General features: G+C 36.0%; 47 protein-coding genes, 1 pseudogene and 1 riboswitch (1 of these 49 running past the window's edge). Of the genes and pseudogenes, 12 read left to right on the top strand and 36 right to left on the bottom strand.

Features of this window, described 5'->3' with window-relative positions:
* Positions 1-167: 167 nt before the first annotated feature.
* The 4 genes from BM012_RS15225 to BM012_RS15240 form a co-directional block, all read right to left on the bottom strand.
* On the bottom strand, positions 168-482 hold the full coding sequence (locus tag BM012_RS15225) for a DMT family transporter (RefSeq protein WP_061805705.1): 315 nt from the start codon (positions 480-482) through the stop codon (positions 168-170).
* Entirely contained in the window at positions 482-823 is a 342-nt protein-coding gene (locus BM012_RS15230) for a DMT family transporter (protein ID WP_061805704.1), read from the bottom strand. Before BM012_RS15230 ends, BM012_RS15225 begins: the two co-directional genes overlap by 1 nt.
* A 60-nt stretch (positions 824-883) precedes the next feature.
* Positions 884-985, bottom strand: a riboswitch (guanidine-I (ykkC/yxkD leader).
* A gap of 280 nt (positions 986-1,265) precedes the next feature.
* Entirely contained in the window at positions 1,266-2,264 is a 999-nt protein-coding gene (locus tag BM012_RS15235; RefSeq protein WP_061805703.1) for an HAAS signaling domain-containing protein, read from the bottom strand.
* On the bottom strand, positions 2,251-2,598 hold the full coding sequence (locus BM012_RS15240; protein ID WP_061805702.1) for a PadR family transcriptional regulator: 348 nt from the start codon (positions 2,596-2,598) through the stop codon (positions 2,251-2,253). Before BM012_RS15240 ends, BM012_RS15235 begins: the two co-directional genes overlap by 14 nt.
* A 228-nt stretch (positions 2,599-2,826) precedes the next feature.
* On the opposite strand from BM012_RS15240, the gene BM012_RS15245 reads away from it, so the two are divergent.
* Both BM012_RS15245 and BM012_RS15250 read left to right on the top strand, forming a co-directional pair.
* Positions 2,827-3,666 carry a CBF family alpha/beta fold macrolide esterase gene (locus BM012_RS15245; protein ID WP_061805701.1) on the top strand — a complete coding sequence of 280 codons (840 nt, stop codon included), beginning with the start codon at positions 2,827-2,829 and terminating at the stop codon, positions 3,664-3,666.
* A 182-nt stretch (positions 3,667-3,848) separates the two neighbouring features.
* Complete coding sequence (locus BM012_RS15250) at positions 3,849-4,244, top strand: DUF3224 domain-containing protein (protein WP_061805700.1); 396 nt, start codon at positions 3,849-3,851, stop codon at positions 4,242-4,244.
* Positions 4,245-4,889: 645 nt separating this feature from the next.
* On the opposite strand, the gene BM012_RS15255 is transcribed toward BM012_RS15250, so the two are convergent.
* From BM012_RS15255 to BM012_RS15270, 4 genes are all read right to left on the bottom strand, one after another.
* A complete protein-coding gene (locus BM012_RS15255) occupies positions 4,890-5,186 on the bottom strand; it encodes a hypothetical protein (protein WP_061805699.1) in 297 nt (98 codons plus the stop codon).
* 204 nt (positions 5,187-5,390) lie between these two features.
* Positions 5,391-5,624 (bottom strand): YesK family protein, encoded by a 234-nt coding sequence (locus BM012_RS26105; RefSeq protein ID WP_074842841.1) that lies wholly within the window; start codon positions 5,622-5,624, stop codon positions 5,391-5,393.
* A 686-nt stretch (positions 5,625-6,310) separates the two neighbouring features.
* A complete protein-coding gene (locus tag BM012_RS15265) occupies positions 6,311-6,724 on the bottom strand; it encodes an ArsI/CadI family heavy metal resistance metalloenzyme (protein ID WP_061805698.1) in 414 nt (137 codons plus the stop codon).
* Between the two features lie 50 nt (positions 6,725-6,774).
* Positions 6,775-7,104, bottom strand: a complete 330-nt coding sequence (locus BM012_RS15270; RefSeq protein ID WP_061805697.1) for an ArsR/SmtB family transcription factor — start codon at positions 7,102-7,104, stop codon at positions 6,775-6,777.
* Between the two features lie 473 nt (positions 7,105-7,577).
* Between BM012_RS15270 and BM012_RS15280 the strand changes: the two genes are divergently transcribed.
* From BM012_RS15280 to arsC, 3 genes are read left to right on the top strand one after another with little or no spacing between them, the layout of a single operon-like run.
* Positions 7,578-7,928 carry an ArsR/SmtB family transcription factor gene (locus tag BM012_RS15280; RefSeq protein WP_061805695.1) on the top strand — a complete coding sequence of 117 codons (351 nt, stop codon included), beginning with the start codon at positions 7,578-7,580 and terminating at the stop codon, positions 7,926-7,928.
* A gap of 12 nt (positions 7,929-7,940) precedes the next feature.
* Positions 7,941-9,239: an arsenic transporter gene (locus BM012_RS15285; RefSeq protein ID WP_061805694.1), complete on the top strand. Its 1,299-nt coding sequence runs from the start codon at positions 7,941-7,943 to the stop codon at positions 9,237-9,239.
* A gap of 23 nt (positions 9,240-9,262) precedes the next feature.
* Positions 9,263-9,685, top strand: coding sequence for an arsenate reductase (thioredoxin) (arsC, locus tag BM012_RS15290; protein WP_061805693.1), 423 nt, complete (start codon positions 9,263-9,265; stop codon positions 9,683-9,685).
* A 26-nt stretch (positions 9,686-9,711) separates the two neighbouring features.
* Here arsC and BM012_RS15295 read toward each other — a convergent pair whose 3' ends face one another.
* The 10 genes from BM012_RS15295 to BM012_RS15335 form a co-directional block, all read right to left on the bottom strand.
* The gene (locus BM012_RS15295; RefSeq protein ID WP_061805692.1) at positions 9,712-10,185 is read right to left on the bottom strand and encodes a hypothetical protein; all 474 of its coding nucleotides are present in this window, start codon (positions 10,183-10,185) and stop codon (positions 9,712-9,714) included.
* On the bottom strand, positions 10,157-11,725 hold the full coding sequence (locus BM012_RS15300) for a site-specific integrase (RefSeq protein WP_321170008.1): 1,569 nt from the start codon (positions 11,723-11,725) through the stop codon (positions 10,157-10,159). The genes BM012_RS15295 and BM012_RS15300 overlap by 29 nt, the downstream gene beginning before the upstream one ends.
* A 587-nt stretch (positions 11,726-12,312) precedes the next feature.
* The gene (locus tag BM012_RS15305) at positions 12,313-13,659 is read right to left on the bottom strand and encodes a tyrosine-type recombinase/integrase (RefSeq protein WP_061805690.1); all 1,347 of its coding nucleotides are present in this window, start codon (positions 13,657-13,659) and stop codon (positions 12,313-12,315) included.
* 22 nt (positions 13,660-13,681) lie between these two features.
* Positions 13,682-14,230, bottom strand: coding sequence for a helix-turn-helix domain-containing protein (locus BM012_RS15310; protein ID WP_061805689.1), 549 nt, complete (start codon positions 14,228-14,230; stop codon positions 13,682-13,684).
* 328 nt (positions 14,231-14,558) lie between these two features.
* Positions 14,559-14,717 (bottom strand): hypothetical protein, encoded by a 159-nt coding sequence (locus BM012_RS26460; protein ID WP_167360146.1) that lies wholly within the window; start codon positions 14,715-14,717, stop codon positions 14,559-14,561.
* 287 nt (positions 14,718-15,004) lie between these two features.
* Entirely contained in the window at positions 15,005-15,523 is a 519-nt protein-coding gene (speG, locus tag BM012_RS15315) for a spermidine N1-acetyltransferase (protein ID WP_061805688.1), read from the bottom strand.
* Between the two features lie 99 nt (positions 15,524-15,622).
* Entirely contained in the window at positions 15,623-15,937 is a 315-nt protein-coding gene (locus BM012_RS15320) for a DMT family transporter (RefSeq protein WP_061805687.1), read from the bottom strand.
* Positions 15,937-16,272 carry a DMT family transporter gene (locus tag BM012_RS15325; protein WP_061805686.1) on the bottom strand — a complete coding sequence of 112 codons (336 nt, stop codon included), beginning with the start codon at positions 16,270-16,272 and terminating at the stop codon, positions 15,937-15,939. Before BM012_RS15325 ends, BM012_RS15320 begins: the two co-directional genes overlap by 1 nt.
* 80 nt (positions 16,273-16,352) lie before the next feature.
* Complete coding sequence (locus tag BM012_RS15330) at positions 16,353-16,937, bottom strand: TetR/AcrR family transcriptional regulator (protein ID WP_061805685.1); 585 nt, start codon at positions 16,935-16,937, stop codon at positions 16,353-16,355.
* A 181-nt stretch (positions 16,938-17,118) separates the two neighbouring features.
* Positions 17,119-17,274, bottom strand: coding sequence for a DUF1540 domain-containing protein (locus tag BM012_RS15335; RefSeq protein ID WP_019391053.1), 156 nt, complete (start codon positions 17,272-17,274; stop codon positions 17,119-17,121).
* A gap of 302 nt (positions 17,275-17,576) precedes the next feature.
* Between BM012_RS15335 and BM012_RS15340 the strand changes: the two genes are divergently transcribed.
* Both BM012_RS15340 and BM012_RS15345 read left to right on the top strand, forming a co-directional pair.
* Positions 17,577-18,581 (top strand): DUF3231 family protein, encoded by a 1,005-nt coding sequence (locus tag BM012_RS15340; protein ID WP_061805684.1) that lies wholly within the window; start codon positions 17,577-17,579, stop codon positions 18,579-18,581.
* Between the two features lie 66 nt (positions 18,582-18,647).
* On the top strand, positions 18,648-19,115 hold the full coding sequence (locus tag BM012_RS15345) for a hypothetical protein (RefSeq protein WP_061805683.1): 468 nt from the start codon (positions 18,648-18,650) through the stop codon (positions 19,113-19,115).
* Between the two features lie 334 nt (positions 19,116-19,449).
* Here BM012_RS15345 and BM012_RS15350 read toward each other — a convergent pair whose 3' ends face one another.
* The 8 genes from BM012_RS15350 to BM012_RS15385 all read right to left on the bottom strand — a co-directional run bounded on the left by BM012_RS15350 (position 19,450) and on the right by BM012_RS15385 (position 30,367).
* On the bottom strand, positions 19,450-21,051 hold the full coding sequence (locus BM012_RS15350) for a subtype B tannase (RefSeq protein ID WP_061805682.1): 1,602 nt from the start codon (positions 21,049-21,051) through the stop codon (positions 19,450-19,452).
* A gap of 333 nt (positions 21,052-21,384) precedes the next feature.
* Entirely contained in the window at positions 21,385-22,041 is a 657-nt protein-coding gene (locus BM012_RS15355; protein WP_061805681.1) for a 2OG-Fe(II) oxygenase, read from the bottom strand.
* A 157-nt stretch (positions 22,042-22,198) separates the two neighbouring features.
* On the bottom strand, positions 22,199-23,071 hold the full coding sequence (locus BM012_RS15360; protein WP_235606194.1) for an alpha/beta fold hydrolase: 873 nt from the start codon (positions 23,069-23,071) through the stop codon (positions 22,199-22,201).
* Between the two features lie 448 nt (positions 23,072-23,519).
* Positions 23,520-24,098 (bottom strand): TetR/AcrR family transcriptional regulator, encoded by a 579-nt coding sequence (locus BM012_RS15365; protein WP_061805680.1) that lies wholly within the window; start codon positions 24,096-24,098, stop codon positions 23,520-23,522.
* A gap of 115 nt (positions 24,099-24,213) precedes the next feature.
* The gene (locus tag BM012_RS15370) at positions 24,214-25,860 is read right to left on the bottom strand and encodes an amidohydrolase (RefSeq protein ID WP_061805679.1); all 1,647 of its coding nucleotides are present in this window, start codon (positions 25,858-25,860) and stop codon (positions 24,214-24,216) included.
* 52 nt (positions 25,861-25,912) lie between these two features.
* Positions 25,913-27,268, bottom strand: coding sequence for an APC family permease (locus BM012_RS15375; RefSeq protein ID WP_061805678.1), 1,356 nt, complete (start codon positions 27,266-27,268; stop codon positions 25,913-25,915).
* A 478-nt stretch (positions 27,269-27,746) separates the two neighbouring features.
* On the bottom strand, positions 27,747-28,865 hold the full coding sequence (gene aguA / locus BM012_RS15380) for an agmatine deiminase (RefSeq protein ID WP_074842843.1): 1,119 nt from the start codon (positions 28,863-28,865) through the stop codon (positions 27,747-27,749).
* Positions 28,866-28,969: 104 nt separating this feature from the next.
* The gene (locus BM012_RS15385) at positions 28,970-30,367 is read right to left on the bottom strand and encodes a sigma-54 interaction domain-containing protein (protein ID WP_061805677.1); all 1,398 of its coding nucleotides are present in this window, start codon (positions 30,365-30,367) and stop codon (positions 28,970-28,972) included.
* A gap of 158 nt (positions 30,368-30,525) precedes the next feature.
* On the opposite strand from BM012_RS15385, the gene BM012_RS15390 reads away from it, so the two are divergent.
* From BM012_RS15390 to BM012_RS15405, 4 genes are read left to right on the top strand one after another with little or no spacing between them, the layout of a single operon-like run.
* Positions 30,526-31,773 carry a M20 family metallo-hydrolase gene (locus tag BM012_RS15390; protein ID WP_061805676.1) on the top strand — a complete coding sequence of 416 codons (1,248 nt, stop codon included), beginning with the start codon at positions 30,526-30,528 and terminating at the stop codon, positions 31,771-31,773.
* 18 nt (positions 31,774-31,791) lie between these two features.
* A complete protein-coding gene (locus tag BM012_RS15395; protein WP_061805675.1) occupies positions 31,792-33,162 on the top strand; it encodes an aminotransferase family protein in 1,371 nt (456 codons plus the stop codon).
* Between the two features lie 13 nt (positions 33,163-33,175).
* On the top strand, positions 33,176-34,645 hold the full coding sequence (locus tag BM012_RS15400) for an aldehyde dehydrogenase family protein (protein ID WP_321170007.1): 1,470 nt from the start codon (positions 33,176-33,178) through the stop codon (positions 34,643-34,645).
* Between the two features lie 15 nt (positions 34,646-34,660).
* Positions 34,661-36,001 (top strand): APC family permease, encoded by a 1,341-nt coding sequence (locus BM012_RS15405; RefSeq protein WP_061805673.1) that lies wholly within the window; start codon positions 34,661-34,663, stop codon positions 35,999-36,001.
* Between the two features lie 293 nt (positions 36,002-36,294).
* Here BM012_RS15405 and BM012_RS15410 read toward each other — a convergent pair whose 3' ends face one another.
* Complete coding sequence (locus BM012_RS15410) at positions 36,295-37,926, bottom strand: FAD-dependent oxidoreductase (protein ID WP_061805672.1); 1,632 nt, start codon at positions 37,924-37,926, stop codon at positions 36,295-36,297.
* Positions 37,927-38,357: 431 nt separating this feature from the next.
* On the opposite strand from BM012_RS15410, the gene BM012_RS15415 reads away from it, so the two are divergent.
* On the top strand, positions 38,358-39,353 hold the full coding sequence (locus BM012_RS15415) for a DUF3231 family protein (RefSeq protein WP_061805671.1): 996 nt from the start codon (positions 38,358-38,360) through the stop codon (positions 39,351-39,353).
* Between the two features lie 103 nt (positions 39,354-39,456).
* Here the strand turns inward: BM012_RS15415 and BM012_RS15420 are convergent, their stop codons facing one another.
* From BM012_RS15420 to BM012_RS15460, 9 genes and pseudogenes are all read right to left on the bottom strand, one after another.
* A complete protein-coding gene (locus tag BM012_RS15420) occupies positions 39,457-40,347 on the bottom strand; it encodes an AraC family transcriptional regulator (RefSeq protein WP_061805670.1) in 891 nt (296 codons plus the stop codon).
* 639 nt (positions 40,348-40,986) lie between these two features.
* Entirely contained in the window at positions 40,987-41,628 is a 642-nt protein-coding gene (locus BM012_RS15425; RefSeq protein ID WP_061805669.1) for a restriction endonuclease, read from the bottom strand.
* A 333-nt stretch (positions 41,629-41,961) separates the two neighbouring features.
* Positions 41,962-42,717 (bottom strand): type IV secretory system conjugative DNA transfer family protein, encoded by a 756-nt coding sequence (locus tag BM012_RS15430; RefSeq protein WP_061805668.1) that lies wholly within the window; start codon positions 42,715-42,717, stop codon positions 41,962-41,964.
* Between the two features lie 18 nt (positions 42,718-42,735).
* Positions 42,736-42,993, bottom strand: coding sequence for a helix-turn-helix domain-containing protein (locus tag BM012_RS15435; protein ID WP_074842845.1), 258 nt, complete (start codon positions 42,991-42,993; stop codon positions 42,736-42,738).
* A 332-nt stretch (positions 42,994-43,325) separates the two neighbouring features.
* Positions 43,326-43,952 carry a response regulator gene (locus tag BM012_RS15440; RefSeq protein WP_061805667.1) on the bottom strand — a complete coding sequence of 209 codons (627 nt, stop codon included), beginning with the start codon at positions 43,950-43,952 and terminating at the stop codon, positions 43,326-43,328.
* A gap of 5 nt (positions 43,953-43,957) precedes the next feature.
* Positions 43,958-45,322, bottom strand: coding sequence for a sensor histidine kinase (locus BM012_RS15445; protein ID WP_061805666.1), 1,365 nt, complete (start codon positions 45,320-45,322; stop codon positions 43,958-43,960).
* Positions 45,319-45,954, bottom strand: a complete 636-nt coding sequence (locus BM012_RS15450) for an HAD-IA family hydrolase (protein WP_061805665.1) — start codon at positions 45,952-45,954, stop codon at positions 45,319-45,321. Before BM012_RS15450 ends, BM012_RS15445 begins: the two co-directional genes overlap by 4 nt.
* A gap of 400 nt (positions 45,955-46,354) precedes the next feature.
* A pseudogene (locus BM012_RS15455) lies at positions 46,355-46,780 on the bottom strand (DDE-type integrase/transposase/recombinase); the annotation flags it as partial.
* Positions 46,781-47,265: 485 nt separating this feature from the next.
* On the bottom strand, positions 47,266-57,671 hold the 3' portion of the coding sequence (locus BM012_RS15460; RefSeq protein ID WP_074842846.1) for a non-ribosomal peptide synthetase. 4,480 nt of this gene lie beyond the right edge of the window; only the last 10,406 of its 14,886 coding nucleotides appear in the window; its start codon lies off the right edge, out of view; its stop codon occupies positions 47,266-47,268.

The following is a 57,671-nucleotide window of genomic DNA, read 5'->3' on the forward strand; positions in this document are numbered from 1 at the left end:
GAAACTAAACAACCAGTCACCGGTACAATACCGACAACTAGCTGTTTAAAAGGTGTTTTGATCCCTGTCTCGAAATCAGGGGTCAGTCCCGTCCCCCCCCCGAGATCAATAGCTTTTTCCTCTTTAAATTTATATACTCTATGAAAATCTATTAAAGTAATAACAATTTAAGAAATTAACTTTAACCCTACCGCTGCTCCCAAAATCATTGCAATAAAGAGAAGTCTTTTCCAATCTTTTGATTCTCCGTAAAAAATCATCGATAATAAAGCTCCTCCTGAAGCCCCAATACCGGTCCAAACTGCATAAGCAGTGCCCATAGGTAGTGTCTTCATTGCATAGGCAAGGAAGATGAAACTTGCACTAAATCCGATAATTAAAAGGACAAGTGCTTGCCATGTGCGTTCTTTATTGACTTTATTAATCATCATAACACCGAACATTTCACATATCCCCGCCAATACTAAGGAAATCCACGCCATTATGCCTTCCTCCCTTCTTTAGACTTATCTTTGGTGACGAGCTTTAATCCAACCACACCCACTAATAACAATAGAATTAATAAAATTTTAGATACTTTAAATGCTTCTCCGAAGAAGAAAATTTCAAATAACACAGTACCCGTTGTGCCTAGTCCTACAAAAACAGCATACACGGTCCCCACCGGAAGCTTTCGTCCTGCTGTGATCATCAAATAAAAACTGATGAAAATAGCGATTGCTGTTCCAGTCCATGTCCAAAAATCAAAAGCATGTTTTAGTCCAACAACCCACCCTACTTCAAATATCGCTGCTACAATGACTTTAATCCAATTTTTGTCCATATAAATAGACCTCCCTTTTTAATAAAATAAAAAAAGCCTGAGAGACAACTGATACACAGTTTCTCCCAGGCTTTTATCCTTCCGTGGCATAGTTTAATCAACTATGAGTTTTCTCTCGGACCAGGCTAACGTGTTCGTTACGGAACCCTAGAAAACATGTTTCTTATCTAATTATCTTATAGTATACACACATTTAAAAATTATTCAAGGATGTCGTATTTTTCTGGTTCATGCCCTACATAATTAATTGAAGTAATATGTATGTATAATATTTCTTATTAAGTATTGTTTTTATATTCAGCTAAGAAACAAAGAATATGAATCTATATAAAGTATAGAAAGGTAGTTAACATAACTCGGATTATTGGTACTGGAACTGGAAAAGGACCTTCAAATGAAGATCCTTTTATACTAGTTATTTAACTTAAGGATTCGTTACAAATTAACGAATCCGAGCCTTACGAAATCCATCAAATACACTAATTGCCGCTGAAATCATAAAAAAGAAAATTCCGCCACTAATTATCCATGTTTTAAATTCATTACCCGTAATAGTAAACAAATCCGTCATATAAGTAATAAAACCTTGGTTGAGTAAATTTGAATTTATTAATATGACAATAAACACAATGGTTCCAATTAGCTCAAGGATAGTATTGGAAATTGCTATTTTTTTCGTCCATTGTCCTTTTATTAATTTATAAAGGGATAATGCTATTTCGAACACAATCACAATAACGACGACTGGCCAATACCCCATTAATACTTCTTGATTTAAGGCTGAAGTTACAAATTCAAGTCCGTTTCCACTATCTCTATATATCCCTACAAGATGATTCGCATAAAAATAAAGGGTTGCCCAGATCGCAGTCCACATTAAACTTCCAAATACTTCACACCTCGAAATAGCCTTCTTCTTAGGGACATAAGGGATGTTTTTCAAATCATCAGGAGTCCATTTTTGTAGGCTTGCTGTTAATGGCTGCTCACCTTTTCCTTTATCCGTTCGTTCCAGAATGGCAAAAACGATGGTTAGCCAAAAGAACACTTGGATACCCACTTCAATTATTTTCCATATACCAAAACCAACGATATCTAAAATTACATTTATTACGGCTTCCTCTCCCCGATACCCTATAAAGTATTGGGCAATCGTTGAGATCAATGAAATGACAACAGCAATCGGTAAAATCATTTTTAGCAATGTGACATATACATCAAAATAGCGGGGACCAATTAAGTGCATTGGACGGTCTCCATAACCACTAGCTAATGTGGCTGGATTCCCTAATTTCTTAAGAACCACCTTTACATCTTTTTCACTGTAATCATCAGGTAACATATCCTCAATAGTCGACTGTAACTCAAGTGCAATATCCTCGCGATTTTTTTCAGGCAGCCTCCGAGTCACTTCATGGATATAAATTTCAATTAAATTCATCCTCTTCATCCCCTTTTAATAAGTCACAAAGCCCTTTAGAATGATTGATCCATTCCTTCTTCAAGTGTAAGAAAACCTCTAAGCCATATTCACTTAAAACATAATACTTACGGGGTCTACTTTCAGATTTATCCCAACTACTTGTCACCAATTCCTGTTTTTCTAAACGGCGAAGCAACGGATATAACGTACTTTGATCAATGATAATTCCTGATTTCTCGAGTAATTGAACAAGTGAATATCCATATTGAGGTGTTCGTAATTGACTTAAAACAGCTAAGGTCAATGTCCCTCTCCTAAGCTCTGTCATTAATGAATTTAATAAAGTGTTCATTTATCCACCTCATTTCCACTTATACTATATGTCATACAGTATATAATTTATACTATGTATCATACACTATAGTTGTTACAAAAATCATTAATTCAATTTTAGTTCGTATAAAATATCTTATAGAAAATAAGGTGAGAATTTTTAGAAAAGGAAATAGCCTCCTGTTAGAGAAAGGAATATAGGAGTAATTATCATTTCTCTAATATAAAAAAAGGTGGGAAATCCTCAATGAATGAACAAATACTAAAAATGAACAAAGTGGAGATTTGTACTGAAAGTTTTGGAAATCCTGAAAACCCTGCTGTACTTTTAATCATGGGAGCGATGTCCTCATTAGACTGGTGGGATGAAGACTTTTGTCTCCGCCTCGCTGAACATGGGAGGTTTGTAATTCGTTACGACCATCGTGATCTAGGTCGATCTACCACTTATACGCCTGGTACCTCAAACTATACAATAACGGACCTTGCTGATGATGCAATTGGAGTTCTGGATGCTTATTCTATAGAACAGGCCCACCTTGTGGGAATGTCTCTTGGAGGAATGATAGGCCAGATTCTCTCTCTCAGATATCCAGAACGCATATGCTCCCTTACTTTAATCGCATCAAGTGTATTTGGAACTGAGATGGAAAAGTTGCCTCCTATGGATCAGGGTATACTCGATTACCATTCAAAGAGTCCCTCCATAGACTGGTCCAATCGTGAGGAAGCAGTTCACTATCTTGCAGGTGGATGGAAAACTTTAAGTGGAGCAAAACCTTATGAGAAAGAAAGAGTATATAAACTAGCAGAAAGAGAAGCCGATCGTGCAAAACAGCTACCAAGTAGATTTAACCATGCTTTGCTTCAAGGTGGAGACCAATACTATGATAGATTGAGTGAAATTAGTATACCTGCGCTTATAATTCATGGAACAGAGGATCCAGCACTATCTTATGAACATGGGCTTGCTCTTGCAAAAGCCATTCCCCATGCTAAATTAATAACTCTTGATGGTACAGGACATGAAATTCATAGTGAAGATTGGGAACAAATTATCAAATCCATTGTAGAGCTTAGCTCGTAATAAAAATAACTAGTTCATGCTTTAGAATGCAAAAGACTTGAACACTTTATAAGAAGTACCTGTTTTCAGAAAGTAGGCTTAAACCTGCTTTTTCACCTTATAGAAAGGTATTATTATGATACTTTTTGAGCGTTATACTGAAGGTAGATTACTTATCTAATAATTAGGGGAGGTTTATGCAAATGGAGGTAACATTTACAGTAGGTAAATGGGATGAAAAGCCAATCGATAACACTAGACAAGAATTCCCTATTAATATTGCTCATGTTGAATATGATATTGATGGTGAATTAAAAGGAAAAGCTTTTGTTGAATATTTACTATATTATTTAGACTCAAATGTAGATGATGGTCACTTGGCTACGTCTAAAATCTCTGGCTTTTTGCATTTCGAGGGAACTTACAAGGGAAAACGAGGAACATTTACAGCTATGGAGCAAGGAATATTTGATAAAGGTAATTTAGATTCTCCAGCAACAATCATTAAAGCTACTGGTGACTTAGAAGGTCTAAAAGGGTCCTATAATTATAGGTTTGCAGGTCAAACTAGTAAAATGATTCTAGACTTTGAATTCTAGCAAAACACCATATAGTTTAGTAAAAGGAACCTTTCTTATAATATTAAGAATATCTTTTTCATCGAAAGAGCTCATTCGACTTTCCTATTATGTTAATTGCACACAATCGTAGATAATCAATGAACACTTTATATAAATCTAGTTACCGTAATATTGGTTTAAGCAAGAAATAAAAGAGCAAACCTGTTAAGTAACACCAAGTTTGCTCCCTTTCTTTTAGGTATACTTTTATAGAGAGGTGTCCAGTCTATGTTTCCGTAAAAACTTCTTAAAAAAGGGATTGAAAAGAACCCATGTTATGAAGGCTAAAAGTCCAACAGTCGTAATCACCATCATATGAATTGTCACCGCATGTATTGTTGTATGATAAAGACTAATTGTAAGACAAGGAATCCTAGTATTAATATGTTTCCCTTTATCTACATTGCAATGTCTCCTCTGCCTTTAGACAAGTGATCATATTCTTTAGACAGATGAAGAGTAAGAAATTGTCAGCTGCATTAGATTTTATTATGCTACCCCTATTTTAGTTGCGACTTCTTCCTGCTGATTGTATCATCAATTTTTGTTTCATTTAATATCATCAGGGATATGAAGGAATGCCATAGTAACCGTATCTTTAAATTTCTTACACCCAACTCATCCTTACTGTTCTTTTGAAAGATTATTATTTCTTTTTACTAAAAGAACAATGGCAATGACAAAAGCAATTACACTATATATCCAGGTGAACATAAAAGCTAATCCCAATCCGATATTAGCATCCATATAATGATTGTTCATATCATCTATGGCTAGATAGAGAAGTGGTGCGCCTCCAATAATAAGCAAGGGTATCAAGAGGATATTCTTTTTCGTCTTTCTCGTTGTTAGGAAAATGAGCAGAAAAGACGCCAAAAGAAAAAATTCTGAAGCTATTGTTAAAATTAACAGTTTGTTCATACTAAATTCTCTCCTTTTCAATAAACTTATTTATAAAAATATATGGAATGACCCAAACTTATATAAAAGACAGACAAATGAATGATCCCCTTGCCTTTACAATGGAAGAAGAAGCTTAATCATTTTATATTCTTGCTTCATTTAGGATACGCTTGTGGATGGGGTGTGATTTAGAATTTAGCTTTACTAATTAGACATTCTTATTTAATTTTTTCTTATCGTTTCTATGACTTTTATAAGTATTAAAGAAGCAATAAGAGCTGTTAAACTAATGATGCCTATCGCCATACCAGTCCACGCTTCTATAAATAAACTAACCACAATTCCAATGATACTAATCAGTCCTGACATTAAGGGTACAACAGATTTTAAAACTGGCTTTCTTCTACTTGTTAGATAGGATATTAAAATTAAAAGAATGAGGATAACTGTAAAGATTGCACATAGCTCTTATTCATCCCTCCCTCTTTTTCATAAATGCCATAATTCCTGACAAGTCTATTTAAGAAATAGGCATCTTATTTATAGGCATTAGACGATGAAACAATTAAATAGGTTTCTCTCTTTTTGAATATATTTTTCAAAAAGGAAAATGACATTGCAAAGTGAGCTAACATAAAACATGCTCTAGAAATTCAAAAATTAGTTTTTTTCCTTAACTTTAGTAAAATAGATTTTATGATTTAAATGTTCTATACAAAATTTTTTCACACAATCTACATTATGAGCAGAAAAAGACCTTGGATTCCCATTGTTTTATTAAAAGTCAATAATATTTTTGTGTTCCTTTACAAAACAGTGTTTTTATACAATGTCAGACATTTTATGTAACAAATAAAAGAGATGGAGATGAGCTAAATGATATTAGCTTTCTCTATCTTTTTTGTCCTACATATAATCATATTTACTACAACAACATTTCACTTTACTACAACACAACATTTTGTATCCAAGCCTTTACTCTCCAATATCTAATAATGTACCTTTGTTCGTCTATGTCTACCTACGGTAGACCAGGAATATTAATGATTTTAATTTCGAGAATGATTAGTGAAATAGAAGAGATATGGTAGATGATGAATTAGAAAAAGACTAGTGAGAAATCACCAGTCTCTTTGCATTATTTAACAACAGCTGTTACTAGGAGAGCTTTCTTTGTTTTTATAATTATCACTATCAGCCTTTGTGTAAAAGAACTCCCATTCGTTACCATCAGGATCTGTTACCCAGAATTTATCTTGTACAGCATAACAACACGTCGTATCCATTTCTTCTCTAGCGAAAAATCCTTCTTTCTCTAATCGTGCTTGATGAGCTGCGATTTCTTCACGGGTCTCAACTTGGAAACCAAAATGATTGACTTGATTTCCTTCTACTTTGTCACGTACATTTAAGGTAAAATTCAATCCTGGTTCATCCAATAAGAATTTAGCATAATCGCCTTTCACCTTCACAGGTTCTACACCAAAAACTTTTTGATAAAACTCGATGGACGGTTCTAAACTAGTAACGTTAATCCCTACATGAACATATTTCATTTTTTATTCCTCCTAATAAATCAACTTTTCTTGATATATTAATTAAAAAATTAAGAGCATGAACAACTCTGTTTGTTTTCCTTGCGGAATAGACAACAAAGCTCTTCAGAGAGAATATGATTAACCTCTTTATCGTTTAAATCATAATAGCTCCAGGTTCCTTTTGTTTCTTTTATAATGAGGTTGGCCTCTAATAAGATTTTTAAATGATAAGAAAGTTTAGACTGGGCCATCTCAAAATGTTCCGTTAAATCACATACACATGTCTGTCCTCTTTGACAAAGTTCATACATAATTTCTAGTCTCTTTTGGTCGGCAAGAGCTTTGAATTTCTTTTCATACGCTTCAAAGGTTTGCTTTATATCTTGCACTTTTTCCATGGTTCTTCTCCTTTATCAATTTTTTTTGATTTAAAGATTAAAACTTTGATAAGCTTTTTCAAAATTGTTGTAGGTAATAGGACCTCTACCCGTAGGGTCTTGATGAAAGAAACGTTGAAAAATGAAATGTCTAGCTTCTTCCTTTGCCATTTGTTTCGTGTTCATGACTAGTTGAAAATACTCTATAGATAAGTTTCCCGAGTTATTGACGATCATTCTTCTAGACCTCACTTCCTTTTAATCAAATTTTCTTGATGAATCTATAATATCTGAAAATTAAATGAAAAGCAAACCTTAAATCAAAAAAAATTGATAAAATAAAAATCTAAAGAAATATCCCCTCCTTTAGATTTTTCATGTAAAGAAGGGCTGTTTTGCCTTTCTTTATAGGATTGTTATTAGATAGGATTTTAGGTTGAATATATAAGCGAATAATTATATAATGATTTTGTTATAAGAAGGGAGGATATAGGATGAGCGTACAGACAACCATTGAGTTAGAAAAGGCAGCTCAGATTTTAAAGTTGTTATCGGATAACAACAGATTGTCCATGATGAAATTATTACAACATCATGAATGCTGTGTATGTGAATTAGTTGAAATTTACGAGATAAGTCAGCCGGCCATTAGTCAGCATTTACGAAAACTGAGAGATGCCAAACTCGTAAAAGAGAGAAGAAAAGGTCAATGGATTTTTTATTCTATTAATAGAGAAAGCGAACATTATGCCTTTCTTTCTGTAATCCTTGAGCAATTACCAAGACAGGATCAAAAGTTAACCGATTTAGAAAATCAAGGGTTACGCATTAATTGTTGTGAATAGGAGGTATAAACATTGGTATCGATTTTACTAGCATCTTTGATTTTCCTCATCACCTTAGTTTTCGTTATTTGGCAACCTAAAAATCTATCTATTGGTTGGTCAGCTTGTGGAGGCGCTGTTTTAGCTTTACTTGTAGGTGTTGTGGATTTTCACGATGTTGTAGATGTAACAGGAATTGTATGGAATGCTACTTTAACGTTTATTGCTGTTATTATTATTTCTTTAATTTTAGATGAGATTGGTTTCTTCGAATGGGCAGCTTTACATATGGCAAGGGCTGCTGGTGGAAACGGCGTCCGTATGTTTGTTTATGTTTCTCTTCTTGGATCAGTCGTTGCTGCATTATTTGCCAATGATGGAGCAGCCTTAATTCTAACACCAATTGTGTTAGCTATGGTACGAGCATTAAAATTTGAAGACCATATGGTCTTTCCGTTTATTATTGCAAGTGGTTTTATTGCCGATACCACGTCGTTACCTCTCGTTGTTAGTAACTTAGTAAATATTGTATCAGCTGACTTCTTTGGGATTAGTTTCTCTGAGTTTGCTTCACGCATGATTGTACCGGATTTATTTGCTCTTTTCGCTAGCATCATCGTGCTGTATATCTACTTCCGTAGAAATATACCAAAGACATACAACGTAGCAGATTTACAAAGACCACGTGATGCCATTAAAGATGAGAAGATGTTCCGATTATCTGGAATTGTGCTTGTAGTTTTAGTACTAGGCTACTTTATTGGAGAATTCTTTAGTATACCGGTTTCTATTATCGCTGGCATTATTGCCATCTTATTCTTACTAATGGCTAGAAAAAGCTCAGCTGTTCAAACGAAAAAGGTACTACAGGGTGCCCCATGGGCAATTGTTTTCTTCTCTATTGGGATGTATGTTGTCGTCTATGGATTACGAAATGTTGGTCTAACGGAAGTATTAGCTAATGTCATTCAAGCAACAGCTGACCATGGATTGTTTGCGGCTACGATGGGCATGGGCTTCATTGCAGCCATCCTTTCTTCTATTATGAATAACATGCCAACAGTCATGATTGATGCCTTAGCTATTGATGCTACTCATGCAACAGGTACCATTAAAGAAGCCTTAATTTATGCCAATGTAATTGGTTCTGATTTAGGACCGAAAATTACACCAATTGGTTCTCTTGCAACACTTTTATGGCTTCATGTTCTTTCCACCAAAGGAGTCAAGATTTCTTGGGGAACCTACTTTAAAACGGGAATCATCTTAACCATTCCAACACTGTTTATTACACTTGTTGGTTTATATATTTGGTTACTTATTATTTCATAACACATCAAAAGGAGATTTGACACATGTCTAAAAAAACACTTTATTTCTTATGTACAGGAAACTCTTGTCGTAGTCAAATGGCAGAAGGTTGGGCAAAAAAATATTTGGATTCTAATGAATGGAATGTATATAGCGCAGGTATTGAAGCCCATGGGCTTAACCCAAACGCAGTTAAAGCTATGAAAGAAGCTGATGTTGATATTTCAAATCAAACTTCTGATATCATTGATCCTGAAATTCTAAACAATGCAGACCTAGTTGTGACCCTATGCGGAGATGCAGCTGACAAATGTCCGGTGACACCACCTCATGTAAAACGTGAGCATTGGGGCTTTGATGATCCCGCAAAAGCTGAAGGAACAAATGAAGAGAAATGGGCTTTCTTCCAACGCGTACGTGATGAGATTGGGGAACGTATTCAACGTTTTGCAGAAACGGGTAAATAATAAAAGGATCCTTTTATATACATTCTCTATTGGAACTTTTCAAAATGCTGTGCAACCCATTTTTGATTATTTTCCGCAATATATTGTTCTGCTTGAAGTAAACGCTGCACAAGTTCTTTTTTACTCAACTTCATATATTTAGCCTGAACTTGATTGATATTTCTGTCTTTCGTTAAACGCCGATAATCAATTAATTCTTGACTTTTAGAAGGTGATTGCTGAATATTGAGTGCGCTCTTTTTCTGCTTATACGTTAGACTGTGTTCTTTGTATAATGCATATAATTCTTTATTTGTTCGTACTGTATTGGGATGAATGCCTGACCCTTTCGGGTCAAGTTTTTTGGTTGTATCCGCAATGCGCTGTAGCGTTACGACGAGTTGGTTTTTAAGTAAGTATTCAACGGCTTCTTTTCCTAGTTGAACGGAACGTTCCCGGGCATCTTGATGGTTCTGGGTTAGCCAAGGACGTTCACTTGTCAAATCGAACTTGCGGCTCATAGGTTTGCTCCTTTCGATAAATTTCAATTTGCTCAATTTCCTGCAATTCAGTTCTCGCATCCTTCCGCATCTTTCTGGCTTTTTTCACTTCTATTGGTAGTCCAAGGTCCTTATATCTTTTCTCCTCATACTTGGATAACTTAATGACTTCCTCTAGCTGATGCTTTTTCTCTGGTTGTGGTATTTTTGCTTGGCATCCTAAACAAGCCATTTTAATGGGACATATGCGGTCTGTCACACAAACTCCACCAAGAACATTATTAAAGACGCCCACTTTTTCTTTATGCTCTTTCAGAGTACTTTCTAGTTCTTCTGGGTGTCGTAAGACAGCTTCATCAATATCAATATAATCTAAAATGATATCGTGTAATTCGCCCACCTTTTCCCCGATAATACTAGATGTGGGTTCGGAGTAGTAAGCTGTAGTGGTTAAATTCCTATGATGCAGTATCTTAGCTACAATATCGAGGGACATATCCCCTCGTTGCACAGCTTCTGTTGCAAAAGCATGGCGCAATAAATGTGTTTTAATAATAATCGGTTTACCTTCTTGCGTTTCCATTCGTAATCCATGGAGTAAAAAACGTAGGGATGGGAAAATTGCAAGGTCTGTCAAAGCTTTTCCTTCGTACTGAAAGAAGTAGGGGCGTGGTTCTGGAAATACATGTTTCCTTCCCTCTCCTCTATACTTTACTTTTGGGATTTCGTTACTATTATAGTGTTCTTGAAGCATCTTATAAACGCGTGCCATAAGCTTAAAGGTTTGTTCCGTAGCATAATAAGCCTCAACTGCATCTCGTCCCTTAGGGACAACATAGAAAGAATAGTGGACTTTATTATCCTCCTTAACTATTTTAATACATTTATGGGTGCGACTTAACTGTAAGAGTTCATTTATTCGTGCTCCTGTTGTAGTGAAAATATCTAGTGCTAACAACCCAAAGGTTGCTGCCGCATAAAGAGGTTCAACATCTAATAAGGTTCCTTGAGCCTTATTTTGGTGAAGACTTACAAATGTACTGGATGATAATATACCTTTATGCTTTGAGTCAAAAGGAGTAGGATTCGTAGTTGAATTTTCCTCCCCATACCCCCATGATAAGAGCCACTCGCGCCTACGTTTTATTTCTTCTTCTGTAATATATCTATACCATCTCCCTACAATCCCTTTATCGAAAAGTTCCGTAAACCATAGACCCTCTGCCTCTTCTTCACCATTCATTGACTCAGCTTTAATAAACTCTATAAAGTACTGATTGTTATCAACAGAAAAAGTGCTGGAACGACGTTGAGCACTTTTTATAGTAGAATCACTAAAATGCTCTTGATGGTGTAGTACAAAAGAGGGTTTGTCCCACAATCGAAAATAAAAATGTTCTCCAACTCGTTCAGGTTCAGCATAGTTAAATTCCATTGGAAGTTCTACATTGGTTTTTTCGGCTTCTTCACAAGCTTTTAAGAACGAAGTTCTCAGTCGCTCAAGCTGGTTCCACCGAAAGTGTCCTTCAGCTCGAAGTGTTGGAAGGGAGCCTACTATCACATCTGTCTCACTCTTTCGAGTGTGATGTCTCTTCTCCCTAGCTAATTTGTGAAAGGAAAAATCTCCTGAAGTAAACGGGGGTTCTTTAAACAGAAAACGTTTGAAATAGGATTGTTGTTTAATAGAAAGGTTAGATGTTACCCATCTTTTACATGAATAGGCTAGAGACCTGTATGAGCTAAGACTTTGCATTCTTTTATTAGGAGAGTGTTCAGGGAAAACCTCTCCTTTTAAGTACTGATAGAAATGAATGTCTATGTTAAATTCATCCACATTTTTTAATTGAAAAGCGTCGAATAGCTCTCTTAATATTGTATTTACAGAACTTTGCCTATTCCTTATGGAAATTGTGCCTACTAGCTTATCTCTAGCAATTAATGCCCAAAGTAGGAAATGATTGTTCCATGGTTGTGTAAGGACGTTATTCAAAAAGTATTGGATAAGGGAATCGTCTACCTTATCTAAAAGAAATACATTTCTTTTATCTCGTAAATGAAGAACTTGATTATCTACTTTGCCTACTAATTGATGATAGAAAGGAGAAATAGGGGTTTCATTTGCTATGGTCAGTTTACTCATTCCAATCTTTAAAATTTTAATAATCCTTGTATATCTTCGTCTATTTCTACAGGGATATTTGTATGAACACGTGAAACCTGCGGTTTTTTTGTTTTTTTCTTCTTTTGTTGAAGATACTCTTTTTCTTTTTCTTTCATGTTATCGAGCATATTATCATGCGCTTCTCTGTGCTTTTCTTCATCAAAATGATGTTCGTAGGTTTTTATCGTATCTTCTTGCTTCCATTTCATATATTTAATGAGTTGTGTCCTTCGTTGGACTACTTCATTTTCAGTAGTAGAAACGTTATAAATCTCTCGAAGCCTTGTGGTCACAAACCAATGCCTTGCTTTATGGGGATTGATTTTAAGTCCACTGGCTTTCATGGCTTTACTCCAGTGATAATACCATGCATGGTACGTGAAAGACAGTCCAGCTTCTGTTAGAAAGAGAGGAGCCTCATCTGGTAAATTATTAAATGAGCAATGTAAGGTATCTAGCTTCTTACGTTCCGTGTTAATATACCGCATGAGCAGTTTCACTGTATCTTTACTAAATCTCAAGAATTTTACCCGCCGTCCATGACTCCCTTTCGTAAATGTCCTGAGTTCTTGAAACGACTTTCGACTCCTGTAATCTCCAATGGTCACTTCGATGACTTCTGAGGCCCTAGCGCCACTTTCAAAGAGTAGACGAGCAATGACCATTTCACGTAACGACCATTTCACCTGTTTTCCTGCTTGGTACACCTGATAGGGAAGATGAGGGTCATCAATGATTTCAGGTTGCCACTCTTCGTTAATGAGCTTAAAGTAGGAATCTGTCAATCTTCGATGAGGAGTAGGGTCTTCTGTCCCTGCAATGTCCGGCATTCGAGGTTTACCTACACGCACACCCTCGGTGTGATTTTTGTAATCCTGTACGACACTATGAGTATCAATTAATGGATTACGATGTCCATATTGCTTTAATTGATCCATGGATTTATAAAAAGATTTTAAGGACGAAAGAAAATGATTCACAGTATTCGGACTTTTATGTGTACGATTTACGAATCGAAAAGAATCTTTTTCGCGTACTTTACATGCCATTTCCTCCATTAAATAATCCTCTATGGCAACTCGTATAGCATCCGGCTCATCATTCCAAAGAACAGTCTCTCCTTGATACTTACTGTACACGTCTAACCATGTGAAAAAAGGTAGCAGATTTTGAAGGTAGGATAAAGCCGAGCTTTCGGAAATCCGTCCCTTACAATCATGGTAAAAATCTGTTAATGGGAGAAACGGTTGGTTCTGTCTATCAAATACAAGTAGATGATAACGACTTTTTACATCTTCAGGACAATACATATAATAGTATTTAGATAACTCCATCTCTCATTGTTCTCCTTTTCTATTAATCTTCCAGCCAATTCACGAAAGGAAGGAGATGTGGATGAGACAGTTCTTTCTGACTGGGTAGGTGTTCTCTTTCTTGTTGTGTAAAATCATATAAATGTTTACTCTGTTTCTTAGGCAACTTTACAGGCAATGTAGAAGGACTCCAGTTTTCACGAATTGCCTTTTTGATAAACCCGTCAGGGTTTTTTACTTTGGTTGCCGATTGTCGCATAATTAACAAGATTTCTAGCGTTCGGTGAATGCCTATGACCGACAGAATATTAAACATCTCCTCTGTAGGTGAGGTAAGTGTGACAGCTTCATAAGCTAGTTTTACTAATGTCGCTTCTTGAGCATCTGGTTGCTTTTCTTCCTGAATATTTTGGTATTCTTGAGCAGTAACTAACGTATCGAGCTGTGTAAGGTCACCTTCCGGTATACGCCATCCTTCTTTATCGCTGTTCCGGTAGGCATTGGGGAATTTACCTCTCCGTAGCCAACGCTTTACTGTTTCTTCATGTTTCCCCACAAGTTGAGCAACTTCTTTTACTTTGTATTCTTTCAATTTTACACCTCCATTGGAAATATATAGTCAAACTTGTAAGCTTATTTTACTGCGTTAGAGTATTGTTATACATTAATATGGATGGCACTATTGTTTGTTGTAGTAAAATATGAGGTCATATAGAGGTCCACAAACATAAAAAAGTACACCACCTGTATTCATGTGATGTACTTAGTTTTAACAATGTCTGACATTCCACATTAAATACTGATATGAATAGCTTCAATTATTCACTTCTGTATTTAATGTTACAGTATAAATCCAAGGTCTTTTTCATATAACTACTTTGTTATGTTTCCCCTTTTCTTCACAAACAAAAAGGACTCACTTAAACCGTAGATAAAGCAAGGTAAGGATCATTAAAATAGACAACCTCGGTAAGAATTTTACTTCCTTGGATATCTTCAAAAGCTGCCCTTGCTTCTCTTTCTGTGTCAAATTCAAACATTTTCGTGTTTTCTCTTGCATGAACAGTAATCACCCACATGAATTGTTTCTCCCTCCTCATTTAAAATAGCCCTTTGTACATGTCCTCACCCATATACAAGGGACAATTAAAGACATTATGAACAATGTCACGCAAAATAAAAACCCTTTCTACAAAAATAATGATATTATGAGAAATGAAGAGTCCTTACTATTTAGTTTATATAAAATTGATAATCGTCTTTAAATAGTATAAAAACAAGCAGCACTTTTGTTGCACTGCTTGTTTAGAGGACATTACTGGTGAACCTTATAGCTTTACTTTCTGCGTAACACTTTTTCGTATACTCATTGTTCTATTTTTAAGTATTGTTTTTGAAACATACACATTCTTATTGCATTATGATAGCTACCGTCAACGAAAAATTCATCTTCTAGCTCCCCTTCAACTGAAAAACCAACCTTTTTGTAAATGTGAATGGCCTTAGCATTTTCTTTATCTACAATTAAATACAGTTTATGCATATTTAATACAGAAAAGGCATATTTCATAGCTAATCTAGTGGCAATCATCGCATAACCACAGCCTTGATGCTTAGGATCAATGATAATTTGAAACTCTGATCTCCGATGAATATAATCAATTTCTACTAATTCAACTAGCCCAAGCATTTCACCATCTTTTTCGAGTATAAAACGACGCTCTCCTTGATCATGAATATGCTTATCATATAAATCCTGTAACTCTACAAAAGCTTCATAAGGCTCCTCAAACCAATAAGACATGATGTTTGCATCATTATTAAGTTCGTGAACGAATTTTAAATCTTCGCGTTCCAAAGGACGTAATTTAAGATTCTTACTCATTTTTATTTAACCTCCCTAAATTTGCGGTAACTATAGTTTTTTGAATTGCACCTTTCACTTCTGCTCTTCTTTTCCGATTCTACCTTTATAGGTTCATAGTTATGAAGTCACTCCAAGACCAATAACTCCTATTAAAACAAGAAGCAATGATAAATACTGAAAAATGCTCAATTTCTCTTTAAACCACAGCATCCCAACTAGTGCGATTCCAATACTTCCAATACCTGTCCATACTGCATAAGCAACCCCAGCTGGGATAACTTGCATAGCCTTTGATAGACATAAAAAGGATAAAATAAAACCAAGTGACATTGTAAGTATAGCCCATTTTTTTCTTTTTCCATTTATATATTTCATCGCAACCGTAGCGACAACCTCTTCAAGTCCAGCCAATAATAATAAACCCCAAACCATTACTTTTCACCTCTAGCTTCATATGTCTCTTTTCTTGTGAATACTTTCATTCCTATTATCCCAACTAATAAAATAGCTAGAAAAACAAGTTGTTTGATTGAGAAAGAATCCCCTAAAATAATTCCTACAAGATATGTTCCAACTGTACCTATCCCAACAAACACAGTATAGGCAGCTGCAATAGGAAGTGATTTATACGAATAAATCAGAAGTATAAAGCTCACTAGAATGAGGATAAAAGTCATCAACCATTGGAATCCTGTTTCAGCATGTTTCAATCCTGAGGCCCATACTACCTCTAAAAGTCCTGCGATAAATACAAATAACCAATTCATATGCTCTCAACTCCTCTTAAAAATGAATGAACGTCATTCATTTTTGGGGAATAAAAATTACTGGGTATTCCCAATAATTTTTATTCATTAAGTAGTGATCTCTTAATAAAATTAAATAACTCTGCCTGGTACTTTTCTAAAGATTGATCTTGTTCTTGGCCTATGTAATATCTTTCAGCTGCATTTTCAATAAGATTGATAATCGTCTTGGAAGTCCATTTGACGTTTGTTGTACTTCTAATCTCATTTTGTTTAACAGCCTTCTCCATTACATTTCCAAGCCAGCTATAATAAGGTTCGTATACTAACTCCCATTTGTCTAAAGAATGATTAAAAGCAAGCCCAGAATAAACAAGCACAATGATATCCTTATGCTTTTCAGTAATCTTAAAAGTATCAGCAATTAGGACTTTCAAAGTATCCCAGAAGCTCTCTCCTTCCTTTACTTCTTCTTGAACGCTTTTCAAGGTGAGAGTTAAAAGGTAATCTGCAATAGCAGGTATCAAATCATGTTTTGATTTAAAGTACAAATAAAAAGTTCCTTGTGCAATTCCAGCTTTTTTAGCAATCTCTGATATAGATGCTTTATGAAGACCTTTCTCAGATATAACCTCTATAGAAGCTTGCAAAATTCTTTTATATTTATCATCTGATTTCTTTTGCATATGGCATCTCCCCTCTTAAATGAATGACGTTCATTCATTATAACACGCTATTTATAGAATTTCTAGGTAGTAAAGCTACAGAAAAATTCAGAGTTATTACATAACATGAATGAAAATCATTTTCATTGCCAATAATACAGCTAATAAAAGGTAACCAGACGTCTGGTTACCTTTTAAAAAATTAATGTTGTGGTTTAAATGTTTTGCAGTCTGTTTCTTCACTATTTGATGCTTCTTCACCCTTATGACTTACTACATAAATCGCGTCTGCCTTACACTTATTTCCAGAACCCCAATACGTACAATTGCTGACTTCACAAAGAACATCTTGAGCCATTGTTTACACCTCCTTTTTTGTTATTATTAACAGATATAATATAGTCAATACTATTTGTGTATCTTATACAAACCTAATTACCATAATGTGATTTATCAGAAGCATCCCTTTGGAAGTAATTATTACAAAAGGTTTTGTATTAAAAATGGTCAATAAGTTTTTTTATAATGGTACTGATTATTGAAGAACAAAACGATTGTAGCTATCTCATATAATGGCGATCAGCAAAAATATTTTATGGGATAATTAATAACTATTTGAAGCACAATTTAATTAAAGAAACGAAACGGAGGTAGAGTACTGTGAAAGATAAAAATCCCATAAGTGCATCAGAGATCGGTACCCTTTGGCTTACATATCAAGAAAAAACCATGATCTTAAGAATATTAGAGTATTTCATTGAAAAAGCTGATGATCAACAAGCTAAAAATATAATGGGAGGCTTATGGCAAGAACTAAGTTACTATGTAACAAAAATAAAGAACATTTTTCAAGAGCAAGGTATAGCTATACCTATTGGATTTACTGACACAGATGTTAATTTAGAAGCCCCTAAGTTATATGACAATGGATTTGATATTATGTTCGTACGTATTTTAAAAGAAATTAGTATGGGCATGTACACACTTAATATGAATATGTCTTATCAAGATGAGGTTATGGAAATTTATGAAGGTTTGACTTCGACCACCCAAAAAATTTATAAGTCATCTACTCTTTATTTACTTGAAAAAGGAATTCTTACCCTTCCACCTAAGGTGACAATGCCTAAGTCCTCTGAGTTTGTTGAAAGTAAAAACTATTTAAATGGATTTAATCTTTTTAATAAAAAAAGAGCTTTAAATGACATTGAACTAGGTTATCTTCATCATGGAATCGAAACAAATAATATTGGAATGCAGCTGATTACTGGGTTCGCACAATGTGCAACAAACAAAGAAGTTAAACAATATTTTGTGAAAGGAAAAGAACTAGCTAAGAAACAAATAAAAGTATTTGAAGACATTCTTCTTCAAAATGATGTTCAGTTTTCTGCCACTTCTGGAAGTACTGTAACACCTTCTAAAGTAGCTCCATTTTCACAAAAGCTTATGATGTTCTGCATTTATCTTCTAAATGGTTTTGGACTTGTAGGAAGTAGTTTTGGAACCATTTTCAGTTTGAGAAAAGATGTATCGATGAAAACGACATTAATCGCGAAGGATATCTACTTCTATGCTGATGAGGGAGTTAAAATTATGATTGAAAACGGTTGGCTAGAGGAACCACCGCAAATGGAAGATCGAGCAAAATTAATGAAGGATTAACCATCACAAAATTAAATCGTATATGAGTTGACCACTCTAGAAAAATAAAAAATAGAAGTGAAGAAAATGACCAAAAAGGGATTAGAAAGTATTTTTTGGAGCATAGCATTACCAGGTTTTCCTCAACTCATGAATGGAAAACTTGTAAAAGGAATTCTATTTATTGGATTAGAAATATTAATCAATGTTCAGTCTAATTTTAATACAGTTATCATATTAAGCTTTCAAGGAGCAATTGAAAAAGCAATTGCGCAAACCAATTACCAATGGTTAATGTTTTACCCCTGCCTTTATTTTTTTGCAATGTGGGATGCTTATAGAGATGTCGAGGGTGAAAGTTCTCCTTTCATGTTTATCCCATTCGTATTCTCCGCCTATTTTGTTACAGTTGGAGTCATTTACTCCTCTACGTTTACGATAAAGAATATATTATTAGGACCAATATGGCTATCCTTTCTTTGTTTACCAATTGGCTTACTAGTTGGAATGACTATAAAGAAAATAATTCTTTGGAAAATAGAAAACTCCACCTAATAAAAGCCTCTTTTTTAATGAGAAACATAGGACTAAACACAAATTCCTATTTATTAACTTGTTCTTCTATCGTTTTGTAACAATCAGAGAATGAAGTAGCTATTAAGTTTATAGGCTGGAATCTAAAAAGAGCCATTTACGCTCTGGTGTAAATACGCCGGATGAGGTACCTCATTATCCTCTCTCTTTTTACAATTCAAGCTAATATAAGCAAGATAATCAATAAAACAGAAAAGAACAGACAGTAAAAATTCTGTCTGTTTCTCAAAATCTAACATGTGTATTAAAACTAAAAGGTGAACTTCTTCTTTGTATGATAGTCTATTGAACATAATCAAGAACTTTTTGCGTTCTTATTTACATTACTACCCTTTCCGTTGTTGGATGTGTTAGCTAACTTTTTACCATTAGAAGATGAAGAAGCTTTTGATGATGCAACAATACTATCTGTCCAATCAAATAGCTCATCTAAGTCATAATCTCCGCCGTGCGATTGGTCCCAAGGCATAGAGAAATCAACATTGAACCCGCTGTTTTCCAATTTTGCTGATAAAAGAGTTGGAACAGCGAGAGAAGTATCATTATCTACTGTGCCCTGACGAATACGCCAATACGAAGAAGTAGTAGTTCCCTTTGTTCCGATATAGTACAGCGGGTTCAACATTTTTATCACGGAAGCGTCCGCAAGAGTACTGCTCACTGTGCTATTCTCTAAACCATACTGAGTAAAGTGCTGAGCCTTCGTAGTGGACGTACCAAACAGCTCATTCTCAGCATTGGTTAAATCCAAGCCATCAAACGCAGACGGAGTCTTCATTCTGCCGACATATTGGATGTATTGGTCAAAATCAAGGTCAGTCACTTTTCCACCTTTAATTGTAATCCATGTAAGAGAAGATAAATCGGTCCCACTGTCTAGTGCTTTTTGCGCAGAATCCATGACAAAGGATTTAACGTACTCTTTAAACGTACCGTTCCCGTTCTTATTTAATGTTAACGGTGTTCCATTAGAGTCGGTAAGCTTTAGACTATTCACATAGTTAGGGAACAGAGCACTTAGTTCGTTCGAGACTTGAATTTGATCTTCAGTCAACGTTCCTTCCACCATTTCTCTTTGAATGTGATAGTCGGTATCGCTAGAAATGACAAGCTTCTTATAATCATTGATACCATTAAACAGCCACTCATAGGCCATATCAGCATGATCTAAATCTGTGATTGCAGCGTAGGAAGATACGGCAAAGATGTCGTCGCGCTCATTTGCTGCTCCAAGTTTCTTTAAATAAGAGTCATAATCTTTACTATTACCAGTAGCACCAAGCAAAGCAGAGAGTGCACCGCCTGCGCTTGTCCCATTTGAAATAATTTTCTCAGCATCACCAGGCATAATTTTATCATTATAACGTAAATAACGAACCGCAGCTTTTAAGTCCACAATAGCTGCAGGAGCTTTACCTGTATATTCTCCACTTTCATTTTGTGTTGTTCGACCGCGTGCACCAGGCTCTGCTACCACATATCCTTTTGATAGTGCTACAAGTGCCGCATTTGGTTCCCCACTTCGTTCATCTAAGCCAGGACTCCCAGGCTCTGCAGGCATATACCCTCCAACTGTATTCGGAAAGAAGATAGGCGCGGTATCTACATTGTAGCTACCAATAGATGTTCCATCATAATACTCTTCAGGTACATAAATATTCATAATTTCATACTTCGTGTCAACAGGATTCTTGACATAAACGATTTTTTCATAAGCACGATAGGTAATCGTTTTTCCGTCTACTGTTGCTGTCTCTTCTGTGTAGTTATTCGAATTGAATTTTAAACTGTACTTTGTAATTGTATTAGTATCTGAATTAGCAGCCGAAACATTCATCAATGGCGCGCTTAGGAACCCACACACCAAAACAGAAGTAAGTATTTTTTTAGCTTTCATTTTTTAATCTCCTTCTCAAAAACTATATCTTTTTCTTTTAAATGGGCTTCCTGTATTAGAGGTGTATAATACACCATCTTTGTACCCTCCAATATAGATAGCTTATATCAAATTACTCTCCCATCATTACCTGTACTAATAAAAATCTGGAAGTGAATTAAATGGAACTAAACAAGAACTCAACTCCTTCCTTTCAGGTGAAACAGCACCTTTCCCTTTAGGTTTAAAATTTATTAATTACATGTATTATTGCGAATAAACCTTAAGAAAACCTTAAGATTTTTCTTTTAGGAATTGAAAGCAAAATAAAAAATCACGCTCTGCGTGATTTTTTTATCGAACTTTTTGTTTTCGCATCCACTGAGTAGCGACCCATTTTTCTCCTTTAACAACAGGCGCTCCCCCGTGAAGGGTGAGTTCATTAAGTTCGGTATTTTCATAAAAATATTCAAAATACAAAGCCATTCCTTTTTTGGGAGATACAGAGAAACCTAGCTTAGGAAAATAAGTTTCCCCACCCTCTTCAACATCGTTTAAGTACATAATTAATGTACTAATGCGATTGTTTTTAGATGCTTTGCTGGTAGAAGCGAAATAATCATGATGTGCTTTATATTCTTGATCAGGTAAGTATTTCAAAATTTGAAGGCCTTCAGCATGCTCAATAGATGGGCCCATTATATCAGAAATCCTCATTTCAATTGCATGTACAAGTTCGTTTTCGCTTTCTTCAAAAAACATGCCGCTGCTTGTTCTAATATTATTTACTTCACGTGCAGCACCAATTCTTGAACGTTTCATTTTATCTTTGGATAGTTGTATGAGTTCGTCACATTCTTCATTACTTAGGACATTCCCTAACACTAGAACAAGAGGCTCTTCTAAACGGGCGATAATATCAATCTCTCTATCTTTTAATTTAATTTTGTTTCCCGAATGGTTAAAAATCGTTTGTTCTTTAGTCATTAAAGATGTATGAGTTAGACTCATCTTTCATCGGCTCCTCAAAAGAATTATTTTCCTGAATCTTCACCTAACTATATGTAAACGTTTACCTATATAAATTATATCATAAAAGACAAGTAAATTCTGCTAGTAAAGTAAATAAAAAGACCGCTCTCATCTTAGAAAGCAGCCTGTAATCTACTCATTCATTTTTCTTTAAAAAGTCTCTCATAAAACGATTAACTTCTTGCGGCTTCTCATGTTGAGGCGCATGTCCTACACCCTCTAAGCGATGAATGGTTATATCACGCACATATTCGTCTATCCCATCTAAATTGCTATTTTCAAAAGCCGAATCCGCATCTCCCCAAATAATAAGCGTTGGAGATTCAAACATTGTATGGGGAAGCTTAGGCTGTATTTTTGTACTTTCCTCAAAAGGATAAAGGAAAATAGCACGATAGTAATGAAGCATGGATTTCATTGCTTCAGGCTGTGTCCAAGCCTCCACGTATTTTTTTTCATCTTCCTTTGTTAAATACCCTTTTTTTATTCCTGGCTCAGTTAGCAATTGTCTCATTTTCTCACAATTATTAGCTAAAAAGTATTCATGAGAATGAGGTTTCTGGAAGAATTCCATATAGCTGCTTGCTTTTCGCTGAGCTGGGTTTTCTGCTAGTTCTCTCTTAAATGTATAAGGATGAGGCGCATCAAACATAATCAATCTTTTTACATATTCAGGATACGTGTAAGAAAGGGCCCATGCAACCGCTCCACCCCAGTCATGTGCAACTAAAATACATTCTTTTTCTCCAAATGCTTTAATTAATCCTTTCACATCTTCTAGTAAAATAGCCATTTCATAGGATGAAATCTCTTCTGGTTTATCAGATAAGTTGTACCCTCTCATATCAACAGCTACTACACAATAATCTTCCGCAAATTCTTTTAATTGGTGATGCCAGTTGTACCAGAAATAAGGGAATCCATGTAAAAACAACATGAGTTCTCCTTCTCCTTCTGTTACGTAATGAATATTTACCTCATTCGCTTTTACATATCCATTTCTTAACATTCTATTCATCCTCCCCATCTAAACTTTTAACAGTTAGGCACTTTACTCCTCCTAATGTATTTTGACAATTTATCAAGTTTACAAACTTAATAATGGTGGAAAAAGCCTTATAAAATAAAGATGTGAAGTATTGAAAGGCACCTCTATTGATGGATAATTAAAAAGCTTAATAGTATGTAAAATTTTCATTAATCGTTTGGCTGGCTTTATTAACTGAATTGCTGATGTCCTTAATAAAGTTTGTGTATTTACGAAGTGAATTCAAATGACTTGTGAAAAGGTCTAAAGAACTGTAATTAACTTGACTTTATACAAAGTAAATGATTATATTTCAAATAAATTTTACGGATCCATTCATGAAATGAAAGACGAGATAGAGCATATTTTTCAGACTATAAATATTACAACATTCAATTATTTTTATATTCTAGTAAAGACCTTTATCATCTTATTCACCTATACCAAACCAAAAATTATCCCATATACTCTGTATTCTTGATTCCATCTTTTCAGGACCATAATAGGAGAATTCAATAAATATTCCGTCAATTAAACATAAATAAGACATAATTAGGTTTTCAATATTTCCTGAACGTATTTCTTTCTTTTCAATACCTTCTAAAAAAATAGCATGTAAAATAGACGAAAAAGAAGCTTCAGACGAAAGAAATCTCTCATTTAAAATATGTTTTAGATGCTTTGGCGGAAAAATCATAGCTCTTTTTAAAAAAGCTGATTCATCTTCATGGTGTTTATAATATTTACATGTGTCAAGAAGAATGTACTTTAATTTCTCTTTAGGAGATAATTCGTGAATCTCTTTTATAAGTTGATTAATGTTATAGATATGCTCCCCAAGAATAGATTCAAAAAGGCATAAATAAAGATCTTCTTTACTCTTAAAATGATTATATATTGATGGCTTCTGTATCCCTACTATCCTTGCAATTTCTGATAAGGTTGTTCCATCATATCCATACTCAGTAAAAAGTTTTAAGGAAACGGCTTTAATTTTATCCTTTGTCATTGTTAACCTCCATAATTTCTAATGTCATTGTATAAAATTATAAACACGTTCCCCCTCTAAATCTAATTCTTTGCATATTATCTTTCATTATAGGAAACTATCATAAATCACCTGATTACGAAGATGGTTCAGAAATCGAGACTTCTTTCTTTTCATAGACAATATTTCCATCTTTCATTGTAAGTTGTACTTTAGTTTCAAGAATCTCATGTGTTGGCACTTCAAAAAGATTCCTATCCAAAACGATAATATCAGCAAATTTTCCTACCTCAATTGTGCCTAACTCATGTTCCCTAAAACTTCCATGTGCTGGTCCTGCTGTGTAAGCTTGTAGTGCCTCACCAATAGTCAACTTTTGTTCAGGAAGCCATGTATTATGTGGATCTCCACTATTATCAATTCGTGTAACTGCCGTATATATTTGTCTCATAGGGTTTAGTGATATAGAAATGGGATAGTCTGTTCCCAAACATAAATGAGCCCCAGAGCTTAGCAGATTTTTTGCGAGAAAAATATTTCTCTCCCTTTTAGGACCGATAATGGCAGAATATACATCTCTTGATGAAGCGGCCATATGATCTGGTTGCATGGAAGCCATAACCCCTAACTTTGAGAAACGTTCCGTATCATTAGGATCAAGGACTTCGATATGTTCTATTGTATGCCTAGAATCTCTTTTCCCATTCTTTGCTATAGCCTGCTCAAAGGCATCTAAAGCTAAATGAATGGCAGCATCTCCAATAGCATGAAATCGTATTCTAAAACCGAGTTTGTCTGCCTCAATAACCCTATTAACTAAAATTTCTGCATCTAGAGCTGGGTGTCCATAAGAATCTGGTTGATCAGAATAAGGTTCTAGAAAATAAGCTGTATGTCCTGTTACTGTTCCATCCACAAACTGCTTTAGACCTGAGAATTGAAGATTTTTTGATTGATATTTATCACGGAGAATCTTTGCTTTCTCTAAGTCACCATCTAATTCAGGTGTAATATGAAATCTAGTTGTTAATTGTCCTTGTTGATCAAGTTTCTCATAGAGACTGTAATCTTGAATAAAATCATCTATTGGAGCGTATAGATCGTTAACAGAGGTAATCCCAAATTGAGCAGTCATTTCTAAAAATTTTTTTAGTAAAGCTTCTTTTTTGCTTTGCGTTAATTTTAATGCTTCTTTTAAAATCACCTGTTGAGCTTGTTCATATAAAATCCCTGTGAGTAAACCATTTTCATCTCTTTCAAAGCGACCAAAGCTTGGATCACATATATCTTCGTTAATTCCTGCTAAACTCATAGCCTTACTGTTTACCCATGTATAATGACCTTCAGCATGAAAGAGAACAACAGGTTGATTTGGGATCATAGAATCAAGGATTTTGTAATGTGGTTCTTGTTTATCATCCCAATAACCAGCATCCCATTGCATACCTATAATCCATTCACCTTCATCACATTCTTTTGAAAATTCCCAGACCTTTTTAGCTACATCCTCAGCTGACATAGCTTCAGATAGATTAACGCTATTTATACTTAATGAACCAAACATAATGTGAAGATGAAAATCATGAAATCCAGGCATAATGAGTTGGTTTCCATAATTTAATATCCTAGTCTCATTTCCAATAAGATGTTCAATTTCAGTTTTTGACCCTACACCTATAATTTTATTGTCTAAAACCGCAATTGAACCTGAAGTTGGTTTCTCCGTAAGCCCTGTAAATAGAGCATCACTTGAAATCACAATATCCGCTTTTTTCATACCCATATAAATTACCTCTTTCCTTATAAAATGATAAAAAACTACTTATATATAGACTTTACATAGAGCTTATATTTTTGTTTTGCAAATCAAATTCTGGAGGACGCTTTTTAAATATTTTTGTTAAATATAATAAATAAACAAAGCCAACAAGCAGCCAAGTCCCTCCTAAGAATAGAGAGTAAATGTTTAACTTAGTTATAAACAATAAAATAATAACAGCACCTATTAAAGGAATGAGTAAATTAAATATGATACTTCTCGGAGTCCTCTGCTTTTCTCTTATAAAATAGTGAACAATTACAGCTATATTCACAAACATAAAAGAGAATAGAGCTCCAAAGTTAATGAGAGAGGTAGCTGTTTCTATACTTAGAAATATGGCACTTAATGCAATACAAGCAATTATTAATAAGTTATAGATTGGTGTTTTAAAGGTTAAAGAAACATAACCAAAAACTTTTTTAGGAAGAACATTATCTCTACCCATCGCATACAATATCCTCGCTCCACTAGTACCTGAGGCTATAGCAGATGAGACTGAAGAGGTTAATACAGCAGAAACAAACAGACTATTCAGAAAATTACCTCCAGCATATTTTATGACACCTACTATAGCTGTATCAGGATTTTGAAACGTGCTAAACGTTGGAAATATAGCTTGTGCAAAATAAGTTGCTATGACAAAGAGTAACCCTCCTATTAATGTAATAGCAAAAATAGCCTTTGGGAGTGCTTTTTTAGGATCTTTAGTCTCTTCAGCCAACGTAGTAACCGCATCAAATCCGAGAAAACTAAAACATAGGAGAGGAACAACAGATAGAATGTTACTCCAATCAACACTTGCACTATAAAAAGGTTCTCTAGTAAATAGCTCCCCTGTGCCCTTTCCTGACATCAATCCCTGTATACAAAAGAAACTAAAAATTAGAATGAAAGAGATTTGGAAAAAGACAAGAAAGGTATTTACATTTGTGGCAATTTTAATTCCCAAAATGTTAACTATCGTCACAACTATCACAAAAAACACAATACAAAGCTCGATTGGAATTTTTGGAAAATACGCATTCAGCATAGTTCCAAAAAGTAAGGAACTAATCATAGGGCTAAACATATAATCTAGCAAGATTACCCATCCTACTAGAAAACCAAGATGTGAATTGATCCCTTTCTGAACAAAAACATAAGCAGAACCAATGGCAGGATAAACTTTAACCATTTTAGCGTAACTATAAGCAGTGAATAAGATGACCATTAAAGCAATAATATAAGCTGTTGGCACCATCCCTTTCGTTTGATTAATAGCAATGCCATATGTGCTAAAAACAGTAATAGGAGCCATAAAAGATAGACCAAATAAAACGATATGTCTTGTATTTAACAAAGGTTTCAGCTCAGATGTTTCTTTTGTCATAACACTCTCCTCCTTCATACGATAATGTCTTAAAATTTATATAAATCTCATTTTATGTAAAAACTACATGGAATCACAATGATTATAAAAACTATGATAATTATCTATATACTAGGGAAGAAATGAGAGTTTTTTAATAAGTAAGCTAGAATATACTTGTTTTTACAGGATAAAATTTTATAAGTAGGTGTATAGGAGTAGATCATCATTTATTTTTATTCTAGACTTAACACCCTACCTTATATTAACTACCGTTAGTTAGTATAGGCAGGATGTTGTCTTATGACTAATCACTTAATTAAGTGTCTTTACATCAAGAAATACTAAGGCATTTGAAGAGAAATACAGCTGGTTGTTTTTCTATTTTCCAACCTAAGAATAGCATATAGGTATATTTTATGTTGAAATTTGTCATCTTGTCTTACATAGACAAGATGATAAATTAACTTTTACTCCAATTTTCATTTAAAAGAACTATTTAATCATTTTTCTGAGACGTAGATGCAGGTTGTTGTTGTGTAATACAATGAATATTTCCTCCAGCTATTGGAAGCTCACGAGTATCTATTAAGATGACTTTTCGATCTGGATAGATTTCTTCAAATTTCTTTCGAGCTTTATCATCACTTGGATCATCAAATGAAGGAACAATTACAGCTCCGTTACAAAGATAGCAATTAATATATGTGGCAACAAAAGGCATGCCTTCTTCCCGTTTATAACTAGATGATGCAAAATCGATATTCTCACTTGCTTCCTTTGAAAGAATGAGTTCATTAGGTAATTCAATTTTATGAATGGTTAGAGATCTTCCCTTCGCATCTGTAGCTTCTCTTAGTATCTTATACGCTTCCTGATGAACATGGTATTGGGGATGATTAACATCTTCAGTCCAGCCGATAGCAACTTCTCCTGGACGAACAAAAAAAGCTAAGTCATCTACATGTCCATCTGTTTCATCTCCTATCAGTCCGTCTTTAAGCCATATTACTTTTTCAATGTTTAAATACTCCTTTAATTTATCTTCAATTTCACTTTTAGAAAGATGTGGGTTGCGGTTTTGGTTTAATAAACATTGCTCTGTTGTAATTAAAGTTCCTTCTCCGTCTACCGTAATAGATCCACCTTCTAAGATAAATTCTGTACATTCATAACAGTCTTTATTTTCGATTTCAAGAACTTTCTTTTTCACCATTAAATCAAGATCCCATGGAAAGTATAATCCTCCTTGAAGTCCTCCCCAAGCATTAAATCCCCAGTTTATTCCTCTTATCACTCCCTCCTCATTCTTTACAAATGTAGGACCAATATCTCTCATCCAAGCATCATTTGAAGAGATTTCTACAACTCGAACATGATGAGGAAGCATAGCTCTTGCATTTTCGTACTGTTCCGCGTTCACACCTACGGTAACAGGTTCAAACTCAGATATAGAACTTACTACTTTAGCAAAGACTTGTTGTGCGGGTTTTGCTCCGTTGCGCCAAGTATCTGTTCTAACAGGCCATAACATCCATGTACCTGCATGTTGTTCAAACTCCCCAGGCATTCTAAACCCGTCTTTTTTAGGTGTACTATTTGTAATTGATAAACTCACTGTAAATTCCCCCTTAAACCTTTCAGTTTCTGACAGTTATTTATAATGCAAGTTTTGTGCCAAATCATTTTCAATTTAATATTTAGAGATTAGTAAATAAAAAGTTATGAGATATTATATTTTTTCATTCGACGTACAACAGCAGATTGAGTCAAGCCAAGCTTCTCTGCCATTTTACGAGTAGATTTATATTTGGAATAAGCTTTTAAAATCATCTTACGCTCTATACTATCTAAATACTCAGAAAGGCTTTTTCCTTGTAACTCCTCTTCTTCTGCTCCTAAGGAAGCCGGTTCATCGTTAGGTTTAAGCATGTGGTATGGCAAGTCATTTTCTAAGATTTTTTCCTGCCTTACTGTAATAACAAGTCTTTCAATAAGATTTTCTAGTTCACGGATATTTCCGGGCCAGTTATAACGATAGAAAAAAGGTTGAACTTCTTTTGGTAGTACGACATTTCTTTGATATTTATAGTTATAAGTTTGAAGAAAGTGATGCGCAAGTGGGAGAATGTCTTCTCTTCGTTCTTTAAGAGAAAGAATCTCTATAGGAATGACATTTAACCGATAATACAGATCTTCTCTAAAACGTTTTTCTTTTACAAGCTGTAGTAAATCCTGGTTTGTTGCTGTAATTATCCTTGTATCGGAGTGCTGTAAAACTGTAGAACCAATAGGAAGAAATGACTTATCCTGAAGAAATTGAAGAAGTTTAGGTTGTAGTTCTATGGGGAATTCACCAATTTCATCTAAAAATAAGGTTCCACCAGATGCTTCTTCTATTAAACCTGTTTTTCCTCTACTGTTAGCCCCTGTAAAAGCTCCTTTCTTATAACCAAACAATTCTGACTCAATTAAATTAGCTGGAAGAGCTCCACAGTTTACTTGAACAAATGGTTGATTTCTTCGTTCACTTAGAACATGGACTTCTTTTGCGAACACGCTTTTTCCGACTCCTGTTTCTCCTTGTAATAGGATAGTAGCGTCAAAATTGGCGACTCTTCTTAAAAGATCCATCACTTCATTATGAGCGTCACTTGTTCCAATAAGTCGCTTTTCTCCTGTTTTGTCCCTTTTCTCACTTTTCATTTTCTGTAGTTCATTCCAGTATTGACTCATGAGAGTTTCTGCTTTTTTAAGTTTAAAAGCATTTTTAACCATCTCAGAAATATCTTTAACATGCACAATTACGTATTCTTCTCCTGTTTCCTCTACTTCAATTAAACTACCTGTAGCTAAATATTGGATTCCTTTTGAAGTTTGAGCCTTCGATATTGTTTTTCTTTTCTTTAGTACAATTTTTGTTACAGAAGGAGTAAATAAATTTCGTGCTTCTAGTTCATCAGCTGTTTTCCCAATAATATCTTTTCGCTTCACACCTAGTTGTTTTTCACTTGTTTGATTAATCCATAATGTTACTCCGCTTTTATTTGCTATGTAAATACCGTCTTTTAATTGATCAAGCATCATTTTTATTTCTGAGCTTAAAAAGATGGGGCTCATAGCTTTCCCTCCAATCCTATCTGAGTCGATATCGATTTATATTTGAATCAGTATCGATTCATTTTAAATTATTATTTTGAAAATTTCAATTAATTATCACCTTTTTATGTTGGCACGATACTTGCACCTAATTACAGTACGGAGGTGATTTAACAAATATGAATGGTTTAAATATTAATCAAAAAAGACTGCTCCAGTCTATAAAAGAAAGTTCCGCAATTGGAGCAACTCCTAATGGAGGCCTACATCGTTTAGCTTTATCAATAGATGATCAGCAAATGAGAAATCTACTAATCAATTGGTTTGAAAAAGAAGGATTATCTATTAGAGTAGATGATTTTGGCAATATGTATGGTAGACGTGAAGGAAAACATCACCATCAAATGCCTGTTGTTATTGGATCACATCTCGATACTCAGCCTTGTGGAGGACGTTTTGATGGAATTTTAGGTGTATTAGCAGCTCTGGAGGTTGTTCGTTCTCTGAATGAGGCAAATGTACAAACAGATTGTCCAATTGAAATTATTAATTTCACAAATGAAGAAGGAGCAAGATTTGAACCACCAATGCTAGGGTCTGGTGGGTTATGTGGTGTGTTTGAGAAAGATTTCATTTATTCTCGCCAAGATAAAGACGGAATAAAGTTTCATGATGCCCTTTCAGATATTGGTTATAAAGGACTAAAAGAGAATAGGTTACAAAAAGCTGAATACTTTATAGAACTACATATTGAACAAGGCCCTATTCTTGAAGAAGAACAATTAGAAATTGGAGTTGTAGAAGGAATTCAAGGAATTAGTTGGATTAGTATTACAGTGGAAGGCGAGATGAATCACGCTGGTCCGACACCAATGGAAAACCGTAAGGATGCAGTTGTAGCAGCAGCAAAGATGATAGAAAGCATAGATAAATTAGCACAAGAATATGAAGGTTTAAAAACTACAGTTGGACAATTAAACGTCTATCCTAACGTACCTAATGTTATTTCAGGAAAAGTTGAATTTATTGTTGATATTCGCCATGAAGAAGATGAACAGAGAGAAAGAGCTCTTGAAGTAATGAAACAGCAATTGAGCACAATCTCAGGTTTATGCAATGTAGAACTAACTTTTCATACCTCATGGGAAAATGATAGCGTTACTTTTTCTGAAAAAGTGATTGAGACAATTAGCAAATGTGCGGAGAAGAGAAATTTATCTACTAAAAGAATGTTTAGCGGTCCTGGACATGATGCCAAGTATATGGCTGAAATAGCTAAAACAGGGATGATATTTGTTCCAAGCCATCGAGGCATTAGTCACAATGAAGAGGAATTTACGAGAGATGACGACTTAGTAAATGGCGCTAATCTTTTGCTAGATGTTGTGTGTCAGTTATCTGGGGCAAAAACCCCAAAAACTATTTAATGAATAGGAGCGATATAGATGAAAAATCAAACTCTTTATACACTAGCTGAATTAGATAAACAACATATTTTACATCCTTCTACGTCCCCTGCTTTCAATCGAAATAATGGACCTACAATTATTTTTGAGCGAGGCGAAGGCCTTCATATCTTTGATATGGATAACAACAAATATATTGATGGTGTGTCTATGTTATGGAATGTAAATGTAGGACACGGTAATAAAGAGTTAGCACAAGTTAGCTTCGATCAAATGCAAAAGCTAGCTTACAGCTCGATGTTTTATGGATATTCAAATGAACCGGCCGTGAAACTTGCTGAGAAAATTACTTCTATGACACCGGGTGACTTAGACAGTGTATTTTATACATCCGGGGGTTCTGAATCTAATGATACAGCTTTTAAGTTAGCTCGTTTTTATTGGGAAAGAAAAGGATTAGCAAACAAAAAGAAAATTATTTCATTAAAAAGAGGATACCATGGTGTAACGGTTGCTGCTCAAAGAGCAACAGGTATTGAAGTATATCGTGCATTTTCAGGATCAGGAGATCCCGACATTATAAATGCAGAACCCCATTTAACTTCTTGTGAACTTGGTGATATTAATCATCCTTCTTATCAAAATAGCATTCGTGGCACTATTGAGCGAGAAGGCGTTAATCATGTAGCAGCTGTTATTATAGAACCCATTCAAGGTGCTGGTGGCGTCCACGTCCCTCCAGAAGATTATTTACAGGCTGTCCGTAAATTGTGTGATGAGCAAAATATTCTCCTTATTGCAGATGAAGTCATTTGTGGATTCGGTCGTACTGGTCGTTCCTTCGGTGTAAATCATTGGGACATTGTTCCTGACTTAATGTCTGTAGCAAAAGGAATTACAAGTGGATATGCTCAACTTGGAGCGGTTGTGATGCGAACACCTATTATGGATGCTATATGTGAAGTACCAGATATGCTTGCCCACGGATTTACCTATAGTGGTCACCCTACAGCATGCGCAGTTGGCTTAAAAAATCTTGAAATTATTGAAAGGGAAAACCTCATTGATCAAGCTGATCAAATGGGGAAACTTCTTTTAAAAGGATTTGATTATCTCAACGATAAATATCACTTCTTTCATAATGGTCGAGGACGAGGATTGTTAACTGGATTTGATTTAATAAAAGATCCTGAGCAAAATATCACATTTACACCAGAGGAAGCTGCCGCAATGAGTATTGTTGAAGAATGTAAAAAACGTGGATTGCTTATAAGAGGATTTGATTTCGAACCTGGGATGAACATTATAGCTATTGCTCCCCCTCTTATCTCACAACAAGATGATATCGAGACCATTATCTCGATTGTAGATGAATCACTCTCTGCTTATTCAAAACGACTTGGGTTATAAGGAGGAAACACTTGTGTTGAACATAACAAAAGAAGCATTGGATTTCTTAGAAGAACCTAAAACTCTTTTTATTAATGGGGAATGGTACTCATCCCCTATGACTGGTACTTTTGAAACATTTAATCCAGCTACCGGAGAACTTCTCGCTCGGGTTGCTGAGGCAACGGAAGAAGATGTAGATCGAGCTGTTTATGCAGCTCGATCTGCATTCGAACATGGAGAATGGGCTCGGATGGATGGTTCAATTCGTAGTCAATATTTATATAAGTTAGCAAACTTAATGGAAAGAGATATTCGCATTTTAGCAGAGATCGATACATTAGATAATGGGAAACCTATCGCAGAAATGCTAGGTAATGACTTACCAAACGCTATTGAGCAGCTTCGTTATTATGCAGGATGGACAATAAAATGGGGTGGTCAAACGATTCCTATGTCTCCTCAATATTTCACTTATACACAGCATGAACCAGTTGGCGTTGTAGGACAAATTATCCCTTGGAACTTTCCTATTATGATGGCTATTTGGAAGATCGCACCAGCTTTAGCTACTGGATGTACCGTCGTATTAAAGCCCGCTGAGCAGACTCCCCTTTCAGCTTTATATCTTGCTAAATTAATTGAAGAAGCTGGGTTTCCAAAGGGAGTTGTAAACATTATAAATGGAAAGGGTTCTATCACAGGCGAAGCACTTGTACAGCACCCTGATGTCGATAAAATTGCTTTTACAGGCTCTACCGCCGTCGGCAAAGCAATCATGCAGAAGGCCGCACAAACGCTAAAGCGTGTAACATTAGAATTAGGAGGAAAGTCTCCTAACATTATCTTACCTGATGCAGACTTAACGAAAGCTATACCTGGTGTATTTTCCGGAATTATGGCTAACCAAGGGCAAGTTTGTTGTGCCGGGTCTAGAGTCTACGTTCAAAGAGATTCTTATGACCTCGTTGTTCAAGAGTTAAAACATTATGCTGAGAATGTGAAATTAGGAAATGGTTTAGAAGAAGATACAGAGATGGGACCTTTAGTATCGAAAAAACAACAAGATACAGTTCTTTCCTACATCGAGAAAGGAGTTAATGAAGGCGCAACATTATTAGCTGGTGGACAAAAGTTAGACAAAGGTTGCTTTATCACTCCTACTGTTTTTACTAATGTAGATGATGAGATGACGATTGCGAAAGAAGAGATATTTGGTCCTGTTGTTGTCGTTATTCCTTATGATACACTAGAGGATGTTGTGTATAAAGCTAATAACTCCATTTACGGATTAGCAGCTGGAATATGGACAGAAAATGTAAAAAACGCCCACCAATTAGCAAGTAAATTAAAGGCCGGAACCGTATGGGTCAACTGTTATAATCTTACGAATGCAGCTGTTCCTTTTGGAGGATATAAACAATCAGGATATGGGAGAGAAATGGGATCGTATGCATTAGAAAATTATACAGAAGTTAAAAGCGTTTGGGTAAATTTAGATTAGAGAGGTTATCCTTGGATGAATAATTCAACTAAACAAGTAGCTCCAGAGCGTCAATTGAGGATGAAACATGTAGTAGCAATTGGCTTTGCTTATATGGCTCCTTTTGCCGTATTTGACACTTTTGGTATTGTCTCACATGTTACAAATGGGCTTGTCCCCCTTGCTTATTTTATTGTGTTTATCTCCATTTTATTTACAGCTCTTAGTTATCGGAAACTTGTGCAAAAGTATCCAATATCAGGTTCTGTGTATTTATATACAAAGAGAATTATTCACCCTTATGCCGCAATCCTGGTTGGATGGGTATCCTTTATCGCTTATTTAGCCTTACCTATGATTAATGCTTTACTAGCTAGTGTTTATTTATCATCAGGGTTTCCAAATGTTCCAAAGTGGGTGTGGGTCATTTCATTAATTACTTTTATTACTTTAATGAACTGTGTAGGAATTAAAATAGCGACAACCCTAAATACTTGGCTTGTTATCCTACAATTCATTGTTGTAATTGTTTTTATAGGTCTGTGTCTCAAAGATTTATTAACTACACCAGCTCAATCTATGCCTATTCATGATTTATTGCCAACACCTAATGAATTCCCTACTCTACTTCCTGGAGCAGCTCTCCTTACTTTATCTTTTGTAGGCTTTGATGCCATCACAAATCTATGTGATGAAACAATTAGGCCAGAAAAAACGATTCCAAAAGCTATTATCTTACTAGCAATAGGTGGACTAGTCTTTTTCGTTGTTGTTACCTATCTTATGCAATCTCTTTTTCCTAATGCTAGTCAGTTTAATAATTATGAAGCAGCTTCTCCCGAAATTGCCGTTCACTTAGGTGGGAACTTGTTTCTTGCTTTCTTTTTAGGGGCAGCTTTATTATCTTGCATTGCTTCTGGATTAGCATCACAGTTAGTAGCATCAAGATTTTTATATGCAATGGGGCGAGATGGGGCATTGCCTAAGCAAGTATTCTCTTATTTGCACCCTCGTTCTAAAACACCCCTTTTTAATATTCTAATAGTGGGATTACTAGCAGCAACTGCGCTTTTTTTAGATTTAGAAAAGGCAACAGCACTCGTTAATTTTGGAGCTTTCTCGGCTTTCGCTTTTGTTAACATCTGTGTTTTATATGCATATTTTAAGAGGAAAAAGAAACCCGCTTTTTTCGAGAATTTCCTATTCCCTTTCCTTGGCCTAGTTTTTACTGGTTTTCTCTGGATAAGTCTTAATCCTTTTTCTTTATTTATAGGAGGCATTTGGACTTTGTTAGGGATAGTTTATCTGATTAGTACAACGCGTTTCTTTAAGAAAGCACCTGTCGATCTTCACTATGATGAACTAAGTGGCATGTAGAACCAATATGTATTAATTTTTAAAACGGGTTTCACATTTAACTAATCTTGGAGATTCTGGTGTAAGGCCTGATATAATTCGCCTACCCACTGGTACAGAAGCTATTGATGCTCTTATAATTGATTTAAATCAAGCGTTAGAACAAAGCAGGAGAGCATAAGTATAGAATACTTCAAAACAGAATGATGGCTTCTTTTAACTTAAGATGTAAAAAGCAGGCAGTATCCCTAGGAAACTGCCTGCTTTTTCTAATCTATACTGAGGAGGCTTATCAGTTTCTTCTTGTGTAGGACCTATATTGTTTCACTTTCTTGTCCTAGGATTGTAGTCATAACTTGTTTAAGAATTACGTTAGGATTCAATATTCTCTCTTTTGTACGCCATGCTACAAAACCATCTGGTCTTATTAATACAGCACCTTGAGAGGAAACATTGTATACTGCTTCCCAATTACCCTCACACTCAACCAAATCACTCTCTGAACCAATGCCATAAACATTGATAAAAATGCCTAGGTGAGAAGCTACATCCTCAGCAGCAGTGCGCCAGCATCTATTATCTTCCCCCGTTAATAGGACAAAATTTTCACCTATTAAATCTAAGGTAGTTATATACTTATCTTGATACTTCAACCACATATGTGGAGCACGTGTACCTGGTTGTCCTTCTAACTCTAATCGATCCATTCTATGTGTATTGAGTTTTTCCTCAATGATGGCTCCTGAGCTATATTTATATCCTACTGTAATTGCAAGATGATCCATATTATTAAGATTGCTTACCCCTTTATTCATAGCCCTAAATAACAAATCACTGGCATATTTCGTTGTTTCTTTTACAACATGATGTCTTTCGTCATGATAAGTTTGGAGCAATCTTGGATGCGCTTGTTTTCGGATGACTGCTGCCAATTTCCAAGCTAAGTTATGGGCATCTTGAATCCCTGTGTTCGAACCAAATCCTCCGGTAGGTGGCATAAGATGAGCCGCATCTCCAACTAGAAAGACTCGCTTATCCCAAAAACAAGTAGCTGTCTTTTCCACAGCTGCCCAAGGTAAAATACTCAAAATAGCAATATCAAGATTTGAAACCCCTATAGCTTTTTTTATAATCTTATAGCACTCATCTTCAGAAAAATCCTCTGGGCACTGTCCCTTTGAAGGATCATAGGCTACATGGTAAATCCATTCATCACAATTATTAACTGTAATTAGCGCACCAAATGCTTCTGGATTTAGAATTTGGTAGAAACCAAACTGACTACCTTTCAGAAAATGACTTAGATTCGCTCGAAAATGGATATTCATATAATGGCCGCCTATTACCCCTCTTCCCGTCGTTGGAATGTTCGCATGTTTACGAATTGAGCTTTTAGCACCATCCGCCGCGACTAAATAATCACTTTGAATTATTTCTTCTGTTCCTGTCTCTCGATCCCTTATAGTCGCGGTAACCCCTAAATCATCCTGTTGGTATTCTATAAGTTCAGTATTAAAGCGTATATGCCCTTTTCTTTGTTCAATAGCTTGAAGAAGGATAGGCTCTATCTCTGTTTGATAACACGATGCTGCCTTTGAAGGACTAATTTTTTCAATCCTTTTAGCTATCTTTTCGTCAGTTGCCTTTTGTACACTCTCTACCTTTTTCAACTCCGCTAGGTCTATGTTTTGGAGTGTTTCCACAGCAATCCTTCCACGAATATGTTCTAACGGTTTACTAGCAGTACGGATAGCTGACTCTAATCCAAGTTGTCGAAATAACTCCATCGTGCGAAACGTAATTCCTCCAGCTTTTGGATGTATAGCGGTACTAGTATGCTTTTCAATGAGTAAATAATCAATGTTATGACGTGCTAAAAAGAGAGCAGAAGTGAGCCCGCTGAGGCCTCCTCCAACTATTAAAACAGGGGTATGCTTGTGTGTCATAGACAATTTCCTTTCAATTTTATATTTACCCATGGGTACCACTGAATTCAGTAATCAAACTATAATATAAAAAATTATAAAATTGTAGACTTTTATTAGATCATGTTTTATTATATAGATAGAGTACGCCCAAATAAGGGGTGCTTTTTTCATGAGTAAATAAGGCTTATCGTCTCATAAAAACGTGTAACGAATACATATTCTAGATAAACTACTCAAAGACGCTGTGAGACATCGACTAATCACATGAATATCTAAAAACCCCTCCTCCTCCCCCTAAGAAGTTTCTTCTTTTTTAGATATATACCCTATATGCTTTTAGTTACGATAACCGCGATAATCAGAAAGGTTATCCAAAAAGCGAATCTGTATGAAAGCTCAAAAGGAGGGCAAACTATGAAAAAATAGTTTTTATACGGAGGAAAAATAAATTGCAAGAAAATAACCACTTAACATCATCTGAAATCTCAAATTTATGGGCCCATTATATCCGTGAAACCTTATCTGTATGTGTAAATAAATATATGGTTCAAACAATCCAGGATCCTGAAATACATCACCTCTTTCAATCAGCCTTAAAAATTTCATCTCAACATATAGAAACCTTAAAAAACTTATTTAGGCAAGAAAAATTCCCAATTCCTAATGGATTTACAGAAGAAGATGTAGACTTAAAAGCTCCTCCTCTATTTACGGACGTTCTGTGTCTCAAATACCTTCATATAATGACTACCCATGGTCTTAACGAATATAGTTTATCGTTTACAGCTTCCATACGGGAAGATATCGTCGAATTTTATCAACAATGTAATCTTGATGCGATGGAGATTTATAAAAAAGCGAAAGATCTTCTTATCTCAAAAAAACTTTATCAACAACCACCTACATATGTAACACCAAAGAAAGTTAAGATCATAAAAAACTACAAGTATGTCACAAATATCTTGGGTAAACATAGACCTATGAATTCCATTGAAAGCGGACATATCTATTTTAATTTAAGTAAAGCCATAACTGCAAAGGCAATAATGCTCGCTTTCAAACAAGTCGCTAAAGACCCCACTGTATGTACATTATTGGAAAAAAGCCTACAAGTAAAAAATAAGCATATCGAGGGCTTCTCGTCATTATTAATCAAAGACAATCTTCATCTCCCTCAAACATTGGAGACAGAGATTACAAATTCCACGGTTTCTCCTTTTTCTGATAAACTGATGCTTCTTCAAACTGGGTTCCTTTTTGGAGTAGCCGTAACTTACTATAATGCTTCTGTCATTTCAAGCATGAGAGCCGATATTTCAGTACACTGTGAAAAGGCAGGGTTGAATAGTTTATGGATATATAGTCGTATTGGGAAAAGTATGATTGATCATAAGTGGATGGAAGAACCACCTAGAGCAGAAGATCGTAAAAAATTAGATGATTAAATCTTTTTAATGTTTAGTACTTTAATGTTACTTATAGAAATCTATAAATTAGAAGAGAAGGTTACATTTGTAACCTTCTCTTTCTCTCTATTAAAAATATTTATTACAATTCTCTACCATCATTATTTTTTAACACAGGTATCCATATCTCACTTTTAAAAGTTGGTGACGTTACATCTTTATGTTCATTCCATAAAATTTCTGGTCCTTCTACTTGTTCATAATTTGAGGATGGAAACCATTCAGAATAAATTCGTCCCCATACATCTTGTAATGTATCTGGGAATGGCCCAACTGCTTCGAATACCGCCCATGTTAAAGCAGGTACTTCAAGTTGTGTCAGATTATCTGGACATTCCTTAGTTGTTGCCACACCAATATAATGGTCAAGCTCCCCTTTTTCTTCCATTCGTCCCTCAGAAAAATTCACAGATGCGCTAAGCAGTCCTAATGGTTTAACATTAGAAAGTTTTTTGAGTTTATTTATCGTTTCATCATTTAAACTTTCCCACATAGCAGCAATATGTGGATTTACTCCGTGAAAAATGATAGGGACTCTCTCTTTAATACCTACTATACAAAATGCCTCTTTTTCTTCAATTCGATAGTTCATTTCATTTCCTCCTTTAATTGATAACTCGAAGGTCATTCGTGGATAGGCTTTAAGTAAATGGCCATTCTTTTTAGCTTCTGAAGGCGTTATCCCATGTAGATTTTGAAAAGCTCTTGTGAAAGAATCTGGTGAGTTGTATTGGTATTTTATCGCAACATCAATCACTTTCATGTTACTATTTTTAAGTTCGAATGCTGCAAGAGTAAGGCGTCTTCGGCGAATGTACTCTGACAAAGTAATGCCCGCTAGGAAAGAAAACATTCTTTTAAAGTGATATTCAGAACAAAAAGCCCGCCTTGCTACTTCTCTAAAATCCACATCGTTAGTTAGGTTCTCTTCGATATATTGTAAAGCTCCATTCATATTCTTAAGCAAATTCATTTATATGACCTCCTTTATGATCAGAATAGCAGGATTTAAATTGAGCTATCCGACATTTTGTGCACCATTATGTAGGTTTTCTTCTTTCCATGCATCTTAAGCAGCCTTTCGTTGTATCTTTCCTCTATTACACCTAAAAAACGACCTGGTGATGAAGTAAACCAAAAAATGAATCTCACCTTTCTAAATTGAATTTCAACATAGAGATACTTTGTTAATAACAAGGCTATTTCACCAGATATAGTAAGGGGTACATATAACAACTCTATCATTTCATCTATTTAGAAAACAGAAAAAGGAAGCATACGAGATAGAATCTTAGTTCACATAAACTTTTTCTTGAAGTTAAGAAGGTCCAGCCCTTGTTGTTTAAGGGACTGGACCTTCTATTTACTCTTCTTTATGCAGATTTTATCGACCTCTTATGTAGCAAACTTTCTCTACTTCTTCACCATAAAAGACTGCATGATAACGAATGAGTTTATACATTTTTTTGTGTAATATATAACTCCAAATCCCTTTTAGAAAACGCTTCCTATTTTATACCTCTTATATTATTCTAAGCGAAGAACTAATGTATATGTAATCACATTGCTTTGAATTGCCCACCTTTAATGATGATCTCTGTCTGCATGTAGGTTATTCTTTATTAATCGCCTCTGTATGCTCACATTGAGGAAAAGAAACACATCTAAAGAAACGTTCTCCATTTCTATGCCGTATGATTAGCAAGTTCGCACAAACTGGACATGTACGAGGCTCTGGCTTGACCTCTCGATAAATATCTTCGGCTGTATGTATAGGATTTACTTCTAAAATTAAAGCTTGAAGAGCATGACGGTCAAATAATTGCACATGACACACTTCGGCCAACACTTTAGCTTGCTTTGTGAAGAAACTATTTGTCATCACCCATGCTTCGTCAGCTTCATAATAGGCTTGAGCGCCATAGACTTCTTGAACAGCCGACTGGCTAACCTTGTTGTTAACGCCGTATCGCTTAGCTTGAATGACAATCTTCTTTTTCCCTTTCATAATTAGATCTGCTCCAGCATCTCCTGATTGAGGGGCAAGCTGCGCCTTATATCCTAACTGCTGAAATAAAGCTTTTAGATACATCTTAAATTGAAATCCGTCCATCTGATCAATGTAAGGAATCCCTGATTGCATTAAACGTCTCAATGCTTGTCGTTTTAGTAACGTACGATAAACATAGCGCATAAGTTGGAATAATACAATCAGAAGAAAAAAAATGATAAAGATAAATACGCTGTTTGCCATTTTGTGCAATCTCCTGTTCGTGTATAGGTTTATCCCTTCTTCTCATTTGATAAAAAAGTTCTTGTTATCGTCTTTAAATACTCTTCTTCAACTCCTCATTTTAATCTTTTTTAGGAGAATAGTAGATTGAAGCATGTAATTTTCTAATGATACCAACTATCACAACTAGTACTAAATTAAATCCAAAACTGATGCTGAACATAATAGCTAAAAAAACAAGCATTCAAGGAATGAGTACTTGTTTTTAAGCAATTTTGTATTTGATGGACGTGACTTTGTTTATATTCCTTCCACACCTTCGGAACCTTTGAATCAATAGTCTGTCCCTTGAGGTTAATGAGAAGAAGGAAGGAGCCATACAGGAACCTCTCTTGGCAGTGAAAAGAGATAGTGTGCATTGCATTCTTCTTTCGTAAAAGGCCCTTCAATAAAGGAAGCAAAGTATTCGGCATCTTCCTGACTTCTCGTACCAAATAACCCTTTAACACTATACTTTATCATCTGTTGTGTAGCTTCTTCGCCGTATAAATCCCGTAAAGAAGATAAGTGAAGCACCGTAAGAGAGAAATTCACATTATATTTTCTTCCTGCTGCTAAGAATAAAGGGAGATGAGGAACCTTGTAGGATTGAGCTTCATCCATCAGAACATGGATACCCTTATGATAGAACCCTTGTTCTTCGATTGCCTCATATAATGTATTTATCAAGTTGGTAAAAGTCTCCTCTTTCTCTTTATCTCCCTCTCTATGATCAAAATGGAGATAAACCACTGTTTTTTCTTTAACTAGCATCTGTGCTATATGTTTTATTGTTTCTTTATCCAATGAAAGAACAGGATAATCCTTTACAATATACCCCTGTTCTCGCTTTTCCTCTTGTGTAAAGTGATATCTTGTACCCCGAGGATCAAATACAAGTAAGCTTTTCTCTTTTTCGCCAAGAATATTCGGTAAAACATAAGTAGAGGTTTTTCCTGTAGCTACTTCTCCTATGACCAAAACATGTTTATGCTCTTCTAGTGAACAAGAAGCCTTTTCCTCTATTCCGCCTGATGGAGTGGCTGATTTCTTGATTTTATCAGTCTTCATTTTATTCTCCTCCTTCTATCATAGAAAGGCAGGTGCTTTGCCCTCTTCCTCTTTCACCGCCCCTTTTTCTTTATGATCTTGTAGGAGGTAGATTTCCTCCAATGTCAAATCCAATGCTTTAGCAATTTTTCGAATCGTTTCATACGTAGGGTATTTTCGATTTCCTCTTTCAAGTTGAGAAATCGTACATTGAGGAACCCCTGATACTTTCGCTAGTTCTAACTGAGTCCATCTTTTTTTCATTCTCTTTGCTCTGATGATATTAATCTCTTCCACCCCCTTAATTTAGAACAGTTATCTTTAGAGAACATTGAATATATAGACCATCTAGTCATTGCCTACATGCTTTTGTTGAAGAGTATGAATAAATTAGATTCTACTCAAAAGAACTATTTAATTATTTTTCTTAAATTTATAACGAGTAACAAGTCTTAACTATATGGTATAAAGTTTATGCAATTTAAGGTAGTGTCATTTTTTGAGGCTCTACCTTACCAGGGGGGGTTATAAATGCTCACCCTTTTTTTAGAGGAGGGACTATAAAAAGTAGTCCCTTTATACATGAAGTTATCCTAAAATAAAAAAGGTGATTACGCTTCATCGCGTAATCACCATAAACCTCCTGATTTCACTTTCCTTATTGCCTCTTTGGAATTAGAAACAGACATCTTTTTCAGTATATTTTTAATTTGGTTTTTTAGAGTATTATCTGATTTCATTAATTTCTTTTGGATATCTCGTCGTGAGTGGCCTTGTTCTATCAATTTATAAACTTCTCGTTCTGCATTAGTTAGATCTTTGAGCTGCTCTTCACTCTTCATACGTCGATAGTCTTGTAAAATAACTTCAACTGGATTAGATGGTTCATGATAAATTGAACGGATAATATGTGGTATTTTATGTACATCTTTTTTTAGAATATAATCCGTTGCCCCTGCAATGAATGACTTTTGAATGATATCTTCATCAGACATTGACGTTAACATTAATACTTTCCAATCACCACTACTCTTTAACTCTAATGCTGTGTAAATTCCATCTAAGTTATTATCCGTTAGATTAATATCGACAAGGAAAATATCAATATGGTCAAGAGCATTCGATAAGTTAATAGCTTCTTCCTTTGTAGTGCCACACCCAACTAAAACGATATCATCTTCATTTCCTATAATTGTTTCCATAATATTTAACCAATCAATATCATCTTCAATAAGAACTACTCTAATGGGATTCATAAGCATCATCCTTTTAATGGGAACGTTAGCGTCACAGTTGTTCCCTTATTTAGTTCACTTTCAATGTGTAGATTACCATTACTTTTTAACATTACATCATAGCAATAATGTAAACCTAAACCAAAGTTGGTCCCTCTTCTCCCTTTTGTTGTAAAAAAGGGCTCTGTGACATGTCTTAGATTTTCTTCTGATATACCACTACCATCATCCGTAAAAGAAACCGTAATCTGATTACCAGTGCCTTTAGTAATGACTACCCTTATATTACCGCTTCTATCCATTGACTCTATTGAATTTTTAATTATGTTTAAAAACACTTCTTTTGTATGAGTACTATCGCAATAAGCATAGATATTGGGTTCATACACCTTTTCTACAGTTATACCCTTTGCTTCAATTTCTTTTTGCACATAATTTAGAGTTTCATCCATTAATTCACTTAAATCACAGTTACTTTTTTTTACTTGAATCTCTTGAGTTTGACTTTGCATTCTATCGACCATTTCGATTAAATGATTAGAGCTTTTGTTAATAATCTCAACTGCCTTTTGACACGAGGCATCAAGATTGTGACTGTGAGGTTGTATAATTTGCAGGCTTGAATTAATTTTATAAATTTGGTTTTTAATAGAATGATTTAATAAGCTTGTTCCTGAAGTAACGGCTTTACTTGTTTTTTCTCTCGCTTCTCTTTCATAACGTAATTTAATTCCATTTAATGAGCCGCTCCCTAGAGCTTTCCATATAAAAATAAAAAACGAGATTACAAGAAAAAATACAACGTATCGCCAAATTTGATTACTACTATTAAAAGCTCGTACAATATAGTTTAAAATTAAGGCCGTTAATATAACTGGAAACATGAGAGACAAGGTAATAAAACGACTCTTCTTCTTTTTCTCATCTTTCTCCGTCATATATGCGTAAATATGGATAATACATGCAATACATATATAAGGAACTGCCCAATAGAGCATAGAATCAAAATCAGGGACAATGTCTGGAACATATACAGTAGTGTCAACCATAAAAGGGATTGGAATTAACAAAATATATTTCAAAGTTCTTATAACTTTAGATGTAAATCTCCCACTATAAACAACTGCATGCATTAAGATTCCATAAGGACAAAAATAGATAGATACAAAGCCCGTAAAAATCCTTAAACCATACAAAAAAGTGTTAAGTAAATCAAAGTTCATATCATTCTTGTTTAAGGCAGGGATAAATGATTCTATAATTGCACGCGATAAACCAGCTAATGATGAACATATTAGCAAAAATACGACCCATCTTAATGAGGGCGATTTAGGATCATAGCGGTAACAAAGGATAGCAAATATAGCACTAACTAAGAATAAAGCAATCATTTATTGATTCCTTCAATAGTTCTTACAATGTCCAAAGGTTCCTTCACTATATAATCTGGTTGGGCTTCTTGCAATAGCACCTCAAAGTCATACCCCCATGTAACAGAGATAATTTTAATATCACTCTTTTTACAAGCGATAATATCCCGATGTTCATCACCAACAAATACAATGTTTTCTCGTTGAACATTATGACTTTTCACGTAATTATTAAGTGTGATATGTCGACCGAAGAAGCGATGAGATCTGAGAATTTCATCAAAATAATCCATGTCATTTAGTTTTAAAAATTTTTTAATGTTTTCTTGCGAATTTGCAGAAACTAATATTAACTGAAACCCTGATTCTTTTAATGTTTTCAAAACAGACTTTATGTCACCAATGGGTTCTAAATGTGGGATCTCTTCTTTATATTTCTTCACGATATCAATTGTTAACATCGGGATCTTCCATAAAGGAACATTAAATTTCTTAAATCGTTCTTTAAAAGTGATAGTACGGATATAATCACTCTCTTCTTGGGGCATTTTAGTGTATTTATATTTATCTGCAAAACTATTAAAAAGATCAAATACTACTTGCCCGGATTCTACAATTGTTCCATCAAAATCAAAAATTACTGTTTTAATCATTTTTCACATCCACTTTCATAATTCTTCTATGTTTAAACAGAAATTACATTATATATTTATAATACCATATTCTCCTTTTAATTCTGTTAAAATAATCTACTATTGTTTGGAGAAATTCTTTTAACAGGTACTAAAGTTCTCTCCTCTATAGGAAGTTAAATAAAAAAGGATTCATTAGCCAAATTGTTCATTTAATAATATAAGGAAGAATTAAAATTAACACTAAAAAAATCAAATCATAGATGTAACGTGGATTAAAACCTTTGGTCAGCTTATTGAAGTAGTTAATTACAAAAAGAACAAACAAATGGACTACTTTTATACCTCGAGTTTATTAGGGTTCTGGTGCAAAAACTACTCGCTAGAAACATAGAATGTCAATTTCCTTTAAATTGCTAGCTTATGAAGCTAATCCAAACAAATTATGAATGAATTCTTTTTGATTTTGAGCAGACTTCATCCCTTGGTGAACTTGCTTCTTTTTGATCATATGCATCGCTTCTATTCCACTCAAAATATTCTTGGCTGTACGAAAAGATTTCAATCCTAACATCGCACGAACTCCCTTTTTAATAAAACGATGGTCTTGTTCCACGATGTTATTAAGATATTTCACCTGTCTTATTTGGATGCATACGGGCATCTTTTTCTCTTTCTTCAACTCTTCAATTGCTATAGGATAGGCTGGGTTCTTGTCTACTGTAATAACACGGGGCTTTAAAACATAAAAAGGCCGCAAAGCTTTCTTGAAAAAGCGCTTTGCAGCCTGATGATCTCTTGTTTTGCATATCAGGTTGATAATGTTTCCACTTGAATAGACTTTCCTTTTCCATACTAATCACGTCCTTTTTTAGAGTACTAGTATCAGTATGTCCAAGTTTGGGAGATTACTTGCAGATATTTTGAAGTTTTTGCACCAGAGCCCGATAAATTCCTTATTTATTTCGAGAGTCTATTTAAATTATATTTTGCTTATATTCAAGGTTATATAAAGTAGAAAAAGTGTATATTGACATATTAATGAAAATATACACCTTCTCTTCAACGCCATCATAAAAGAATTCAGTTTTGATGCAAAAACTTCAGGGTAATTGCATTATACTATGTTATTTAACAGTCCATGTAAGTTTCCATGTCTCTATCAAGCAATTTTTGCACCAGAACCCTATAGTGCTGCACTTGATATACTCGTAATTTCATAAACTCAATGTATAGTTATTGGGATGCCTTTTTACATTTACATCATTACTCACAAATAACAACTTTGATAGTGACAATTTGTGTGTATAAAGTTTTATCTTTCTGGGTTCTCTACTTTCGAGCTAACAAAAAGGCAACTCTCTTTATCTCTTCTAATTTATTTACGAGATATTTAGATATCTTTTCCACAGCTGGGGAAAAGACTATTTCTTCGTGCGACCCAGGAATCAAATACTTATTCACTTTCCCCCGTAATAAAGGCTGCCAATCCGTAAACAACTCTATACCGTCTTCAGCGCTAAAGTAGATCACTTCCCCAGAATATGGCGTTAAAACATCCTTTGCCATTAAATTTAGACATTTCCTGTGAGCATTGGCAATTTGTTTTAAACTCGTAAGATCCGCATCGAGTGGGAGCACTCCTTCTACAATTAACCGATCAACAAGTATATCCTGTTGATGAACAAGTTCTTCTCCCTGCTCTACTTGGTCAAAATGAATGAAATGCTCAGTTATATAAGAGATCACATCTTCCTCTGTTCTGTAATCCTGTTCTGAAGGCATCTTAGTATCCATAAGTACCAACAACTCAACTTCGTTTCCTTGATTTCTTAGTACAGTCGCAATTTTATAGGCAATGGCCCCACCCAAAGACCATCCTCCCAGACGATATGGTCCTTCTGGCTGAACGCGTTTTATTTCCTCTATGTAGAGTTGAACTACTTCCGACAAGGTCAACCCATCCATTTGTCTTTTCTCTACGAGAGGATTCTGTAGACCATAAAATGAGCAGTGGTTCTTGAGTAACCTTGCTAGTTGAATGTAACAGAATACATTCCCCATAAACGGATGAACACAGAAAAAAGGCCTTTTCTCTGACTCTTGTAGTGGAACCAGAGTCAATACAGATTTTGTCATATCATGCTTGTCACGAATGAGGCAGGCGATTCTTTCCACTGTTGGATTCTTAATCAGTGTGGACACCTTAATCTCTTTTCCAAATGTCTCTCTAATCTTTGAAATCAATTTGATTACAAGGAGTGAATGCCCCCCTAAATTAAAGAAATCATCGTTTACATAGACATCTTCTATCTGTAGCAGATTCTTCCAGATTTTAATCAGCTTATACTCAATTTCATCCCTTGGGGTAATTGGTGTAGAGAAGTTATTTTCTCGTTGAATGGTTAAGCTGTTCAATGCCTTTCGATCAACCTTCCCATTCGTTGTGAGCGGAATCGCGTCTACCTCAATAAAGTGTGTAGGAACCATATAATTCGGTACTTGTGTCTTAAGATGTTCACGCCATTCATACACACTTCCCTCTCCAACTACATAGGCGACTAATCTCTTCTCTCCTGGTATATCCTCTGTTACCAAGACTACTGCTTCTTTCACCAATGGATGACTTTCTAAATTCGCTTCAACCTCTTCAAGTTCAATCCGGAAGCCTCGAATTTTTACTTGATTATCGATTCTTCCCAGATATTCTAAATAGCCATCAGTTAAATAGCGAACCAAATCTCCCGTCCGATATAATCGTTCCTCTTCATTAAATGGATGACGAATAAATCGTTCAGCTGTTAACTCTGGGCGATTCAAGTATCCCTTCGCCAGACCTGCTCCACCGATATAGAGTTCACCCATCACACCAACTGGAACTGGCAACCAATTCCTATCTAATACATAAGTTTGAACGTTTGGTAACGGACGCCCAATGGTAACTCTCGTGCTATCTTTTTTTATATGATAGCACGTTGCATCAACAGTACATTCTGTAGGGCCATATACGTTATAAAAATCAATTTTATCAGCCTCTACTAGTTGTTTCCATAATGAAGGCATGATTGCTTCTCCACCAACCAATACCTTGCTTGGAACATGAACACTATCATTTGTTTCTAACAACCCACTATCGAGGAGTAATTGAAGTAATGAAGGTGTTATATCGAACATTTCCAATTTGTTCTCCCGAATATATGCTACAAACTGTTGAGGATCACTCCGAACTTCGTTCGGAATAATATACAAACTCGAACCATACAACAGCATTTGTAGTTGTTTAATAGATGAATCAAAGGCGACTGAGGCATTTAGACCAACACGCATATTAACAGGTATCCGATGTGAAAAAACCTCTTTCTGTAAACCATAGGATAGATTTAATACCGAATGATGTTGTATCAAAACCCCTTTTGGATTCCCTGTCGAACCAGAAGTATAGATAACATACGCTAGGTTTTCTCCTGTTACCTCGCATACTGGTGACAGTTTGCTTTCTTGCGAAATCATTTCTTGATCCCTATCCAAACAAACTGCTGTGACTTCTTCAGGTATCCAACCTTGTGATACCTCGTTCGTAACCAATATTTGAATTCCTGTGTCGTCCAGAATATATCGTAGGTGACTTTCTGGATAGGATGGATCTAATGGAACATAGGCTGCTCCAGCCTTCCAGATTCCTATGAGACCGACAATCATCTCAACTGAACGTTGGAAACAAAGCCCGACCAATGACTCTGCCCCAATCCCGCATTTCTGAAGATAATGAGCCAATTGGTTTGCTTTCTCATTCAGGTCTCGATATGTCAACTGTTGATTTTGATCCACCACTGCCACCGCATCAGGTGTACGATCCACTTGATCTTCAAACAGTTTGTGGATCACACTCTCACGTGGATACGGTCCTCTATTATTATTCCATTCTTCCAGTAGTTGTTTTTGTTCTATTTCCGTAACATACACCAGCTCCGACAAAGTTTGATCAACGTTCTCGATCATTTGCTTTAACACTTGGCTTAAATGGCCTAGCATCCGTTCAATGGTGAGGCCATTAAACTTGCTACGATCATACTTCAACTTTAACAACAACTGGCTTTCTGGAACAACTGTCAATCCTAATGGATAATGAGTTTGCTCTACTCCTTCCATCTCACCAATTTCTAAATTTTCTGAAGACTCCTCTTTCACTGGGTAGTTTTCAAACACATACAAGCTATGGAACAGTGGGGTTCCTCTAGGAACTTCACTCCATCCTTGAATCTCTGTCAAAGAAGCATATTCATATTGTCTTCTTTCTATCTCTTCCTCTTGTATTTTCTGCAACCAATCCATTACTTTTATGTCATCTATCAACTGAATTCGCGTCGGTGATGTGGTAATAAAAGGACCTACAATGTTTTCAACATCAGCAATCTCCGTAGGTCGTCCTGAACTAGTTACACCATAGACAATGTCATTTTCTCCACTATACCGGCTCATGAGATACGCCCACGCACCTTGAATTATCGTACTCAAAGTGAGCTTATTGCGCTTCGCCCAGCTTTGTAAAGCTTGGGTCTGCTCTTCTGATAAATGAGTAACCTTCTCTGTGTAACCTTTTTCTTGCTCTTTACTTTCTAAGCCCAGCAGGGTTGGCGCTGTAAAACCTTTAAGTTTCTCTCTCCAGAATTGTTCCGCCTGCTCCTGATTCTGTTCTCTTAGCCATTGGATATATTTCTTGTATGGCAATGACTTAGGTAAATTCACAGTTTCTCCATTCATTCTCTTCTGATACACTGTAAGCAATTCGGTAAAGACTAGTGGTAGGCTCCATCCATCCAACAGAATATGGTGATGTGTCCAAACAACCCGATATTCTTCCTCACCCTCTTGAATGACAGTCACCCGCATCAATGGCGCTTTATCAAAAAGAAAAGCTTGTTTTCGATCCAATGCTAAAAAGACTTTTCTTTTCGCCTCTTTTTCTTCGGCAGTCAGCGTACGCCAATCTTCTTCATTCACCTTAAATGGAATGTTGTCATACACCACTTGTAAAGGCTCTTCAATTTCATCCCAAACAAATGCTGAACGAAAAATCTCATGCTGCTGAATCACCAATTTCCATGCCTGTTCGAAGGTAGGAATATCCAACTCTCCTCTAATCATGAAACTTAATTGCACTATATAAGGCGCTACATGTTCATCCTCTTGGTCATGCAGTGTATGAAAAATCATACCTTCCTGCAAAGGCGATAGCGGATACAAATCGGTAATCGGATAGTTCTTTCCACGATTCATCTTGGATAGTACTTTTGTCAAACCTACTTGGTTAAGATTAGCCATCGCAAAATCCGAAACGGTCACTGCAGATTCTCCATCCGAAGATTGAATCAATCTGCTCAGTTGATGGAGCAGATTCTCTGCAATACTTTGAATAGTTGATTTCGCAAATTGCCCAACATTGTACACCCAAGTAAACTGAAGTTTTCCATCCGTTACAATCCCAATTACGTCGATTAAATGCGATCGCTTGGACCCAGAAGCATGATCTAAACGTTTAAATCCGTTCTCTGGAACAAATATTGCATCGTCAGAAAACATTTGGTCAAATTGTCCAAGATAGTTAAAACTAATGAACGGTGTATGTTGAGACCCCAATTGCTCACACATTGTTGCGTTCAGGTACCGCAAAATCCCATAGTCAACGCCCTTATTAGGAATTTTGCGCACTTGTTCTTTAACTGCTTTTAATGCTGCAATTGGCGTGTCGGCACCGGTAATATTTAAGTGAACAGGATAAATACTTGTAAACCATCCCACTGTTCTCGATAGGTCAACGTCTTCAATAATTTCTTCTCGACCATGCCCCTCTAAATCCACGGTCAGTATTGGCTGTTCTGTCCATACTTCCGTAGCTTGTACCAATGCTGCTAATAGTACTTCATTAATTTGGGCACGATGAGTACTTAAAACCTCTTGCAATAACGTACGGGTCTCTTTCTCATCTAGTACCACGGTAATTTCCTCAGTTACTTCGTTTATTGAATCATTAACAGTTACATCCACTGGTGGCATAACTACTTCTTGTTTGGACTGCTGCTCCCAGTAATCAAGCACTTCTTGCGATATTGTAGATTCAGCGTAATGATGTAATTTCTCCGACCATGCTTTAAAGGATGTACTCTTCATAGGCAATTGAATTTTCTGTCCCTGAATTGCTTGAGTATATGCAGTTTGCAGATCTTCCAATAAAATCCGCCAAGAAACACCATCTACTGCTAAGTGATGAATTGACCAAAATAATCGGCCAGTCTTCTTCTCACCTTCATCAAAATATACCATTCTCATTAACGGACCCGCATGTAAATTCAAACTTTCTTGTGCAATATTAATCTCTTTTTGAACCACTTGATACCAATCTGCTTCCGGCACTTCTTCTAATGAAATTACAGTCAGCGTCGATTGTTCTTCTATTCCTTCATTCCACTGTTTCCAAGCTCCATCAGGTAAACATTCATATCTTAAACGCAGGGCATCATGATGAAGCAGAAGGTTACGCACTGACTTCTCCAGTGATACTATGTCCAGTCGCTCTTTTGTTCTAAAGAACATGGATTGATTCCAATGATGGGGGTTAGAATGATTTTGTGCAAAAAAGCTTTGCTGAATAGGTGTAAGAATCATATCTCCAGTTACAATTCCCTGTTCGGCTTGTACCCCCTGTTCTTCTTTTACTACTTGCGCCAGCTCGGCAATCGTTTGGTGTTCAAATATTTGTTTTGGAGTCAACTGTAAACCTGCTTGCTTCACACGCGAGACAATCTGAATGCTGAGAATTGAGTCTCCACCGATTTCAAAAAAGTTGTCATGAATGCCAATACGTTTTGAACCCAGCACACGTTCCCAAATTACAGAAAGTATTTGTTCACGTTCATTTCTTGGAGCCACGTAACCTTCTTGTGTCCCTTGATAATCTGGTATAGGCAAAGATTTCCGATCAATCTTTCCATTTATGGTCAATGGTAACTCTTCCATTTCGACAAAGTAGGAAGGAACCATATGGTTTGGCATTTTTGTTTTGAGATACTCGCGCCATTCTTCCTTATTCCCTTCTCCCACTACATAAGCTACCAGCCTCTTATCTCCCTGCTGGTTTTCCCTAACCATCACAACTGCTTCTTTTACCAAGAAGTCCTCTTGTAAGGTAGCCTCAATTTCTCCAAGTTCAATCCGAAATCCTCTAATTTTCACTTGATTATCCATTCTTCCTAGATAATCTAAATTACCATCAGGAAGATATCTCACAAGATCTCCCGTCCGATATAATCTCTCTCCTTCTTTGAATGGATGACGAATAAATCGTTCAGCTGTTAACTCTGGGCGATTCAAGTATCCCTTCGCTAAACCTGCCCCACCAATATAGAGCTCACCCGTTACACCAATTGGAACAGGTAACAAATTTCTATCCAATACATAGACTTGAACGTTCGGTAACGGACGCCCAATGGTTACCCTCTTACTATCTTTTTTAATATGATAGCATGTTGCATCAACAGTACATTCTGTAGGGCCATATACGTTATAAAAATCAATTTTGTCAGCCCCTACTAGTTGTTCCCATAATGAAGGCATGATTGCTTCTCCACCAACCAATACCTTGCTTGGAACATGAACACTATCATTTGTTTCTAACAACCCACTATCGAGGAGTAATTGAAGTAATGAAGGTGTTATATCGAACATTTCCAATTTGTTCTCCCGAATATATGCTACAAACTGTTGAGGATCACTCCGAACTTCGTTCGGAATAATATACAAACTTGAACCATACAACAGCATTTGTAATTGTTGAATAGATACATCAAAGGCAATGGAAGCATTTAAACCAACGCGCATGTTAGCAGGTATCTCATGTGAGAAAACTTCTTTCTGTAAACCATACGACAGGTTTATTACAGAATGGTGCTGCACTAAAGCCCCTTTGGGATTCCCTGTCGAACCAGAAGTATAGATAACATACGCTAGGTTTTCTCCTGTTACCTCACATACTGGTGACAGTTTGCTTTCTTGCGAAATCATTTCTTGATCCCTATCCAAACAAACTGCTTTGACTCCTTTAGGTATCCAACCTTCTAATACCTCGTTCGTAACTAATACTTGGATCCCTGTGTCATCCAGAATATATCGTAGGCGACTTTCTGGATAGGATGGATCTAATGGAACATAGGCTGCCCCAGCCTTCCAGATTCCCATGAGACCAACAATCATCTCAACCGAACGCTGGAAGTAGAGCCCGACCAATGATTCTGCCCCAATCCCGCATTTCTGAAGATAATGGGCCAATTGGTTTGCTTTTTCATTCAACTCTCGATATGTCAACTGCTGATTTTCATCCACCACTGCGACCTTATCAGGTGTACGATTCACTTGATCTTCAAATAATTTATGAATTACATTCTCACGTGGATACGCTATGCTAGTATCATTCCACTCTTCAAGTTGTTGCTGCTCCAATTCCGATAGCATCGGCAACTTCGCTAATGATTTATCAGGATGTTCCACAATTACATTCAACCAGTTTTCAAAATGCTCAGCCATGCATCTGATAGTTACACTGTCAAATAAATCAGTCTTATAAACAAAAGAAAGCAATAAACCCTCTTCTACTTCTGCGGCACTTAAACTCAAATCAAACTTAGCGATTGAAGCGTAACTCTCCATTTCTTCAATACTCCGTCCATGAAGCTCTGGTAGCTCTTGTCTCGTATTTTGTAAGGTAAACATGGTTTGGAAAATCGGAGAATGACTTGTACTTCGCTCAGGTTGGATAACTTCTACAATTTTTTCAAACGGAACATCTTGGTACTCATATGCCTTCAATGCTTTTTTCCGTACTTGAGACAACAACTCTTGAAATGTCGGTGTGCCATTCAAATTAGCCCGATAAACCAACGTATTGACAAAGAAACCAATCAATCCTTCAATCTCTCTATAATTTCGATTTGCAATCGGGCTTCCAACAAGAATATCCGATTGTCCTGTATATCGAGCAAGGAAGCTTTGATACGATGCTAATAGGGTCATGAAAAGCGTTACCCCTTCTTGACGACTAAGTGCGTTAAGTTTGTCCAGTAATGAGCATGACAACAACACAGTGTGTGTTAATCCATGATGGGTTTGTATCGCAGGACGAGGACGATCCATCGGCAACATTAAGACCGGTAACTCACCAGACAGCTCTTCCTTCCAATATGCGAGCTGTTGATTTAGTACTTCCTCTTTCAACCATTCCCTTTGCCATTGAGCAAAATCGGCATATTGAACTGGTAATGGTGCGAGCTCTGTTGACTTTCCGCCAACTGCCTCCTCATAAAATGCCATCCATTCTTGGAGCAAGATTTCCATCGACCATCCATCCGAGATAATATGATGCATGTTACAAAGAAGAATCCATTCTTCTTCTGAGATTTTCACGATTTGTCCACGGAACAACGGCCCCTGCTCTAAGTCAAATGGAGCTTCGACTTCAGTTTGAATCCATTGCCTCACTTCTCTTTCTCGCTCTTCTGGAGAAAGCTTAGTTAAATCCATTTGTGGGAGGGAACGGAAAGTATACGGTTGAATCTGCTGCACAGGATGATCGTTCACTTCATGAAAAACCGTCCGCAATGATTCATGACGCTCTATTAACTGATTCCATCCCATCTCCAATGCTTCGAGTACCCAATCCCCTGTAAGACGGCATACCATCGGCATATTATAAAGTGCACTATTAGGCGTAAATTGATCGATAAACCATAAGCGCTGTTGGGCATAAGAAAGCGGAATGGCTTCCCCTCGTTCCATCGGCATCAATGGTGGAATTTCTCGTTTTTTATCCCCCTTACGTAACTGATCTAATCGCTTTGCCAGTGCCTCCATCGTTGAATACTCGAACAGCTCACGCACTGGTAGTTTGATTTGAAAGACCTCTTGTAAGCGTGAGACCACTTGAGTAGCAAGTAGAGAATGACCACCAAGTTCAAAGAAAGAATCCTGAACACCAATATTTCCCGTCCCTAACACTTGACTCCATACTGAAGCAATAAGCTCTTCTATCGAATTTCTTGGGTATACATTATTTTCAGTAGATAGTTCACCAGGTTTAGGCAATGCCTTCAAATCAAGTTTTCCATTTGGTGTAAGTGGTAAAAATGCCATCTCAACAAAGTTTGCTGGAACCATGTAATTTGGTAAATGTGTTTGTAGATGTTCTCGCCATTCATGAACACTTCCTTCCCCAACTACATAAGCTGCTAATCGCTTGTCACCTGGATCATCTTCTCGTACCAATACAACAGCTTCTTTCACAGACGAATGTGCCTGTAAAGTTGCTTCAATTTCTCCCAATTCAATCCGGAAACCACGAATTTTCACTTGATCATCTATACGACCATGGAACTGGAGAGCACCATCAGGAAGATAACTTGCTTTGTCTCCGCTGTAATAGAGGCGTTCCCCTGACTTGAACGGATTTGGAATAAATTTTTCCTTTGTGAGATCCGGACGATTGGCATATCCGCGGGCAAGACTCTTTCCTCCGATATAGAGATCTCCAATCACACCAATTGGTACTGGCTGAAGATGAGAATCTAACACATAAACTTCTGTATTCGCAATCGGTCGACCGATTGATGGCGTACCTGCTGTCATTCCTACAGGTACATAACAATCCGTGGTAACGACGGTATTTTCCGATGGACCATACTGATTAATTACCGCAAAGGGAATTTTTTCAGATGGATACTGTGTTAATTGATCTCCTCCCGTAATGATAAAACGAAGATCAATCTTTTCTGGCCAAGATAATTTCAAGAGTCTTTCCAGAATAGGCGTAGGTGCAAAACTAGCCGTAATCCGCGAATCAATGAGCCAATCTCGTAGTGCCTCTGGATTAATTCTCAACTCCTCTGTTGACAGGTAGAGTGCTGCACCAGCAGTGAGATACGGCCAAATCTCCTGGACAGCCGAATCAAAAGCAATCCCCGCAATCTGAGTCGCACGATCCTTTGCTGTAATTTGATAAACTTCTTGATGCCAAGAGACCATATTCATTAATGAGCGATATTCAACCATGACACCCTTTGGCTTTCCAGTAGAACCAGAGGTGTAGACGATATAAGCTAAGTGCCCTGGGTTTATCTGTCGCTTCGGTGCTATTACACTTTCCTCTGTTATTTCTTCTAACCTCACCGTTTCGACCTGTTCGGAAAGGCTTTTTTGCACTGCCGTCGTCACCACGAGTTGAATTCCTGCATCTTCAATCATGTATTGTAACCTTGATTTTGGATACAACGGATCTAAGACGACATAAGCCCCACCAGCTTTTAAGATGCCCAGTAAACTTACCATGAGCTCAGCCGACCTCGGAAGGTAAACGCCCACAACTGATTCGGGAGTAACTCCTTTTTTCTGTAAAGCATTTGCCAACTGATTTGCTTGTGCATCCAGTTCACTGTAAGTCCACTCTCTCGTTTGATCAACTACTGCAATCGCATCAGGACGCCTTGCTACTTGTTCCTCGAATCTGTCGCAAATAAGACCCTGATGTGACATTTCCATTGCAGTGTCATTCCATGTTTCTAATAACAAAGCACGCTCAGATTCAGATAGTATACTCAGACTATTCAACGGTCTTTTTGGGTGATGAGAAACTTCGTGTAACCATTTCTCAAAATGTCCTGCCATCCGTTCAATGGTTGTAACATTGAATAAATCCT

Source organism: Priestia endophytica DSM 13796 (assembly GCF_900115845.1).
Classification (GTDB): domain Bacteria; phylum Bacillota; class Bacilli; order Bacillales; family Bacillaceae_H; genus Bacillus_I; species Bacillus_I endophytica.

Bases quoted from the DNA above. Each gene is read 5' to 3' on its own strand.
- BM012_RS15265 (WP_061805698.1), bottom strand. From the start codon at position 6,724: ATGAAATATGTTCATGTAGGGATTAACGTTACTAGTTTAGAACCGTCC.
- BM012_RS15230 (WP_061805704.1), bottom strand. From the start codon at position 823: ATGGACAAAAATTGGATTAAAGTCATTGTAGCAGCGATATTTGAAGTA.
- BM012_RS15295 (WP_061805692.1), bottom strand. From the start codon at position 10,185: ATGAGCCGCAAGTTCGATTTGACAAGTGAACGTCCTTGGCTAACCCAG.
- BM012_RS15325 (WP_061805686.1), bottom strand. From the start codon at position 16,272: ATGAATTGGTTATTTGTATTTATCGCAGGACTTTTAGAGGTAGTATGG.
- BM012_RS15250 (WP_061805700.1), top strand. From the start codon at position 3,849: ATGGAGGTAACATTTACAGTAGGTAAATGGGATGAAAAGCCAATCGAT.
- BM012_RS15350 (WP_061805682.1), bottom strand. From the start codon at position 21,051: ATGAAAGCTAAAAAAATACTTACTTCTGTTTTGGTGTGTGGGTTCCTA.
- BM012_RS15360 (WP_235606194.1), bottom strand. From the start codon at position 23,071: ATGTTAAGAAATGGATATGTAAAAGCGAATGAGGTAAATATTCATTAC.
- BM012_RS15410 (WP_061805672.1), bottom strand. From the start codon at position 37,926: ATGACACACAAGCATACCCCTGTTTTAATAGTTGGAGGAGGCCTCAGC.
- BM012_RS15225 (WP_061805705.1), bottom strand. From the start codon at position 482: ATGGCGTGGATTTCCTTAGTATTGGCGGGGATATGTGAAATGTTCGGT.
- BM012_RS15385 (WP_061805677.1), bottom strand. From the start codon at position 30,367: ATGAGCCCCATCTTTTTAAGCTCAGAAATAAAAATGATGCTTGATCAA.
- BM012_RS15255 (WP_061805699.1), bottom strand. From the start codon at position 5,186: ATGAACAAACTGTTAATTTTAACAATAGCTTCAGAATTTTTTCTTTTG.
- BM012_RS15270 (WP_061805697.1), bottom strand. From the start codon at position 7,104: ATGGAAAAAGTGCAAGATATAAAGCAAACCTTTGAAGCGTATGAAAAG.
- BM012_RS15440 (WP_061805667.1), bottom strand. From the start codon at position 43,952: ATGAATCCCATTAGAGTAGTTCTTATTGAAGATGATATTGATTGGTTA.
- BM012_RS15330 (WP_061805685.1), bottom strand. From the start codon at position 16,937: ATGCAAAAGAAATCAGATGATAAATATAAAAGAATTTTGCAAGCTTCT.
- BM012_RS15240 (WP_061805702.1), bottom strand. From the start codon at position 2,598: ATGAACACTTTATTAAATTCATTAATGACAGAGCTTAGGAGAGGGACA.
- BM012_RS15345 (WP_061805683.1), top strand. From the start codon at position 18,648: ATGACCAAAAAGGGATTAGAAAGTATTTTTTGGAGCATAGCATTACCA.
- BM012_RS15280 (WP_061805695.1), top strand. From the start codon at position 7,578: ATGAGCGTACAGACAACCATTGAGTTAGAAAAGGCAGCTCAGATTTTA.
- speG (WP_061805688.1), bottom strand. From the start codon at position 15,523: ATGAGTAAGAATCTTAAATTACGTCCTTTGGAACGCGAAGATTTAAAA.
- BM012_RS15420 (WP_061805670.1), bottom strand. From the start codon at position 40,347: ATGAATTTGCTTAAGAATATGAATGGAGCTTTACAATATATCGAAGAG.
- BM012_RS15370 (WP_061805679.1), bottom strand. From the start codon at position 25,860: ATGGGTATGAAAAAAGCGGATATTGTGATTTCAAGTGATGCTCTATTT.
- BM012_RS15445 (WP_061805666.1), bottom strand. From the start codon at position 45,322: ATGATTGCTTTATTCTTAGTTAGTGCTATATTTGCTATCCTTTGTTAC.
- BM012_RS15245 (WP_061805701.1), top strand. From the start codon at position 2,827: ATGAATGAACAAATACTAAAAATGAACAAAGTGGAGATTTGTACTGAA.
- BM012_RS15305 (WP_061805690.1), bottom strand. From the start codon at position 13,659: ATGGAGTTATCTAAATACTATTATATGTATTGTCCTGAAGATGTAAAA.
- BM012_RS15355 (WP_061805681.1), bottom strand. From the start codon at position 22,041: ATGAGTCTAACTCATACATCTTTAATGACTAAAGAACAAACGATTTTT.
- BM012_RS15430 (WP_061805668.1), bottom strand. From the start codon at position 42,717: ATGAAGACTGATAAAATCAAGAAATCAGCCACTCCATCAGGCGGAATA.
- BM012_RS15235 (WP_061805703.1), bottom strand. From the start codon at position 2,264: ATGAATTTAATTGAAATTTATATCCATGAAGTGACTCGGAGGCTGCCT.
- arsC (WP_061805693.1), top strand. From the start codon at position 9,263: ATGTCTAAAAAAACACTTTATTTCTTATGTACAGGAAACTCTTGTCGT.
- BM012_RS15450 (WP_061805665.1), bottom strand. From the start codon at position 45,954: ATGATTAAAACAGTAATTTTTGATTTTGATGGAACAATTGTAGAATCC.
- BM012_RS15320 (WP_061805687.1), bottom strand. From the start codon at position 15,937: ATGGTTTGGGGTTTATTATTATTGGCTGGACTTGAAGAGGTTGTCGCT.
- BM012_RS15335 (WP_019391053.1), bottom strand. From the start codon at position 17,274: ATGGCTCAAGATGTTCTTTGTGAAGTCAGCAATTGTACGTATTGGGGT.
- BM012_RS26460 (WP_167360146.1), bottom strand. From the start codon at position 14,717: ATGTGGGTGATTACTGTTCATGCAAGAGAAAACACGAAAATGTTTGAA.
- BM012_RS15375 (WP_061805678.1), bottom strand. From the start codon at position 27,268: ATGACAAAAGAAACATCTGAGCTGAAACCTTTGTTAAATACAAGACAT.
- BM012_RS15405 (WP_061805673.1), top strand. From the start codon at position 34,661: ATGAATAATTCAACTAAACAAGTAGCTCCAGAGCGTCAATTGAGGATG.
- BM012_RS15425 (WP_061805669.1), bottom strand. From the start codon at position 41,628: ATGGCAAACAGCGTATTTATCTTTATCATTTTTTTTCTTCTGATTGTA.
- BM012_RS15365 (WP_061805680.1), bottom strand. From the start codon at position 24,098: ATGACAAAGGATAAAATTAAAGCCGTTTCCTTAAAACTTTTTACTGAG.
- BM012_RS15395 (WP_061805675.1), top strand. From the start codon at position 31,792: ATGAAAAATCAAACTCTTTATACACTAGCTGAATTAGATAAACAACAT.
- BM012_RS15390 (WP_061805676.1), top strand. From the start codon at position 30,526: ATGAATGGTTTAAATATTAATCAAAAAAGACTGCTCCAGTCTATAAAA.